The organism is Methylobacterium sp. Leaf89 (assembly GCF_001422215.1).
GTDB lineage: Bacteria > Pseudomonadota > Alphaproteobacteria > Rhizobiales > Beijerinckiaceae > Methylobacterium.
Genome location: NZ_LMML01000028.1, coordinates 256 through 55095 on the forward strand (window position 1 = coordinate 256; position 54840 = coordinate 55095).

53 protein-coding genes and 1 pseudogene (1 of these 54 only partly in view) are annotated in these 54840 nt (G+C 69.4%); 25 read left to right on the plus strand and 29 right to left on the minus strand.

All coding sequences use genetic code 11. From position 1 onward, the window contains the following. Positions 1-378 precede the first annotated feature (378 nt). Entirely contained in the window at positions 379-1824 is a 1446-nt protein-coding gene (locus tag ASF18_RS11245; RefSeq protein WP_056351638.1) for a phospholipase D-like domain-containing protein, read from the plus strand. Here ASF18_RS11245 and ASF18_RS23025 read toward each other — a convergent pair. The 3 genes from ASF18_RS23025 to ASF18_RS11260 all read right to left on the minus strand — a co-directional run bounded on the left by ASF18_RS23025 (position 1715) and on the right by ASF18_RS11260 (position 4189). After that, positions 1715-2542, minus strand: coding sequence for an endonuclease/exonuclease/phosphatase family protein (locus tag ASF18_RS23025; RefSeq protein ID WP_056275766.1), 828 nt, complete (start codon positions 2540-2542; stop codon positions 1715-1717). The genes ASF18_RS11245 and ASF18_RS23025 overlap by 110 nt on opposite strands. Before the next feature lie 70 nt (positions 2543-2612). Beyond that, positions 2613-3539, minus strand: coding sequence for a histone deacetylase family protein (locus ASF18_RS11255; RefSeq protein WP_056219570.1), 927 nt, complete (start codon positions 3537-3539; stop codon positions 2613-2615). Between the two features lie 101 nt (positions 3540-3640). Beyond that, complete coding sequence (locus ASF18_RS11260) at positions 3641-4189, minus strand: cupin domain-containing protein (protein WP_056351643.1); 549 nt, start codon at positions 4187-4189, stop codon at positions 3641-3643. Positions 4190-4369: 180 nt separating this feature from the next. Between ASF18_RS11260 and ASF18_RS11265 the strand changes: the two genes are divergently transcribed. From ASF18_RS11265 to ASF18_RS11290, 6 genes are all read left to right on the plus strand, one after another. After that, positions 4370-5707 (plus strand): aspartate aminotransferase family protein, encoded by a 1338-nt coding sequence (locus tag ASF18_RS11265; protein ID WP_056351646.1) that lies wholly within the window; start codon positions 4370-4372, stop codon positions 5705-5707. A 32-nt stretch (positions 5708-5739) separates the two neighbouring features. Next, complete coding sequence (locus tag ASF18_RS11270) at positions 5740-7239, plus strand: CoA-acylating methylmalonate-semialdehyde dehydrogenase (protein ID WP_056219561.1); 1500 nt, start codon at positions 5740-5742, stop codon at positions 7237-7239. A gap of 893 nt (positions 7240-8132) precedes the next feature. Continuing rightward, a complete protein-coding gene (locus tag ASF18_RS11275; protein WP_056351649.1) occupies positions 8133-9299 on the plus strand; it encodes a nucleotide sugar dehydrogenase in 1167 nt (388 codons plus the stop codon). A 15-nt stretch (positions 9300-9314) separates the two neighbouring features. Then, positions 9315-9758 (plus strand): UDP-N-acetylglucosamine transferase subunit ALG14, encoded by a 444-nt coding sequence (locus tag ASF18_RS11280; RefSeq protein WP_244472671.1) that lies wholly within the window; start codon positions 9315-9317, stop codon positions 9756-9758. Then, positions 9755-10225 (plus strand): glycosyltransferase, encoded by a 471-nt coding sequence (locus ASF18_RS11285; protein ID WP_056351656.1) that lies wholly within the window; start codon positions 9755-9757, stop codon positions 10223-10225. The genes ASF18_RS11280 and ASF18_RS11285 overlap by 4 nt, the downstream gene beginning before the upstream one ends. Positions 10226-10815: 590 nt before the next feature. Beyond that, complete coding sequence (locus ASF18_RS11290; protein ID WP_056351659.1) at positions 10816-11586, plus strand: hypothetical protein; 771 nt, start codon at positions 10816-10818, stop codon at positions 11584-11586. Between the two features lie 267 nt (positions 11587-11853). Here ASF18_RS11290 and ASF18_RS11295 read toward each other — a convergent pair whose 3' ends face one another. The 3 genes and pseudogenes from ASF18_RS11295 to ASF18_RS11305 all read right to left on the minus strand — a co-directional run bounded on the left by ASF18_RS11295 (position 11854) and on the right by ASF18_RS11305 (position 14900). After that, positions 11854-12189, minus strand: coding sequence for a hypothetical protein (locus tag ASF18_RS11295; protein WP_156649786.1), 336 nt, complete (start codon positions 12187-12189; stop codon positions 11854-11856). 328 nt (positions 12190-12517) lie between these two features. Further along, a pseudogene (locus tag ASF18_RS11300) lies at positions 12518-13452 on the minus strand (SDR family oxidoreductase). 101 nt (positions 13453-13553) lie between these two features. Then, positions 13554-14900 carry a sorbosone dehydrogenase family protein gene (locus ASF18_RS11305; protein WP_056351665.1) on the minus strand — a complete coding sequence of 449 codons (1347 nt, stop codon included), beginning with the start codon at positions 14898-14900 and terminating at the stop codon, positions 13554-13556. Between the two features lie 176 nt (positions 14901-15076). Here ASF18_RS11305 and ASF18_RS11310 point away from each other — a divergent pair, with 176 nt between their 5' ends. Both ASF18_RS11310 and ASF18_RS11315 read left to right on the plus strand, forming a co-directional pair. Further along, complete coding sequence (locus ASF18_RS11310) at positions 15077-16030, plus strand: TAXI family TRAP transporter solute-binding subunit (RefSeq protein WP_056351668.1); 954 nt, start codon at positions 15077-15079, stop codon at positions 16028-16030. Between the two features lie 61 nt (positions 16031-16091). Next, the gene (locus ASF18_RS11315; protein WP_056351671.1) at positions 16092-16604 is read left to right on the plus strand and encodes an SRPBCC family protein; all 513 of its coding nucleotides are present in this window, start codon (positions 16092-16094) and stop codon (positions 16602-16604) included. Between the two features lie 25 nt (positions 16605-16629). Here the strand turns inward: ASF18_RS11315 and ASF18_RS11320 are convergent, their stop codons facing one another. Beyond that, positions 16630-18105, minus strand: coding sequence for a sensor domain-containing diguanylate cyclase (locus ASF18_RS11320; RefSeq protein WP_056218173.1), 1476 nt, complete (start codon positions 18103-18105; stop codon positions 16630-16632). A 307-nt stretch (positions 18106-18412) separates the two neighbouring features. Here ASF18_RS11320 and ASF18_RS11325 point away from each other — a divergent pair, with 307 nt between their 5' ends. Next, a complete protein-coding gene (locus tag ASF18_RS11325) occupies positions 18413-18646 on the plus strand; it encodes a hypothetical protein (protein WP_056276577.1) in 234 nt (77 codons plus the stop codon). A gap of 25 nt (positions 18647-18671) precedes the next feature. Here the strand turns inward: ASF18_RS11325 and ASF18_RS11330 are convergent, their stop codons facing one another. After that, positions 18672-18959 (minus strand): MTH1187 family thiamine-binding protein, encoded by a 288-nt coding sequence (locus ASF18_RS11330; RefSeq protein ID WP_056218179.1) that lies wholly within the window; start codon positions 18957-18959, stop codon positions 18672-18674. A gap of 300 nt (positions 18960-19259) precedes the next feature. Between ASF18_RS11330 and ASF18_RS11335 the strand changes: the two genes are divergently transcribed. Continuing rightward, complete coding sequence (locus ASF18_RS11335) at positions 19260-19805, plus strand: hypothetical protein (RefSeq protein WP_200917610.1); 546 nt, start codon at positions 19260-19262, stop codon at positions 19803-19805. A gap of 83 nt (positions 19806-19888) precedes the next feature. Here ASF18_RS11335 and lpdA read toward each other — a convergent pair whose 3' ends face one another. The 9 genes from lpdA to gloB form a co-directional block, all read right to left on the minus strand. Next, the gene (gene lpdA / locus ASF18_RS11340) at positions 19889-21289 is read right to left on the minus strand and encodes a dihydrolipoyl dehydrogenase (RefSeq protein WP_056351673.1); all 1401 of its coding nucleotides are present in this window, start codon (positions 21287-21289) and stop codon (positions 19889-19891) included. 114 nt (positions 21290-21403) lie between these two features. Continuing rightward, the gene (gene odhB / locus ASF18_RS11345) at positions 21404-22696 is read right to left on the minus strand and encodes a 2-oxoglutarate dehydrogenase complex dihydrolipoyllysine-residue succinyltransferase (RefSeq protein ID WP_056351676.1); all 1293 of its coding nucleotides are present in this window, start codon (positions 22694-22696) and stop codon (positions 21404-21406) included. Between the two features lie 95 nt (positions 22697-22791). After that, positions 22792-25764, minus strand: a complete 2973-nt coding sequence (locus ASF18_RS11350; protein WP_056218187.1) for a 2-oxoglutarate dehydrogenase E1 component — start codon at positions 25762-25764, stop codon at positions 22792-22794. Positions 25765-25956: 192 nt separating this feature from the next. After that, positions 25957-26841 carry a succinate--CoA ligase subunit alpha gene (sucD, locus tag ASF18_RS11355; RefSeq protein WP_056218190.1) on the minus strand — a complete coding sequence of 295 codons (885 nt, stop codon included), beginning with the start codon at positions 26839-26841 and terminating at the stop codon, positions 25957-25959. A gap of 4 nt (positions 26842-26845) precedes the next feature. After that, positions 26846-27073 (minus strand): hypothetical protein, encoded by a 228-nt coding sequence (locus tag ASF18_RS23690; protein WP_156394218.1) that lies wholly within the window; start codon positions 27071-27073, stop codon positions 26846-26848. 331 nt (positions 27074-27404) lie between these two features. Continuing rightward, the gene (gene sucC / locus ASF18_RS11360; RefSeq protein ID WP_056218197.1) at positions 27405-28604 is read right to left on the minus strand and encodes an ADP-forming succinate--CoA ligase subunit beta; all 1200 of its coding nucleotides are present in this window, start codon (positions 28602-28604) and stop codon (positions 27405-27407) included. A 107-nt stretch (positions 28605-28711) separates the two neighbouring features. Then, on the minus strand, positions 28712-29674 hold the full coding sequence (mdh, locus tag ASF18_RS11365) for a malate dehydrogenase (protein ID WP_056218199.1): 963 nt from the start codon (positions 29672-29674) through the stop codon (positions 28712-28714). Positions 29675-29946: 272 nt separating this feature from the next. Continuing rightward, positions 29947-30576, minus strand: coding sequence for a TetR family transcriptional regulator (locus ASF18_RS11370; protein ID WP_338011819.1), 630 nt, complete (start codon positions 30574-30576; stop codon positions 29947-29949). 260 nt (positions 30577-30836) lie between these two features. Further along, positions 30837-31616 carry a hydroxyacylglutathione hydrolase gene (gloB, locus tag ASF18_RS11375; protein ID WP_056351679.1) on the minus strand — a complete coding sequence of 260 codons (780 nt, stop codon included), beginning with the start codon at positions 31614-31616 and terminating at the stop codon, positions 30837-30839. Positions 31617-31864: 248 nt separating this feature from the next. Between gloB and ASF18_RS11380 the strand changes: the two genes are divergently transcribed. The 6 genes from ASF18_RS11380 (at position 31865) to ASF18_RS11405 (ending at position 36837) form a co-directional block, all read left to right on the plus strand. After that, complete coding sequence (locus ASF18_RS11380; RefSeq protein ID WP_056351682.1) at positions 31865-32599, plus strand: class I SAM-dependent methyltransferase; 735 nt, start codon at positions 31865-31867, stop codon at positions 32597-32599. 4 nt (positions 32600-32603) lie between these two features. Continuing rightward, on the plus strand, positions 32604-33329 hold the full coding sequence (locus tag ASF18_RS11385; protein WP_056351685.1) for a MarC family protein: 726 nt from the start codon (positions 32604-32606) through the stop codon (positions 33327-33329). Positions 33330-33406: 77 nt separating this feature from the next. Beyond that, a complete protein-coding gene (gene dapB, locus ASF18_RS11390; RefSeq protein WP_056351688.1) occupies positions 33407-34204 on the plus strand; it encodes a 4-hydroxy-tetrahydrodipicolinate reductase in 798 nt (265 codons plus the stop codon). A 229-nt stretch (positions 34205-34433) separates the two neighbouring features. Then, on the plus strand, positions 34434-35072 hold the full coding sequence (locus tag ASF18_RS11395; RefSeq protein WP_056218219.1) for a 2,3-bisphosphoglycerate-dependent phosphoglycerate mutase: 639 nt from the start codon (positions 34434-34436) through the stop codon (positions 35070-35072). Positions 35073-35083: 11 nt separating this feature from the next. Next, the gene (locus ASF18_RS11400) at positions 35084-35761 is read left to right on the plus strand and encodes an alpha-ketoglutarate-dependent dioxygenase AlkB (RefSeq protein ID WP_056351691.1); all 678 of its coding nucleotides are present in this window, start codon (positions 35084-35086) and stop codon (positions 35759-35761) included. Positions 35762-35877: 116 nt separating this feature from the next. Next, a complete protein-coding gene (locus ASF18_RS11405; RefSeq protein WP_056351694.1) occupies positions 35878-36837 on the plus strand; it encodes a hypothetical protein in 960 nt (319 codons plus the stop codon). A gap of 168 nt (positions 36838-37005) precedes the next feature. On the opposite strand, the gene grpE is transcribed toward ASF18_RS11405, so the two are convergent. Both grpE and ASF18_RS11415 read right to left on the minus strand, forming a co-directional pair. Further along, on the minus strand, positions 37006-37623 hold the full coding sequence (gene grpE / locus ASF18_RS11410) for a nucleotide exchange factor GrpE (protein ID WP_056351697.1): 618 nt from the start codon (positions 37621-37623) through the stop codon (positions 37006-37008). A gap of 92 nt (positions 37624-37715) precedes the next feature. Further along, positions 37716-40505, minus strand: a complete 2790-nt coding sequence (locus ASF18_RS11415; protein ID WP_056219367.1) for a [protein-PII] uridylyltransferase — start codon at positions 40503-40505, stop codon at positions 37716-37718. 258 nt (positions 40506-40763) lie between these two features. Between ASF18_RS11415 and ASF18_RS11420 the strand changes: the two genes are divergently transcribed. From ASF18_RS11420 to ASF18_RS11430, 3 genes are all read left to right on the plus strand, one after another. Beyond that, on the plus strand, positions 40764-41243 hold the full coding sequence (locus ASF18_RS11420) for a hypothetical protein (protein ID WP_156394231.1): 480 nt from the start codon (positions 40764-40766) through the stop codon (positions 41241-41243). 204 nt (positions 41244-41447) lie between these two features. Next, positions 41448-42155: a ribose-5-phosphate isomerase RpiA gene (rpiA, locus tag ASF18_RS11425; protein ID WP_056351700.1), complete on the plus strand. Its 708-nt coding sequence runs from the start codon at positions 41448-41450 to the stop codon at positions 42153-42155. Between the two features lie 66 nt (positions 42156-42221). Then, positions 42222-42812 carry a DUF2059 domain-containing protein gene (locus ASF18_RS11430; RefSeq protein WP_056218234.1) on the plus strand — a complete coding sequence of 197 codons (591 nt, stop codon included), beginning with the start codon at positions 42222-42224 and terminating at the stop codon, positions 42810-42812. 36 nt (positions 42813-42848) lie between these two features. Here ASF18_RS11430 and ASF18_RS11435 read toward each other — a convergent pair whose 3' ends face one another. Together ASF18_RS11435 and ASF18_RS11440 are read right to left on the minus strand one after the other, a co-directional pair. Continuing rightward, the gene (locus tag ASF18_RS11435; RefSeq protein WP_056218237.1) at positions 42849-44222 is read right to left on the minus strand and encodes a PleD family two-component system response regulator; all 1374 of its coding nucleotides are present in this window, start codon (positions 44220-44222) and stop codon (positions 42849-42851) included. Positions 44223-44282: 60 nt separating this feature from the next. Beyond that, a complete protein-coding gene (locus ASF18_RS11440; RefSeq protein WP_055946254.1) occupies positions 44283-44663 on the minus strand; it encodes a response regulator in 381 nt (126 codons plus the stop codon). Between the two features lie 75 nt (positions 44664-44738). On the opposite strand from ASF18_RS11440, the gene ASF18_RS11445 reads away from it, so the two are divergent. Together ASF18_RS11445 and ASF18_RS11450 are read left to right on the plus strand one after the other, a co-directional pair. Continuing rightward, on the plus strand, positions 44739-45041 hold the full coding sequence (locus tag ASF18_RS11445; protein WP_056218239.1) for a DUF3572 domain-containing protein: 303 nt from the start codon (positions 44739-44741) through the stop codon (positions 45039-45041). Between the two features lie 135 nt (positions 45042-45176). After that, positions 45177-45584, plus strand: a complete 408-nt coding sequence (locus ASF18_RS11450) for a DoxX family protein (protein WP_056218242.1) — start codon at positions 45177-45179, stop codon at positions 45582-45584. A gap of 7 nt (positions 45585-45591) precedes the next feature. Here ASF18_RS11450 and ASF18_RS11455 read toward each other — a convergent pair whose 3' ends face one another. Continuing rightward, on the minus strand, positions 45592-46251 hold the full coding sequence (locus ASF18_RS11455) for a methyltransferase (protein ID WP_056351703.1): 660 nt from the start codon (positions 46249-46251) through the stop codon (positions 45592-45594). A 37-nt stretch (positions 46252-46288) separates the two neighbouring features. Further along, entirely contained in the window at positions 46289-46891 is a 603-nt protein-coding gene (locus ASF18_RS11460) for a hypothetical protein (protein ID WP_056351705.1), read from the minus strand. 120 nt (positions 46892-47011) lie between these two features. On the opposite strand from ASF18_RS11460, the gene ASF18_RS11465 reads away from it, so the two are divergent. From ASF18_RS11465 to ASF18_RS11475, 3 genes are all read left to right on the plus strand, one after another. Then, positions 47012-48190 carry a DNA topoisomerase IB gene (locus tag ASF18_RS11465; RefSeq protein WP_056218251.1) on the plus strand — a complete coding sequence of 393 codons (1179 nt, stop codon included), beginning with the start codon at positions 47012-47014 and terminating at the stop codon, positions 48188-48190. Positions 48191-48376: 186 nt separating this feature from the next. After that, the gene (locus ASF18_RS11470; RefSeq protein WP_056351708.1) at positions 48377-49384 is read left to right on the plus strand and encodes an SDR family oxidoreductase; all 1008 of its coding nucleotides are present in this window, start codon (positions 48377-48379) and stop codon (positions 49382-49384) included. 131 nt (positions 49385-49515) lie between these two features. Continuing rightward, positions 49516-50925 carry a cytochrome ubiquinol oxidase subunit I gene (locus tag ASF18_RS11475; protein WP_056218257.1) on the plus strand — a complete coding sequence of 470 codons (1410 nt, stop codon included), beginning with the start codon at positions 49516-49518 and terminating at the stop codon, positions 50923-50925. A 78-nt stretch (positions 50926-51003) separates the two neighbouring features. Here ASF18_RS11475 and ASF18_RS11480 read toward each other — a convergent pair whose 3' ends face one another. The 6 genes from ASF18_RS11480 to ASF18_RS11500 form a co-directional block, all read right to left on the minus strand. After that, entirely contained in the window at positions 51004-51693 is a 690-nt protein-coding gene (locus ASF18_RS11480) for a response regulator transcription factor (protein WP_056351711.1), read from the minus strand. A 261-nt stretch (positions 51694-51954) separates the two neighbouring features. Next, positions 51955-52851 carry a diguanylate cyclase gene (locus tag ASF18_RS11485; RefSeq protein WP_056276536.1) on the minus strand — a complete coding sequence of 299 codons (897 nt, stop codon included), beginning with the start codon at positions 52849-52851 and terminating at the stop codon, positions 51955-51957. Between the two features lie 100 nt (positions 52852-52951). After that, entirely contained in the window at positions 52952-53482 is a 531-nt protein-coding gene (locus ASF18_RS11490; protein WP_056351714.1) for a hypothetical protein, read from the minus strand. A 212-nt stretch (positions 53483-53694) separates the two neighbouring features. After that, positions 53695-53979 (minus strand): hypothetical protein, encoded by a 285-nt coding sequence (locus ASF18_RS11495; protein WP_244472726.1) that lies wholly within the window; start codon positions 53977-53979, stop codon positions 53695-53697. A 177-nt stretch (positions 53980-54156) separates the two neighbouring features. Continuing rightward, the gene (locus tag ASF18_RS24260; RefSeq protein ID WP_200917574.1) at positions 54157-54315 is read right to left on the minus strand and encodes a hypothetical protein; all 159 of its coding nucleotides are present in this window, start codon (positions 54313-54315) and stop codon (positions 54157-54159) included. A gap of 216 nt (positions 54316-54531) precedes the next feature. Then, on the minus strand, positions 54532-54840 hold the 3' portion of the coding sequence (locus ASF18_RS11500) for a hypothetical protein (protein ID WP_056352740.1). 18 nt of this gene lie beyond the right edge of the window; 309 of the gene's 327 nt are visible here — the last part of the coding sequence; its start codon lies off the right edge, out of view; the stop codon is at positions 54532-54534.

The following is a 54840-nucleotide window of genomic DNA, read 5'->3' on the forward strand; positions in this document are numbered from 1 at the left end:
AGCCCATGGCGGGCTGAGCGAGACCTTCCAGCTCGCCGGCGTGACCGCCCTCGACCTTCTTACCGGCCCGGGCCACAACGACGTCGTGCTGTTCGCCTGAGGACGGCATGACCCGTCGTGGAGGCCTTTCCGGACGAGGGCGAACGAGCCTGCCGGACCGCGCATGCCGGCAGGGAATCCTCGCCCTCGGCCGAACGCGCGTGAGGACGGGGTGGACCGCGCCGACCGCGAACGCCGCTGATCCCCCGCGGACCTCTCCGCCCGTGCGGTGATCGCTCGGCGTGCTGTTCCCCAGCGACGCGTCCGAGCGGGACACAAGCGTGGTGCTCCGACCGACCTTGGCGTATGCCGCCAGGGTATCGCGAAGCGGGAGCGGCGTTGGAACAGGCATTGCTCTCATGGATCGGCGCCCTGACGTCGATCCGGACCGAGGTCTTCTGGGTCCTCGGTGCCACCCTCTCGGGCCTCGTCAGCATCCATGTCCTCCTGCGCAAGCGGGAGGTCGGGGCGGCCATCGGCTGGATCGGCCTGGTCTGGCTGGCCCCCCTCTTCGGCAGCGCGCTCTATGCCCTGCTCGGGGTCAATCGGGTCACCCGACGGGCGCAGAAGCTCGGCATCAAGCCCTCTCAAGCGAGCCCGCGGCGCGCGGGTGGCCCGGCGCCGCCTCCCGTTCTGCCGGAGCGGTTCCAGCCCCTCGACCAAGCAGTCCGGCGCATCACCAGCCTTCCGCTGGAAGCGGGCAACCGGATCATGCCGCTGCGCAACGGCGATGCGGTCTATCCGGCGATGCTGGCCGCCATTCGCGAGGCCCGGCACTCCGTCGCCCTGTCGAGCTACATCTTCCGCAAGGATGAGATCGGCCGAGCTTTCCTCGATGCGCTGGAGGATGCCCATCACCGGGGCGTCGCCGTCCGGGTTCTGGTGGACGGCATCGGCAGCGGCTACTTCTTCGCCGCGGTCTATGGCGGCCTGCGGCGGCGGGGCGTGCCGGTCGGCCGGTTCATGCACTCGGTCCTGCCCTGGCGGATGCCGTTCCTGAACCTGCGCACCCACAAGAAGCTGCTCATCCTCGACGGAACCCTCGCTTTCACGGGCGGCATCAACATCGCCGACGAGAACCGGGTGGCGACCCATCCGCCGGAACCGGTGCGCGACGTCCATTTCCGGATCGAGGGGCCGGTCGTGACCCAGCTCACGGCGGCCTTCGCCAGCGACTGGGCCTTCGTGATGGACCAGGAGCTGGACGGCCCCGCTTGGTTTCCGCCCCTCGCCGCGCGGGGCGAGACGCAGGCCCGGGTCGTCAGTTCGGGGCCGGACGCGGACCTGCGCAAGATCGAACTCGTGGTGCTCGAGGCGATCACCTGCGCCCGGACCAGCATCCGCCTGATGACGCCCTACTTCCTGCCGAGCGAGGTGCTGGTGAGCGCCCTGTCGCTGGCGGCCCTGCGCGGCCTGACGGTGGACGTCATCATTCCCATGGCCAGCGACCACGCGGTGGTCGACTGGGCGACCCGGGCCCATGTGGACCCGCTCCTGCGCAGCGACGTCCGGATCTGGCTCGACGACCCGCCCTTCGACCATGCCAAGCTCCTCGTGATCGACGATGCCTGGTGCTTCATCGGCAGCGCCAACTGGGACACCCGCAGCTTCCGCCTGAATTTCGAGCTGAACGTCGAGGTCTATGATTCCGGGCTCGCCCGACACCTCGACGCGTTCATGCAGGAGAAGATGAGCGTCCGGCTGACGCGCGAGCACCTGTCCCGGCGCGGTCTCCCCGTCCGGCTGCGCGACGCAGGCGTCCGATTACTCCTGCCATACCTTTGATGCGCTCCGGCTCCGCGGTGTCCTTCAGGATGATCTCGTGGGTGGGAGCCAGGTGCACGATGATCGGCCGGTGATCCGAGGCGCCGCGCGGCAGCACGCTGCGCCCGTGGCAGGTCAATCCGCGCACGAGGCAGCGGTCGAGCCGCAGGGGCACCACCCGCGCCATGGCGTGAGTCGGCAGGCGCGGGCCGACGTCGCGGAACCCCGGCAGGAGCGTCGGCCCCACCAGGTTGTAGTCGCCGATGACGGCGGCCCGGTCCGGCAGGCTCTGCTCGATGCAGCGCAACTGCCGCCGGTTGAGCATCTGCCCGTGCGAGAGGTGGACGTTGGCGACGCCGAATTCACCGAGATCGATCACCTGGCTCACCCGGTCGAACATCGCGCCGGCGGGAAGCTCGATGGCCTTCGGGGGGGTGGCGAAGGGCGTCGGGCTCCAGACCGCGAGGCCGTGGATGCGCCCGGGCATCTGGGCCCAGGCGTAGTGGCCGCCGACCTTGGCCTGCAGGGCCTCGATATCCTTGGTCGCCTCCTGCATCAGCACGAGGTCGGGCTGCTCTCGCTCGATCAGCGTCGCGATTCCGGCGACATTCGCGCCGACCCGCCGCAGGAGGTTCCAGCTGACGATCTTGCGGAGCCCGGGGCGGTCTTGGCCCGGGCGCCCGTGGGAGGTCTGGAGGGCACGGGCGGTCAGGCGCGCGAGGCGGCGATCGTTCAGCATCGGCACATAGGTGGGTCAGGCACGCCCGGCGGAAAGCCCGGGCCGGGACGCGGTCATGGGCTTTTGCGCCTCACGACTCCATGAGCGCGGCCACGTGCGCCGCCGTGGATTCGGCGAGGCCCTTCAGATCGTAGCCGCCCTCCAGCAGGGAAACGATGCGCCCGTCGCATGTCTGCCCCGCGATCTCCATCACCTGGCGCGTGGCCCAGGCGAAGTCCTCCGCCTCCAGCATCAGGTTGGCCAGGGGATCGCGCCAATGGGCATCGAAGCCCGCCGAGATGATGATCAGGTCGGGCCGGAAATCCACGAGGCGCGGCAGGATGCGCGCGGTGAACGCCTCGCGAAAGCGCTCGCCGTCGGCGCCGGGCTTCAGTGGGGCGTTGACGATGGTGTCGTGGTCGCCGGCCTCCGAGACCGCGCCGGTGCCGGGATAGAGCGGCATCTGGTGGGTGGAGCAGAACAGCACCGCGGGGTCGGCCCAGAAGATGTCCTGGGTTCCGTTGCCGTGGTGCACGTCCCAGTCGACGATGGCCACCCGCTCCGCCCCGTAGGCGGCCTTGGCATGGCGGGCCGCGACCGCCGCATTGTTGAACAGGCAGAACCCCATGGCGCGGGTGCGCTCGGCGTGGTGGCCCGGTGGGCGCATGGCCGAGAACGCCGTGCGAGCCTGGCCCGTCATCACCGCGTCGACCCCCTGGACCGCCGCCCCGACCCCGCGCAGGACGCATTCGATGGTGCCGGGCGACAGCACGGTATCGGAATCGACGTGGACCAGTCCCTCGGCGGGGGCGGCCGCCACCATGGCCCGGACCCATTCCTCGGGATGGGCCAGCGCCACGGTCTCCAGGCTCGCGGGTTCCGGCGCCCGGCGGTCGAGGGCCGCGAAGGCCTCCGTCGCGAGGGCATCCTTGACCGCCTGCATGCGCTCCGGCCGCTCCGGATGCCCATGCGGGGTCTGGTGCCCGAGGGCGGCCTCGTGGCTGAAGAGGATGGTCATGCGGCGCTCCCGAGCGTCTGTCTATCTGTGGTATACCAGATCGTCGGGCCGCGGCCAGTGGGGAGATTTCCCCCCAGGCCGCTCGCCGGACGACGTCCCCATCAGAAGGTCGGCGGCGTGCAGGCGCTCACCACCTCGCAGGCGACGGGGCCGACGCATCGGAAGCGATGAGGCCGGCGGCTGTCGAAGGAATAGGCATCGCCCGGTCCGAGGATGCGACGCTCCGAATCGACCGTCACCTCCAGGCGGCCGGACAGGACGATGCCGCCCTCCTCGCCGTCATGGACCAGGGGCACCCGGCCGGTATCGGCGCCGGGCTCGTAGCGCTCCCTCAACAACTGCAGGCTGCGCCCGAACAGGTTGTCGCCGACCTGCCGGTAGGAGATCGGCGCCCTGCCGATCTCGGTGAGTTCGTCGGCCCGGTAGAACGCCTTGCGCGAGCGCTCCGGCTCCACGGCGAAGAACTCCGACAGGCCGATGGGAATGCCGTCCAGGATGCGCTTGAGGGCGCCGACGGAGGGGTTCACACCGTTCGATTCGATCAACGAGATCGTCGAGTTCGGGACACCGGTGCGCTTGGCGAGCGCCCGCTGCGACAGGCCATGGGCGGTGCGGACGAAGCGCAGGCGCGCGCCGAGATCGATGCTCATCAAAACCCGTGAGTCGGCCCCTGGGGCGGAACGCCCGTTAGGGATGTTCAGGATTCACCGACATTGCCCGCACGGCCCTTGCCTTTTCAAGCACTTCGTTGCGTGCAGAAAAGGACTTGTCCGGGCGTCGCAATCGGCGCTTCTTCCGAGCACAGCGACATCTCTGGGTTGAAGATTGCCATGGACCACCACCCCGCAGCCAATGCCCCCGGGCTCGATGCCTACTGGATGCCGTTCACCGCCAACCGGCAGTTCAAGGCGGCGCCCCGCCTGCTCGCCTCGGCCAAGGGCATGCACTACACGGCCACGGACGGGCGCAGCGTCCTCGACGGCACGGCCGGCCTCTGGTGCGTGAATGCCGGGCACGGACGCCAGGGCATCGCCTCGGCGGTCGAGCGCCAGCTCACCACCCTCGACTTCGCGCCCTCATTCCAGATGGGCCATCCGGCGGCGTTCGACTTCGCCGAGCGCCTCGCCGCCATCGCGCCGGGCGGCCCGGAGGCCGGGCTTGACCGGGTGTTCTTTACCGGCTCCGGTTCCGAATCGGTCGACACCGCCCTCAAGATCGCGCTGGCCTACCAGCGCGCCATCGGCCAGGGCACGCGCACCAAACTGATCGGGCGCGAGCGCGGTTACCACGGCGTCGGCTTCGGCGGCATCTCCGTGGGCGGCCTCGTCAACAACCGCCGCGTCTTTCCGCTGCTGCCGGGCATCGACCACCTGCGCCACACCCATGATCCCGAGCGCAACGCCTTCTCGAAGGGCCTGCCCGCGCACGGGGCGGAGCTCGCCGACGACCTCGAGCGCCTCGTCGCCCTGCACGGGGCCGAGACCATCGCGGCCTGCATCGTCGAGCCGGTGGCCGGCTCCACCGGCGTCCTCCTGCCGCCGACGGGCTATCTGGAGCGCCTGCGCACGATCTGCGACCGGCACGGCATCCTGCTGATCTTCGACGAGGTCATCACCGGCTTCGGCCGCCTCGGGACGCCCTTCGCGACGGATTACTTCGGCGTGATCCCCGACCTCGTCACCACTGCCAAGGGCCTCACCAACGGCGCCCTGCCGATGGGCGCGGTCTTCTGCGCGCGGCGCGTCCACGATGCGCTGATGCACGGCCCGGAGGCGGTGATCGAGCTGTTCCACGGCTACACCTATTCGGGCCACCCGGTCGCCTGCGCGGCGGGCCTCGCCACCCTCGACATCTACGCCCAGGAGGGCCTGCTCACCCGCGGAGCGGAGCTCGCCGAGGATTGGGCCAGCGCCATGCACGACCTGCGGGGTGCCAGCCACGTCATCGACATCCGCACCATCGGCCTCGTCGCCGGCATCGAACTGGCGTCCCGGCCCGGAGCCCCCGGGGCGCGAGCCTACGACGTCTTCGTCGACTGCTTCGAGCGCGGTCTTCTCGTCCGGGTCACCGGCGACATCGTCGCCCTGTCGCCGCCGCTGATCGTCGAGCGCGACCAGATCGACACCATGGCGTCGATCCTCGGCGACGCCATCGCCCGCGCCGCCTGAATCGTTCCACTCCCCCTCCGTCAGGATTTTCGATGCCCACCGCGATCTCCCACTTCATCGGCGGCCGGACCGTCGCCGGCACCAGCACCCGGACCGCGCCGGTCTACAATCCCGCCACCGGCGAGGAGACCGGCCGGGTCGCTTTGGCCAACACGGCGGACGTCAACGCGGCGGTGGCGGCCGCCAAGGCGGTCGCCCACGCCTGGGCCCACACCACGCCGCTTCGCCGCGCCCGCATCCTCAACGCCTTCCTGCGCATCGCCGAAGAGCGCACCGACGAACTCGCCGCCCTGATCACCGCCGAGCACGGCAAGGTGCTCTCCGACGCCAAGGGCGAGATCCAGCGCGGGCTCGAGGTGGTGGAGTTCGCCACCGGCATTCCCCAGCTTCTCAAGGGCGAGGTCACCGAGAACGTCGGCACCCGCGTCGACAGCCATGCCCTGCGCCAGCCGCTGGGCGTGGTCGCCGGCATCACGCCGTTCAATTTCCCCGTCATGGTGCCGATGTGGATGTTTCCGGTGGCGCTGGCCTGCGGCAACTGCTTCGTCCTGAAGCCCTCCGAGCGCGATCCCTCGCCCGCGCTGCTGGTCGCCGCCTGGCTCAAGGAGGCCGGCCTGCCGGACGGCGTGTTCAGCGTGGTCCACGGCGACAAGGAGGCGGTCGACGCCCTCCTGCATCACCCCGACATCGCGGCGGTGAGCTTCGTCGGCTCGACCCCGATCGCCCGCTATATCTACGCCACCGCCACCGCCAACGGGAAGCGCGCCCAGGCGCTGGGCGGCGCCAAGAACCACATGATTGTCATGCCGGACGCCGATATGGACCAGGCGGTCGACGCGCTGATGGGCGCGGCCTACGGCTCGGCCGGCGAGCGCTGCATGGCGATCTCGGTGGCCGTGCCCGTGGGCGAGAAGACCGCCGACGCGCTGGTGGCCAAGCTCATCCCGAAGGTGCGGGCGCTGAAGGTCGGGCCGGGCACGGACCCGGACTCGGAGATGGGCCCCCTCGTGACGAAGGTGCACCGCGACAAGGTGAGCGGCTACATCGATGCGGGCGTGGCGGAAGGCGCCGAGCTCCTCGTCGACGGGCGCGGCCTGAGCCTGCAGGGCTACGAGGGCGGCTACTTCCTCGGCGGCACCCTGTTCGACCGGGTCACCCCGGAGATGTCGATCTACCGGGAAGAGATCTTCGGGCCCGTCCTGGCGATCACCCGGGCGCCGGACTACGCCACGGCGGCCAAGCTCATCAACGAGCACGAGTTCGGCAACGGCACGGCGATCTTCACCCGCGACGGCGACGCGGCCCGCGAGTTCGCCCACGGGATCGAGGTCGGCATGGTGGGCATCAACGTGCCGATCCCGGTGCCGATGGCGTTCCACTCCTTCGGCGGCTGGAAGGCCTCGCTGTTCGGCGACCACCACATGCACGGCCCCGAGGGCGTCCGCTTCTACACGCGCCTGAAGACCATCACGACCCGCTGGCCCACCGGCATCCGCGCCGGCGCCGACTTCGTCATGCCCACCATGGAGTAGGCGTCCGGGCGCCGTCGCCCCCGCCCCCGGACGCGCCGGGACGCCTCGACTCCGCTGGCGGCATTGCAGGTGAGTGGCGAGACGCCCGTTCGTCGGGATCCCTGCCAGGCGGAGCGGCTTTGCGAGCGCCCATGCGCTCCGTCAGAGGGCCCCTGACCGGCTGGCGCTGAGCCGGGCTGATCGCGAAGATCGGCCCGGACAAGGCACCGGATACGAAGACACGGGCGCGTCGCCGCCGTCACCGTCGCGGTCGATGCCGGATCGGTTCGACCGCGACGACACCCATGCGCGCGCTCAGGTCCCGCATCCGCGACACGTGCCGTCAGAGCGCCACTCACCCACCAGGGTATGTCCTGACAGTCCCAGGCTTTCGGTGCCGATGATGGCCCGACGCCGGTCCGCGGTTTGCCGGCGAAGATCCCCCTTCAGGGCAGCATCGGCCGCTGCGACGACGAGGGGGCGCGCACGGCACCCGACGAGGCGGAGCATTGGCTGCCGACGCGCTACGCGCAGGCGATCGAGCCGGCCTCGGGACCTGCAGATCGCCAACGACCGGGACACGGCGTGGCCTGCCTGGCGGTTGCGCGCGGACACGTCGGCGATCCGCACCGATTGGACCGAAAAGTCCGCGTTGCACTTCGGCACGGCGTCGGCCCGGACCATCACCGATGCCGTGTCGCCGAGACACGCCTGTCCGCCCGCGGAGATCGGACCGTGAAACAGATCGGGACGCCTCATTCTCCTACCCGCAGCGGCAGCGCCTCATGCCGAGACTGCCGAGAGAAGGCGCAGGGCGAGGGAACCGAGGCGCTCTTCCAGGGACCCGCGCTTGAATATTGCGGCGCAATAAACTATTGATCTCACTTGCTGGAACGAACTGGAAGGTGAGCCGCATGAAGGTGGCCGTCGCGGGTCTTGGATATGTCGGTATTTCAAATGCCATTCTCCTAGCTCAGCACAATGATGTTGTCGCCTTCGATGTCGTTCCATCTAAGGTTGAAATGCTGAACTATAAGACCTCTCCCATTGTGGATACCGAGGTCGAGAATTATCTTGCAACCCGCCGTTTGAACTTGAAAGCGACTGGCAATCGGACAGAAGCCTATGCTGATGCCGATTACGTGATCATTGCGACACCGACCAACTACAATCCCGAGACCAACTACTTCGACACCCAGCACGTCGATTCAGCGATCAGCGACGTCATGGCCGTCAATCAGAACGCCGCGATCGTGATCAAGTCCACGGTTCCGGTCGGCTTCACGGCGTCGGCCCGTGAACGCTTCAACAGCAGCAACATCATGTTTTCGCCGGAGTTTCTTCGGGAAGGCAGGGCGCTCTATGACAACCTCTATCCCTCGCGCGTCATTATTGGCGAGCATTCCAGGCGCGCGGAGAAATTCGCAGAATTGCTGGTTGAAGGCGCGATCAAGAAGGACGCTGACGTTCTTTTCACGAACTCCAGCGAAGCTGAGGCGATCAAACTTTTTTCGAACACTTATCTTGCCATGCGCGTGGCATTCTTCAATGAGCTCGATACTTACGCTGCCCAGCACGGCCTGAATTCACGCGAGATCATCGGTGGGGTCAGCCTGGATCCACGGATCGGCGGCCACTACAACAATCCCTCGTTCGGCTACGGCGGCTATTGCCTTCCGAAAGATACCAAGCAATTGCTAGCCAATTATACGAATGTTCCGCAAAATCTGATGCGCGCGATTGTCGACGCGAACTCGACTCGCAAAGATTTCATCGCAAGCGATATTCTTGCGCGGAAGCCAAAAACGGTTGGTATCCATCGCCTTACCATGAAACACGGATCGGACAATTTCCGAGATTCGTCCGTCCAAGGTGTCATGAAACGCATCAAGGCAAAAGGAATTCCGGTCATTGTCTATGAGCCGGCGATGGCAGAAGAGACTTTCTTCAACTCGCCCGTGGTCAATGACTTGGCCCAATTTAAAGCAATGTCAGATGTTATCGTCGCCAACCGGCTGTCGTCGGACCTCATCGATGTCGAAGCCAAGGTCTACACACGCGATCTGTTTGGCAATGATTGAGAGGAACTGGATATCGTGACGAAAGTTTTGGCGGTCGCCTCTATGGGAGGTCATTGGGAGCAGTTGCAGAACTTGGCAGAAGCTTTCGAAGACCAGGACGCCGTATTTGTGACCACGACACAGGATCTGCTCAAGCAAGCCAATCGCCAGGGATTCGTGGTGATGGACTGCAATCGGAATCGTCTCGGCGATACGCTCGCCTGCATTTGGCAGTGTATCAACATTATTGCGAAAGTCCGGCCAAACGTCATCATTTCGACTGGAGCTGCGCCTGGGCTCATCTGTCTTGTTCTCGGCCGCTTGACCGGCGCCAGGACGATCTGGGTCGACAGCTTCGCCAATGTCGAGACGCTTTCCCTGTCAGGAAAGATCGCAGGCTACATCGTGCATGAATGGCTGACGCAATGGAAACACCTTGCGACGCCGAAGGGTCCCTTCTACCGCGGTGAGCTGCTGTGATTATCGTAACAGTCGGCACCCAGCTGCCGTTCGATCGCCTGATCAAGATGATGGATGACATCGCTCCGGATCTCGGAAAGCCGGTGATGGCCCAGACAGGCGTCGGAACTTACAAGTGCCGAAATATTCAGGCGGCAGCCAACTACTCGCCCATTGAATTCGATGAGTATGTCAGAAAGTGCGACGTCCTCGTGGCGCACGCCGGTATGGGCACCGTGCTGAAGGCATATAAGTATCGCAAGCCCATCGTCATCGTTCCGCGGAAAGCCGCGCTCGGCGAACATCGGAACGATCACCAGCTCGCGACCGTCTCCCAACTCCGCTCGCGGATCGGCATCCACCCTGCCGAAACCGAGGAGGAGCTTCGATCGCTGCTGTCCCGGGACCTTGAGCCCCCCCTCGTCACGAATGACATGCTGGAGCGTCGGGCCCAACTCGTCGGCTTCGTCCGGAAGCTCATCGCCTAGCGGCGGACTCCTTTCGAGTTGATCCAGATGCGCGTCATGACGGCGAGGAAGGTGTCGGTTCGGGTTTCGTCGCGCTCTGAAAGGCCACGAATCGGTTTCATGCGGCGGAAGACGCGCTCGTTGACGCTCCAAGGGCGATCGTCGGGGTGAAGGGTTCGGCTTTCGAAGGTCCTTGCGGCGGTCGCGTCGGAGGACCGCCGACAGGTCGGTGCTGTCGGCAGTGGTGCTGCACTGGAGGGCGGTGGCCCTCGAAGCCACTCTTCGGCGTTGAGCCGAGGGGAGATGGGTGGGATAGATTGCCCTGCGCCGGGTTTTCGAGCGCCTCCACATCTCGCGAGGATGGAGCCATCACGTAGCGAGCCCCTCTGTCCACCCTCGGTCTGGCATCTGACGCCTGAGAGCCCAATGCTCGCCCAACGCGGACGACAAAGCGGAGACGCAGGAGACCGAGCCGCGGGGCGCCACGAAGGGCGCGGCGAGCGACGACCCGGTCGGCGGCCGCTCAGGCACCGATTGCCGCCTCAGCGGCCGAGGCGATGGCAAGTCCGGCGATGGTGTCCAGATCGCCCAGCAACGCATATCGAGGCGCCATGACCGATATCATCGAGCACACCGACGGCCAGCGCATCAACGAGGATGGGCATACTGTACGGTTCATGTTGCCGGCATGGCGACACGACCACCCGATCACAGGGGGGGTGTGCACCGACCGGGTGCTCAACGGCCGGAGGGTTCGAACCTTCAGCATCCAGAAGGGCGACCTGTCGGCGGGTGAGGCACGTCAGTATGCGGGACGCCTGAAGGACGCACCGGCCCGGGCGATGGCGGTGTTCGACGTGAGTAAGGCGGATGTCCGGCTTCCGGGCAAACCGATGCGGGCCAGCTTCACGATCAACGTCCACCCGGGCCTGCTGATGACGCACGATTGGTGTGGGATCTGCCAGTACAATTCACGACCCAACCCCGGCGAACGCTGGCGGAACCCGCCCTTCGCGATCGGCATGAAGCCTCGGGCTCGGAACTCCAGGGAGGAGGTGTTCTACGTCGATTTGACAACCTTCCCCACGGCCGGGTCTCAGGAGCAGGGCCGCCACGTCGATCTGGGGCCGAAGGCGATCCTCCCCTTGAAACGGGATCGCCCCTACGCCTTCGTCATCGATTTCGTGGATGGGGCCGGCGGCGAGGGCCTGCTGAAGGTGAGGGTCGATGACAGGCTGATCGTCGATTATGCCGGCCCGACCGGCTACGCCAACTTCGCCGGATGCTTCTTCGCCTACGGTCTCTACCGCTCTCCCTGGTGCCCTGGGTGTGAGGGCCTGACCGCGAGCTTCGCGGATGTCGTCGAGGGCGCTGCAAGCTGAGGACGCTGGGGCCAAGGTCGTTCAGACCGCGGTTGCCGCGCAGCATCCCATTTCGGCTGTCCGCGACGCCGTATCAATCGACGGCGACGGCTCCGGTGCACCGCACCATTTTGGGCTCCGCCTGCCACCGACGGCTGTGCCCGGGCAGTTCGCAGGACCCGCATAATCAAGCACCCCCCTGCCGGAGCACCGTCTCTGCGCACCATCGCGCCAAACTCTCCCCGCCCGGTCGAACGGCGAGCCTTCCTCCGCAACCTGCTGGCCGCTTCACGGTTTGGGATTTTTGGTCAAGATGTATGAGCGATTGGACCCTGACATCGTGACCGTCATCTGCTGACCATTGATCAGGCCGATATACTGACGAGCCCCGATCTGAAAGACGACCATCCCGCCCGTCACGTCCTTGATGACCAGCGGACTCCATTCGAAGGGCTTGTCTGGATTGTCGTTCGCTTGAACGGCATCTTGATCGACCCGGATCTGGAGATCCTCTCCCACCCAGTGTCCTTCGAGAAATTTGCGCATGTTGCCCTGGGCGCTGGCCGGGACAAGACCAAGCAAAATCCCTATCGCCACGTTCGGTAAGCATCGGGTGATGTTCACGGCGACCTCCGGCGCTCGCGTAGCATTCTTCGGATTGCGCCGTCCCCTCAGGCGCGGCGCAATCCGCCGTGCGTATCGCAACCATTCTCGACCGTGAACCTCAGCGCGGCAACGTCACGATGCCCGTTGCACACGCCCTGACCGCATCGCCGCCCGGGCCGCCATGAGCACCGTCATGGGCACAAGGCCGGTTGCCCGTAGCGGGTGAGCCATGCGTGGCCGAACGATCCACGCGGATCACAAGAGCGACGCTGTCGCGATCCGGCTCCGAGGCCGACCGGAGGGCGCAGCGGGACGGTCTGCCCGCCCAGACACCCGCTCCTTCTCGTCAGGGGCCGCCGCGCCCGCCGACGGCGCCGAACACCTGGCCGGTGGAGTAGCTCGCCTCGTTGGAGGCGAGCAGGACGTAGATGCCGGCGAGCTCGGCCGGCTGACCCGGCCGCCCGATCGGCGTGTCCTTGCCGAAATTCGGCAGCTTCTCCGGTGGCTGCCCACCGCAGACCTGGAGCGGGGTCCAGAACGGTCCCGGAGCCACCGCATTCACCCGGATGCCGCTTTCCGCCAGCTGCTTGGCCAGGCCCTTCGAGAAGTTCACGATCACCGCCTTGGTGGCCGCGTAGTCGAGCAGGGTCTCGGAAGGCTCGCAGGCGTCGACCGACGCGGTGTTGATGATCGCCGCGCCGGGCCCAAGATGGGCGAGGGCGGCCTTGGTGATCCAGAACATCGCGTAGACGTTGGTCCGGAAGGTCTGGTCGAGCTGCTCGGTGGTGATGTCGAGGATCGAGACCTGGGCCTTCTGGTAGACCGCGTTGTTGACGAGGATATCGAGGCCGCCGAGTTCGCGCGCCGCGTCCGCCACCAGACGCCGGCAGAAGGCCTCGTCGCGGATGTCGCCCGGCAGCATCACCGCCTTGCGGACGGCCTGCCGGATGAGTCCCACCCCTCGACCGCATCCGGCTCCTCGGCCGGCAGGTAGTTGATGGCCACGTCCGCGCCCTCGCGGGCATAGGCGATGGCCGCGGCACGGCCGATGCCCGAATCGCCGCCGGTGATCAGCGCCTTGTGGCCGGCGAGGCGCCCGGACCCCGTGTAACTCGTTTCGCCATCGTTCGGGCGCGGCACCATCCGACCCGCCAGCCCCGGCCAGGCCTGCTGCTGCGTCTCGAACGGGGTCTTCGGATGGCTGCGCGGCGGGTTCGGGGCGGTGTCGGTCTGCGCGACCTGTTCCTGTGCCCCCGCGGAATGTTCCAGGACTGCCACCATGCCGGCGGAGAGGCCGCCCAACGAGGGCGCGCCGCGAGGGATCGGTCTTGGTCTCTGTCATCAGGACTTCCGCTGCTCAGCGGGACGGCGGCTGGAGGCGCCTACTGGGTCCGGGTGGAGGCGCTCACCCGCCAGATCGTCTTGCCGACGTCGTCCGAGACCAGCAGGGCGCCGGTCTTGTCGAGGATCACGCCGACGGGGCGTCCCTGGGCCTTCTCGTCGGCGTTGAGGAAGCCGGTCAGCGCGTCGACCGGCTGCCCGCTGGGCTTGCCGTCCTTGAACGGCACGTAGATCACCTTGTAGCCGCTCTTCGGCCGGCGGTTCCACGAACCGTGCTGGGCGACGAACAGGCCGCTCGTCCAGGCCTCCGGCAGGCGGCTCCCCTGCGAGAACGCGATGCCGAGGGAGGCGGTGTGGGTGCCCACCGCATAGTCCGGCGCGATCGCCTTGGCGACGAGGTCGGGCCTCTGCGGCTCCACGCGCGCATCGACATGGTTGCCCCAGTAGCTGTAGGGCCAGCCGTAGAAGCCGCCCTCCTGCACGGAGGTGATGTAGTCGGGCACGAGGTCGCTGCCGATCTCGTCGCGCTCGTTCACCGCCGTCCAGAGCTTGCCCGTCACCGGCTCGAAGCCGAGGCCGTTGGGGTTGCGCAGGCCGGTGGCGTATGCGCGCATCTGCTTGGTGGGTATCGTGTATTCCCAGATCGCCGCGCGGCCGGTCTCCTTGTCGAGGCCGTTCTCGCCGACATTGCTGTTCGAGCCGACGGTCACGTAGAGCCTCTGCCCGTCGGGGCTGGCGATGACGTTCTTGGTCCAGTGATGGTTGATGCCGGACGGCAGGTCGACGACCTTCTCCGGCGTCGCGGTGATCTCGGTCTGGCCCGCCTGGTAGGGCACCTTCACCAGCGCATCGGCATTGGCGACGTAGAGGTCCGACCCGACCAGCGCCATGCCGAAGGGCGAGTGCAGGTCCTTCAGGAGCACATGGCGCTCCTCGGCGACGCCGTCGCCGTTCGCGTCCCGTAGGAGGACGATGCGCTCGGGGCTCTTCACGCCGGCGCCGGCCAGACTCTTCACCTTGTCGGCCACCCAATCCGCGACGCCGGTCGAGGGGTCGTCGGTCTGCGGCTTGTTGGCCTCGGCCACCAGCACATCCCCATTGGGCAGGAGGTACATCCAGCGCGGATGGTCGAACCCGTCCGCGTAGGCCGCCACCTGCAGACCATCCGCGGCCTGCGGCTTGGTGCCCTTCTCCCAGCGGGCGACGCGGGCGATGTTCACGGTGGGCATCAGGGTCGGGTTGGGCGCCGGCAGGGTCGGGTTCGCGCCCTGCCCGGCCGAGGCCTCGAGCGTGGCCTGCTCGGGATAGACGACGAAGCGCACGAAGGCCGCGCCGCCGAGGAGAACGACGGCCAGGGCCGCGAGGCCGAGTTTCGATCGGGTCCGCATGGGGATCTCGTCAGCTGGCATGGGGCGCGGGGCCCAGCGGGCCCCGTCTCATCGGAACAAGCGCCCGAGACCGGTTTTGGCTCCCTCGGCGCGGGTGGCGGCTCCTGTGCGGCGCCCCCTTGCGCAGGCTCCGTGGCCTCCGCTTGAATGCGGCCCGTGACCCGGCGGATGGACCCATGCTCAGGCGCTCATTCCTCATCGCGGCCACGGCGACGCTGGTCCCGTCCGAGCGGGTGCGATCGGCCGGCACGCCGGGCGGGCTCGTACTGGCGACGGCGACGCCCGGCGGCTCGTTCCCCGCCTTCGGCCAGGCCCTGGTGGAGGCGCTCCGCACGGTCGATCCCGCCCTGTCCATCGCCCTGCGGCCCTCCAAGGGCTCGGCCGAGAATGTCGGTCTCCTGAAGGGCGGCTCCGTCGATCTCGCCCTGGTCCAGGGCGACTACGCCTATGACGCCCTCAGGGCCGAGCCCGAGGCGGGGCCTCGGATCACCGTGGTCGCGCCGGTGAACGCCTCGCCGGGCCTCTTCGTCGTTCCGGCGGCCAGCCCGATCCACGGTGTGCCGGACCTGCGGGGGCGGCGCGTCGTCCTCGGCACCCACGCCTCCGGCCTCACCGTCATGGGCCGGACCGTCCTGACAGGTTCGGGCATCGACCCCGACCACGACATCGAGCCGATCCTCCTCGACCGGGCCGGCGACGGGGCGGTCATGGTGCAGGATGGGCGCGCCGCGGCACTCTGGGGGGCGGGGCTCGGGTGGCCGGGCTTCCGGACGCTGGCGGAGGCCCCCGGCGGCGCCCGCTTCTTCGGGCCGGCCCCGGACGCGATCGACCGCATCCTGGCACGCGGGACATCCCTGCGCCGCCGCACCGTTCCGGCCGACGTCTTCGCCGGGCAGCAAGCGCCCATCGAGACGGTGGGCTCCTGGAGCTTCGTCCTCGCCCGGCCGGACATCGACGGCGCGCGGGTGGCGCGCTTCGTGGCGGCCCTGGCGCGGAGCCAGGCGAGCCTCGCGCGAAGGGACCCACAGGGCGGCGACAGCGACCCGCGCAACCTGGTCGAGGCCGTGCCCCGGGGCTGGCTGCACCCGGCGAGCGCCGCCTACCTGCGCGACATCGGTGCCCTCCCCTGAGGCGAGGCGCAACCTTCCCGCCCGCCGGCCGGTTGCGCTGAGCGGGCAGGGGGGGACGATCATGCGGCAGGCCATCCTGGGAATCGCCCTTACGCTCCTCGCCGGCCCGGCCGGCGCGATCGAGGTCTCCCGCAGCCGCGACATCCCGGCCCCGGCCGCCGCCGTGTGGGCGCTCATCGGCGGCTTCTGCTCCATCGCCCTGTGGCACCCGCAGGTGGTCGCCTGCGACTCCTCCGGGACCCGGGACGACGCCGACCGCGAGGACAACGAGCCCGTCCGCCGCCTCGTCGTCGCCGGAGGCCTCGGCACCCTCGTCGAGGCCGAGACCCGGCGCGACGAAGCGGGGATGAGCTACAGCTACGCCTTCATCGAGGGCCCCCTGCCCGTAGGGGCCTACAACGCCACCCTGCAGGTCCGGCCGAACGGCACCGGCGCGACGGTGGTGTGGAGCGCCACCTTCGACCCGGCCGGCATGGGCGAGGCCGAGGCCCGGGCCGACATCGAGGGCGTCTACGACCAAGGGCTCGACGGCATCGCCCGGGAACTCGGCGCCCCGGAGACCAGGCCGCGATAGGTCTCCGCGACCGCCGGGCCCGGGTTCAGCCCGCGGCGAGGCGCAGGCCGGCCTTGTCCCGGCGCCGCACCTGCACCTGGTTGCGCCCGTTCGCCTTGGCCGCGTAGAGCGCCTGGTCCGCCGCCTCGACGAAGGCGGCAGGATCGGCCGCCCGGACCTCGGGGATCTGCGCCAAGCCGAGGCTGACCGTGAGCACCCCGAGGGGGCTGCTCGCATGCGGGATCTTCCAGCCCGCCACGGCCTCGCGGATGCGGTGGGCGACGATCTCCGCCCCGGCCGCGTCGGTCTCGGGCAGGATCACGGCGAATTCCTCACCCCCGATGCGGCAGGCCGTGTCGGAGGCATTGACGATGCTGGCCTCGATGGAGCGCGCGATCAGCCGGAGGGCCTCGTCGCCCCGCTGGTGCCCGTAGCGGTCGTTGTAGCCCTTGAAGTAGTCGGCATCGAGGACGAGGAGCGAGAGGGGCAGCTGGTTGCGGACCGCGCGGCGCCATTCGCGTTCCAGCGCATCGTCGAACCGTCGCCGGTTGGCGAGGCCCGTCAGCGCATCGGTGGTGGCCAGCTTCTCCAGCTGGACGTTGAGGTCGAGGGCCGCCTGCTCCGCCACCCTGCGCTGGTGCAGCTCGCGCCCGAACAGCCAGGTCAGGACGATGGTGGTCGCGCACAGGCTCAGCACCACCGCCCCGAGGACCAGGGCGCGGTGCCACCAATCGGCATAGATCTCCGCCGGCGCCACGGCGATGCTAAGGTGAAGCGGCAGGTCGCCGACCTTGGTGAACACGAAGTCGCGGCTGCCCTCGCCGACCATCGCAGGGCCGGTGAAGCGACCCTCCGGCGCATCGAAGAACCTCCGGTAGCTGTCCGTGGCCGAGACGCTCCGCCCGATGGTGGCCTCGTCGTAGGGCTCGCGCATGATGATCGTGCCACCCGGACCGTAGAGGGTGACGGTGCCGGCATGATCGGCGCCGACGGCGGCGAACAGCTGACGGAAGTAGTCGAGGTAGATCGAACCGAGGACGACCCCCGCGAAGCTGCCATCCGGGTCCGACAGGCGCCGGCTGATGATGAGGACGCGCTTGCCCGTGAGACGCGAAACCAGGGGCTGGCTGATGTGCAGCTCGTTGCCCGGATGGGCGACGTGGTACTGGAAATATTCGCGGTCGGCGTAGTTCAGAGGCTCGGGGGCGAGGGATTTCGAGCTGATGATGAGCTTCCCGGTTCTGTCGAACACGAGGGTGTGGCCGAAATTCTCGGCCGTGGCGGCGCGATCGAATAGGATCATCTGCCGGAGTTCGGGATCGGCCTGGGCAAGCTCGGGAAGCTTCAGGCCGTCGACGACGGCCCGCAGGGAAAGATCGTAGAGCTCGATGTTCCGGGCGATATCCCGCCCGAGGACCTGCACGAGGCTTCGCGATGTCACCTCCGAGCGCCGGGCCGCATCGAGGCGCATCTGCCAAAGCATGAAGGCCGAGACGGCGCAGAGCCCGATGACAGCAAGCAAGTTGATGGCACTCAGCCATCTGGCCGAATGCGTCCATCGAAATCGCTGCAGCAAGACGGGTCGCTCAGGCATCGTCAGGACCCTGACATCTATCGGTGGTCTGCGGTGAGGCGGTCGGAGCAAGGAGGACGACCGCCGCCAGAGTCCAGTCATCACCGAGGGGCAGTTAATTCTTTCTCCGTTTCTTGCCTCTCCGTACGACAACACACCATCGCCGTCCGGGCGGCCGGCGGATCAAGGGCCTCCCGGCCGCGTTGCCCAGGCATGCGGACCGAACAGGACGGCGCACAGGACGGAAGGACCCCCCATGGCAACCCGGCATCGTCACATCCTGCTCCTGGCCCTCGGGCTGGCGACCCCGGCCTCGGCTCAGACGCCGCCCCCCTCCCCGGCCGCCACCGGGCAGGCGCGCGACGAGGCGGTCTGCGCGGCGCAGGCCGACGAGAACAGGCTCGCCAGCGCCCACCGGGAGACCTTCCTGCGGGAATGCGAGGCGGGCGAGAGGCTCGATCGACCGAAACCGGATCCAGCGAAGCCGTGACGATCCCCGCCGTGGCGGGTCATGGTCAGAGAACAGCCTTCAGCTTGTCCGCCATGGACTGGTCCTTGTCGCGTCGCGACGAGAACGCCATGGTGAAGAAGACCCGCTGCACGCCGATCTCGCTCAATCTGGCCTCGCAGGCCTCGATGAGGGCGCAGATATCGCCGAGTTCGCCCTCGATATTGGTCCCGTTGGCATGCATCTCGGCATGGAGGGGACTGGCGTCGATGATCGCCTTGATCTCCTTCACGTAGGGCGAGACCGAGGGGCCGACGCCCATCGGAACGATGCACAGATCCGCCACGACCTTCATGATTCTTCTCCCGGTGCCTGCTGACCCCGTCAGAGGTCGCACGCGCCCCGGCCTGTCAATCACCTCTGGGAGCCGATCGCCTGCACCGCGGAGCCAACGGGCGGATCATCGCGGGTGGAACGGAATCACCACCTTCGCCGTATCTGCCGACCGACGGGGACCCCTCCGTGGCCCACGGGGACGATCCATCCGAGACCGGATCATCCCCGCCCCGGGCCGTCGCTGGAGGAGTCTGGGGGGACAGGAGACGATCGAGCCTTGACCGACAGGTTTCGCACCCTCGCCGCAGCGATCGCCGCCTTGCTGCTGTTGACGTCCCGGGAAGCACCGGCCCAGACCACGACGGAGGCACCGGCCGTCGAGGCGGAAGAGGTGCGCCCAGGACCGCCACCGCCCTTGCCGGACCTGGCCGATTCCAACGGACGGGCCGGCGAGCCCCTGAACCAGCCCGGCCCGAACTCCGGCATTCCCAGGGCGCTTCGCGGCTCGGCCGACCGAGCCGGTGGCCCGGCCAACAACCTGACCCCGGTCGACCGACCCGATGAGCCGCCCCTGCCCAAGGCCGATCTCGCGCAGGTTCTGGCGGGCAAGGCCCTGTTCCACGGCAATTATTGTGGGGCCGGTCAACGGGGCGAGGGCCTGCCGCCCACCGACGACCTCGATGCCGCCTGCCTGCGCCATGATGCCTGCTTCGACGCGGCCGGGCATCGGTCCTGCGCCTGCAACGTCCGCCTTCAGCGGGACGCCGCCGCCGTCTCCGAGCGGCCGGGCCTCCCGCGGCAGGTTCGCGAGCGCGCCCTCAGCGTGGCCCAGGCCGCCGAGGTGATGGCCTGCCAAGCCCCCTGATCGGCCCCGTGAGGGCGGAGCGACCCAGGGCGTGACGCCCTCGACGAAGCGGCGGCCGTCTTCGTCGAGGGACAGCGTAGGGCTCAGATGTGGATCGCGCGCTTTCCGACCGCGAGGGCGGCTTCCTTGACCGCCTCGGTGAGGGTCGGATGGGCGTGGCAGGTGCGGGCGACGTCCTCGGCGGAGGCGCCGAACTCCATCGCCACCGCGACTTCCGCGATCAGGTTGCCGGCATCGGCCCCGACGATGTGGACGCCCAGGACGCGGTCGGTGGTCGCGTCGGCCAGGATCTTCACGAAGCCGTCCGTGGTGTGGTTCACCTTGGCGCGGCCGTTGGCGGTGAAGGGGAACTTGCCGCTGTTGTAGGCGATGCCGTCCTTCTTGAGCTCCTCCTCCGTCTTTCCGACGGACGCGACCTCCGGGTAGGTATAGACCACGTTCGGGATGACGCCGTAGTTCACGTGGCCCGACTGGCCGGCCAACAGCTCGGCCACGGCCACCCCCTCGTCCTCGGCCTTGTGGGCCAGCATCGGGCCGGCGATGACGTCGCCGATGGCGTAGATGCCCGTGACGTTGGTGGCGTAGTGGCTGTCCGTCTGGATGCGGCCCTTGTTGTCGAGGCCGACTCCGACCGTCTCCAGGCCGAGGCTTTCGGTGTAGGGCACCCGGCCGATGGCCACGAGCACCACGTCGGCCTGCAGCGTCTCGGCCTCGCCGCCGGCGGCGGGCTCCACCATGACGGTGGCGGCCCCGTCCTTGACCGTGACGCCCGTCACCTTGGACGAGAGCTTGAACTGCATGCCCTGCTTGCCGAGGATGCGCTGGAACTGCTTGCCGACCTCGCCGTCCATGCCCGGCAGGATCCGGTCGAGATACTCGACCACGGTGACCTCGGAGCCGAGGCGGCGCCAGACCGAGCCGAGCTCGAGGCCGATGACGCCGGCCCCGATGATGAGGAGCTTGCCCGGGACCTTCTCCAGGGTGAGCGCGCCGGTGGAGGACACGACGATGGTCTCGTCGATGGTGACACCGGGAAGCTTCGTGACGTCCGAGCCCGTGGCGATGACGACGTTCTTCGTCTCCAGGAGCTGGTTGCCGCCATCCTCGGACAGCACCTCGACGCGGCCCGCACCGGCCAACCGGGCGGTGCCCCGATAGGCGTCGATGCCGTTCTTCTTGAGCAGGAACTCGACGCCCTTGGTGTTGCCGTCGACGCCGTCCTGCTTGAACGTCATCATCTTCGCGAGGTCGAGCTCGGGCGCGCCGACCATGACGCCCATGTCGGCGAAGTGCTTGCCCGCCTCCTCGAACGCTTCCGAGGCGTGGAGCAGGGCCTTCGAGGGGATGCAGCCGACGTTGAGGCAGGTGCCGCCATGGGCGGCCCGCTTTTCCACCACGGCCGTCTTGAGGCCGAGCTGGGCGGCGCGGATGGCGCAGACGTAACCGCCGGGGCCGGTGCCGATGACGACGAGATCGTAGGACATGGGAATCTGACTCGCTGGATTGGGCGGCGGGTCATGCCCCACCATCGATGGACGAAGCGCGCGGAAGCGTCCGGCCGCGCGGGAACGCGGCCGGCGGACGGCAGCTGCCGGGCCTTAGAGGTCGAGCACGAGGCGTGCCGGATCTTCCAGAGCCTCCTTGACGCGCACGAGGAAGGTCACGGCCTCCTTCCCGTCGACGATGCGGTGATCGTAGGACAGGGCGAGGTACATCATCGGCCGCGCCTCGATCTTGCCGGCGCGCACCACGGGGCGCTCCTCGATGCGGTGCATGCCGAGGATGCCGGATTGCGGCGCGTTCAGGATCGGGGTCGACATCAGCGAGCCGTAGATGCCGCCGTTGGTGATCGTGAAGGTGCCGCCCTGCATCTCCTCGATGGAGAGCTTGCCCTCGCGGGCCTTCTTGCCGAAGCCGGCGATCTTCTTCTCGATGCCGGCGATCGACAGGTCGTCGGCGTCGCGCACCACCGGCACCACGAGGCCCTTATCGGTGCCGACCGCGATGCCGATGTGGTAGTAGTTCTTGTAGACGAGGTCCTGCCCGTCGATCTCGGCATTCACCGCCGGCACGTCCTTGAGGGCGCCGATCACCGCCTTGGTGAAGAAGCCCATGAAGCCGAGCTTCGTACCGTGCTTCTTCTCGAAGATGTCCTTGTACTGGCTCCGCATCGCCATCACGGCCGACATGTCGACGTCGTTGAACGTCGTCAGCATCGCGGCGGTGTCCTGCGCGTCCTTGAGACGGCGGGCGATGGTCTGGCGCAGCTTGGTCATGCGCACGCGCTCCTCGCGCGCCGCATCGTCGGGCTTCGAAGGCGCCCGCGGGGCGGCGGGCTTGGCCTCCCGCGCGGGGGCCGGGGCCGGAGCGGAGGGAGCCTTCGACGTGGCCTCGAGCATGTCGCCCTTGGTCACGCGGCCGTCCTTGCCGCTGCCGTTCAGGGTCGCAGGGTCGATGCCGGACTCGCGGGCCATCTTGGCGACCGCGGGGCCGTGGTCGCCGGACTCGCGGGTGGCCTGGGGCACGGCGTCACCGTGGTTGCCGTAGCCGGCCGACGACTCCTGAGCGGGCGCTTCCGCCGGCTTGGTCTCGGCCTTGCTCTCGGATTTGGCTTCGGCCTTCTTCGGCGCCGCGGCCTTGCCGCCGCCGGCCCCGGCCTCGACGATCGAACCGAGGAGCGCGCCGGGCTCCACCGTCTCGCCGTCCTTGGCCAGGATCTCGCCGAGCTGGCCCGCGGCCGGCGCGTTCACCTCGAGGGTGACCTTGTCGGTCTCGAGTTCCACCAGGGGCTCGTCGGCCGCCACGGCGTCGCCCGGCTTCTTGAACCAGCGGCCGATGGTGGCCTCGCTCACGGATTCGCCCAGGGTCGGGACGACGATATCGGTTGCCATGGTTCAGTGTCCGTCCGGAGGGTTTGGGACGCCGCTCGGCGGCGCCCTCGGATCGCGAAACGTGGGGGCGAGTAGCGTGGAGGAGTGGCCGGCGGTCAGACCGCCAGCGCCTCGTTGAGGAAGGCCTGGAGCTGGGCTTGGTGCTTCGAGAGCATGCCCACCGCCGTGGAGGCGGAGGCCGGGCGACCGACGTAGCGCGCGCGCTTCACCGGCGACTGGGCCTGGCCCAGCACCCATTCGAGGTAGGGTTCGACGAAGGCCCAGGAGCCCATGTTCTTCGGCTCCTCCTGGCACCACACCACCTCGGCGTTCCGGAAGCGCCCCATCTCGCCCGCGAGCGCCTTCAGGGGGAACGGGTAGAGCTGCTCGACGCGCATCAGGTACACGTCGTTGACGCCGCGCTTCTCGCGCTCGTCGTAGAGGTCGTAATAGACCTTGCCCGAGCACAGCACGACGCGCCGGACCTTGTCGTCCTTCACGAGCCTGATGCCGTCCTCGTCGCGCTCGGCATCGTCCCAGAGCACGCGGTGGAAGCTCGAGCCGTCCGCCATCGCCTCGATCGGCGAGACCGCCTTCTTGTGCCGCAGGAGCGACTTCGGCGTCATCAGGATCAGCGGCTTGCGGAACTCGCGGTGCAGCTGGCGGCGCAGGATGTGGAAGTAGTTCGAGGGCGTGGTGCAGTTGGCGACCTGCATGTTGTCCTCGGCGCACATCTGCAGGAAGCGCTCCAGGCGGGCGGAGGAGTGCTCCGGGCCCTGGCCCTCGTAGCCGTGCGGCAGCAGCAGGGTCAGGCCCGACATGCGCAGCCACTTGCGCTCGCCCGACGAGATGAACTGGTCGATGACCACCTGGGCGCCGTTGGCGAAGTCGCCGAACTGCGCCTCCCACAGCACCAGGGCGTTGGGCTCGGCCGCGGAGTAGCCGTACTCGAAGCCGAGCACCGCCTCCTCGGACAGCATCGAGTTGATGACCTCCAGGCTGGCCTGGCCCTCACGGATCGAATTCAGCGAGGTGTAGCGCTGCTCGTTCTCCTGGTCGATCACCACCGCGTGGCGCTGCGAGAAGGTGCCGCGCTCCACGTCCTGGCCCGAGAGGCGGACGCGGTGGCCCTCGATGAGGAGCGAGCCGAAGGCCAGGGCCTCGGCGGTCGCCCAATCGATGCCCTGGCCCGATTCCACCGCCTTGGCGCGGTTGTCGAAGAAGCGCTGGATCGTGCGGTGCAGGTGGAAGCCGGGCGGCGGCGTGGTGATGCGCTGGGCGATCTCGCGCAGGGTCTCCACCGGCACGCCGGTCTTGCCGCGGCGCGGATCGTCCACGTCCTCGCGCACGGCCTTGAAGCCGGCCCAGCGACCGTCGAGCCAGTCGGCCTTGTTGGCCTTGTAGTTCGTCGCGACCTCCAGCTCTGCGTCGAGCACGGCGCGGAACTCGGCCTTGCGCGCGTCGAGCTGCTCCTGGCTCACCACGCCCTCGGCGACGAGCTTCTTGCCGTAGGTCTCCAGCGCGGTCGGGTGCTTGCGGATGCGCTGGTACATCTTCGGCTGGGTGAAGGCCGGCTCGTCGCCCTCGTTGTGGCCGAAGCGGCGGTAGCAGAGCATGTCGATGACGACCGGCTTGCCGAACTTCTGGCGATACTCGATCGCGATCTTGGCCGCGAAGGTGACGGCCTCCGGGTCGTCGCCGTTGCAGTGGAAGATGGGCGCCTCGACCATCTTCGCCACGTCGGACGGATAGGGCGAGGAGCGCGAGAAGCGCGGATCGGTGGTGAAGCCGATCTGGTTGTTGATGATGAAGTGGATCGAGCCGCCGGTGCGGTGGCCCTTCAGGCCGGACAGGCCGAGGCACTCGGCCACCACGCCCTGACCCGCGAAGGCCGCGTCGCCGTGGATGAGCAGCGGCACCACGCGGGTGCGCTCCACCGTGGGCTTGGCCCGCTGGTCCTGCTTGGCGCGCACCTTGCCGAGCACGACGGGATCGACGATCTCGAGGTGCGACGGGTTGGCGGTGAGCGAAAGGTGGACGTTGTTGCCGTCGAAGGCGCGGTCCGACGAGGCACCGAGATGGTACTTCACGTCGCCGGAGCCCTCGACCTCGGCCGGGTTGGCCGAGCCGCCCTTGAACTCGTTGAACACCGCCCGGAAGGGCTTGGCCATCACGTTGGTGAGCACGTTGAGGCGACCGCGATGGGCCATGCCCACGACGATCTCCTCGGCGCCGAGGGCGCCGCCCCGCTTGATGATCTGCTCGAGGGCCGGGATCATCGCCTCCGAGCCGTCGAGGCCGAAGCGCTTGGTGCCGGTGTACTTGAGATCGAGGAACTTCTCGAAGCCCTCCGCCTCGATCAGCTTGTTCAGGATCGCGCGACGGCCCTCGGGGGTGAAGGTGATCTCCTTGCCCTTGCCCTCGATGCGCTCCTGGATCCAGGCCTTCTCCTCCGGGTTGGAGATGTGCATGAACTCGACGCCGAGGGTCTGGCAGTAGGTGCGCTCCAGGATCTCGACGATCTCGCGAATGGTCGAGAATTCGAGGCCGAGCACGTTGTCGAGGAAGATCGGACGGTCCCAGTCCTTCTCCTCGAAGCCGTAATGCTGCGGATGCAGCTCCTCGTGGTCGCCGCGGGGGGCGAGGCCGAGAGGATCGAGCTTGGCGTGCAGGTGGCCGCGCATGCGGTAGGCGCGGATCAGCATGATCGCGCGGACCGAATCCTTCGTCGCCTGCTCCACCGAGATCCCGGGGGCGGAGGCGATGACGGCGCCCTTGGTCGGGGCCGACGCGGTGTCGGACTTGGCGCGGATCTTGTCACCCATCGCCTTCTCGACGGTGGCCCAGTTGCCGTCCAGCGCCGAGACGATCTCGCCATTGGCGTGGATCGGCCAGTTCGGCCGCTCCCACGAGGCGCCGGCCGCGTTCTTCTCCGCAAGCCCCTTGTCCTCGTTCAGGGACCGGAAGAACGTCTGCCACTCCGGATCGACCGCGTTCGGATCACGGGCGTAGGCCGCCTGCAGCTCCTCGATGTAGGCGGCGTTGCCGCCGTAGAGGAACGAGGTTTCGAGCGCGTCCTGGCGTGCCATCGTTCGGGTCATCCTGCCGCTGTGCGGGGTCCTCCGCCGGGAAGGCCCCTGCCCGACCCCATCCGCGCGGATCGCGGCCGGGATCGGATGTACCGGGAAAGACGCGGGCCTCCTCGGGCTCGCGTCGCTCGTTCGTCAGATGGGGTCGCGGACCTGAACGTCGACCAACGCGAGGCCCGCGTCCCGCGCGTGTCAGCCGCGCAGAACCTCGACGAGGGTGCTGCCGAGGCGCGCCGGCGAAGGCGAGACCCGGATTCCGGCCGCTTCCATCGCGGCGATCTTGTCCTCGGCGCCGCCCTTGCCGCCCGAGATGATGGCGCCCGCGTGCCCCATGCGACGGCCCGGAGGCGCCGTGCGGCCGGCGATGAAGCCGACCATGGGCTTCTTGCGGCCGCGCTTGGCCTCGTCGGCCAGGAACTGCGCCGCCTCTTCCTCGGCCGAGCCGCCGATCTCTCCAATCATGACGATCGACTCGGTCTTGTCGTCGGCGAGGAACAGCTCGAGCATGGAGATGAACTCCGTGCCCTTCACCGGGTCGCCGCCGATGCCCACCGCGGTGGTCTGGCCGAGGCCGGCATTCGTGGTCTGGAACACGGCCTCGTAGGTCAGCGTGCCGGAGCGGGAGACGATGCCCACCGAGCCCGGCTTGAAGATGTTGGCCGGCATGATGCCGATCTTGCACTGGCCTGCGGTGACGATGCCGGGGCAGTTCGGGCCGACGAGGCGGGACTTCGAGCCTTCGAGCGCGCGCTTGACCCGCACCATGTCGAGCACCGGAATGCCCTCCGTGATGCAGACGATGAGCGGGATCTCCGCCTGGATCGCCTCGCAGATCGCGTCCGCCGCCCCCGGCGGCGGCACGTAGACCACGGATGCGTCGGCGCCCGTGGCTTCGCGGGCTTCCGCCACCGTGTCGAAGACCGGCAGGTTGAGGTGCTTGGAGCCGCCCTTCCCCGGGCTGGTGCCACCGACCATCCTGGTGCCGTAGGCGATGGCCTGCTCGGAGTGGAAGGTTCCGTTCTTGCCGGTGAAACCCTGGCAGAGGACCTTGGTGTTCGCGTCGATCAGGATGGACATGGATCTAGCGCTTCTCCTGCGCCGGGGTCTGAGCCCGGACAATCATTGTAACGGGGCCAGAACGCCTTGATGACTGGGTGAGCGAGACAGCGTCCAGTGGGTTTTCGGTCAATACCCATTGTGTCGTGAAACCACCGGCATCCCGCATGCCACGGGTTGGGGCGGACATCTGCAACTGCTTCTGGACGCGGGCGGCAATTTCATCCAACCGATCACCTTTGTCGGTGACCATGCACATCCAAGCAGGTCCGCCGGGGGTCTCAGGTCTATTGACGACTGCCATTTCGCTGACTTGCACCACTGGTGGCGTCACCTCCGTCCCCTGCGATGAAACGGTCCAAGTGCTGCCGGTAATCGCTTGAGACGGAAGCGGGCTCTGCTCTTTAGGACTCTGTACCTTCGACCAACCGCGCAATCGCCCAAGGGTCTCGACGGTCTGGTCATGCGGTCCGCCCCCCATGCAGGCGTCGAAGAAGAGCGCTGCGATCTCATCCGTGCTCATTGCCCGAGCGGGCGATGAGACAGCCAGCAAGCCAGCGATGAGCAACAGCGCCCTCATGGTCTCAATGACCACTCTTCACGGCGGCGACGATCTTCTGCGCGGCGTCGTCGAGGTCGTCGGCGGGGATCACGTTCAGGCCGGAATTCCGGATGATCTCCTTGCCCTTCTCGACGTTGGTCCCCTCCAGGCGTACCACCAGGGGCACCTGCAGGCCGACCGCCTTCACCGCCGCGATCACGCCGTTGGCGATCACGTCGCACTTCATGATGCCGCCGAAGATGTTGACGAGGATGCCCTTCACCTGGGGATCGGCGGTGATGATCTTGAACGCCGCCGTGACCTTCTCCTCCGAGGCGCCGCCGCCGACATCGAGGAAGTTCGCCGGCTCCTCGCCGTAGAGCTTGATGATGTCGAGGGTCGCCATGGCGAGGCCGGCGCCGTTGACCATGCAGCCGATGGTGCCGTCGAGGGCGATGTAGGCGAGGTCGTACTTCGAGGCCTCGATCTCCTTGGCGTCCTCCTCGGTCTCGTCGCGGAGCGCGACGATGTCGGGGTGGCGGTAGAGGGCGTTCGAGTCGAAGGAGATCTTGGCGTCGAGGCACTTGAGATGGCCGTCGCCGGTGAGCACCAGCGGGTTGATCTCCAGCATGCTCATGTCCTTGGCGGTGAACGCCTGGTAGAGCCGGGTGGTGAGGTCGCCGGCTTCCTTGGCCTGGGCGCCCGTGAGGCCGAGCGTCTTGGCGACGAGGCGGCCGTGATGGGGCATCACGCCCGTGGCGGGATCGACGGAGAAGGTGACGATCTTTTCCGGCGTGTCGTGCGCCACCGTCTCGATGTCCATGCCGCCTTCCGTCGAGACGACGTAGGCGACCCGGCCGGTCTCGCGGTCGACCAGCATCGAGAGGTAGAACTCCGCCTCGATCTGGGCGCCCTCCTCGATGTAGAGCCGGTTGACCTGCTTGCCGGCCTCGCCGGTCTGGATCGTGACCAGGGTCTGACCCAGCATTTCGCCGGCGAACTGCTTCACCTCGTCGAGGGACTTGGTGACGCGCACGCCGCCCTTGGCGCCGGCTGGCGCCCCCTTGAAGGTGCCCTTGCCGCGACCGCCCGCGTGGATCTGCGACTTCACCACCCAGACCGGGCCGCCGAGTTCCTTGGCGGCCGCCTCGGCCTCCTCGGGCTTGAAGATCGGCACGCCGCGCGAGACGGGCAGACCGAATTCCTTCAGCACCGCCTTGGCCTGGTACTCGTGAATGTTCATGGATGAGACCCTCAACGTCATCCCGGGGCCGCAGAGCGGAACCCGGGATCCAGAAACACAGGTTGCGATCCAGCCCGCCGCGTCGGCGGCCCGGAATGACGGTCGAACTAGGCCAGCGCGGGGTTCACGCCCTTGCAGGCCTCGATCAGGGTCTTCACGGCACCGACCGACTTGTCGAACATCGCCTTCTCGTCGCCGTTGAAGTCGACCTCGAGGACGCGCTCGACGCCGTTGGCGCCGATCACGATCGGGACGCCGACATACATGTCGGAGACGCCGTACTCGCCGTTGAGGTAGGCGGCGCAGGGGAGCACGCGGCGCTTGTCGCGCAGGTAGCTCTCGGCCATGGCGATGGCGGAGGCGGCGGGGGCGTAGAAGGCCGAGCCGGTCTTGAGCAGGTTGACGATCTCGCCGCCGCCCTTGCGGGTGCGCTCGACCATGGCGTCGAGCTTCTCCTGGGTGGTCCAGCCGAGCTTGACCAGGTCGGGAAGCGGCACGCCGGCCACCGTGGAGTAGCGCACCAGCGGGACCATGTCGTCGCCGTGGCCGCCGAGCACGAAGGCGGTGACGTCCTCCACCGAGACCTTGAACTCGTCGGCCAGGAAGTGGCGGAAGCGGGCGGAATCGAGCACGCCGGCCATGCCGACCACCTTGTGGGTGGGAAGGCCGGAGAACTTCTGCAGGGCCCAGACCATCGCGTCGAGGGGATTGGTGATGCAGATGACGAAGGCGTCCGGCGCGTGCTGCTTGATGCCGGTGCCGACGGCCTCCATGACCTTCAGGTTGATCCCGATCAGGTCGTCGCGACTCATGCCCGGCTTGCGCGGCACGCCGGCGGTGACGATCACCACATCGGCGCCGGCGATCGCCGCATAGTCGCTGGCCCCCGTGTAGGTCGCATCGAAGCCGTCGACGGGCGCGGATTCCGCGATGTCGAGACCTTTGCCCTGCGGGACGCCGTCGGCGATGTCGAACAGCACGACGTCGCCGAGTTCCTTCAGGCCGGCGAGGTGCGCGAGGGTTCCACCGATCTGTCCAGCGCCGATGAGCGCGATCTTGCTGCGTGCCATGGGGGAAACGAACCTCCGGTCCTTGCGTGGCGGTCGCGGCGCTGGGAGGCTTGAAAACCACCGGCGCGTTGCTGCGGCGGTGTGTGGCCGAAAAGGCCCAGGGCTTCAACCGAGGCACGAACGTCAAAGCAGGGTTCGGGCCAAGGCGGGGGCGCCTTCGCATCGGCGAGGGCGAGAAAAAGCGTAAGCGCGATAAGGAATTAGACGAACGGAGAGCGATTCTGCCCGGCAGCGCGCCTCAAGTGACAGACGAAAAATTCTGTCACTTAGCCTCAGAGGGTACCGGTCCGCAGCACCTTCTGGATCGCGAGAATCACGGCGCCGAGGCGGGCTTCCACGAGGTCGCGCGGCAGGTCGGCATCGTGCTGAATCGCCAGCGGATGCGTGAAGCGGTAGCTGGCGTCGAAGATGTGGGCGATGGCCCGCTCGCGGTCGCGGGCGATGAAGGCACCGGCCCCGATCCCTTCCTCGACAACCCGCTCGACCAGGCTGCGCAGCCGGACCCGGTGACGCCGGGCGATGGGCCGGGCGCCCACGGTGGCATCGAGATGGACGGCGAAGAGATTCGGCTCGTGAACCAGGGTCTCGCGCTGGACGCTGGCCAGGGCGGTGAGCAGGCGTTCGATCTTGTCGTCGGCCGGGTCCGGCGCATCGGCGATGCGGGCGAGTTCCGCCTCGACGTCGCGCAGCCAGCGCCCTGCCACGGCATCGAGGAGCGCGTCCTTCGACGGGAAGTAGCGGTAGACGTTGGCATGCGTCATGCCCGCTTCGGCGGCGACGGCCACCACGGTGACCCGCTTGGGACCGAGGCGCCGCAGGTGCTCCGTGGCGACGGCGAGCAGCCGCGCATCGACGGCCAGGGGAGCCGCAGCCCGCGGTGCCGGACGCGCGACGCGCGGCACCGTGATGCGGACGGCGCCCTCCGGGGCTTTCCGGTCGTCCGAAGGTTCGCTTCCCCGGCTCTCGCCGAGGTCGATCTCGTGCCCGAAGGCGAAGGGCGGGCCGGGCGGCTGCATCAAATCGGACACCGGGGCTCGTGGATGGACAGGACGGACCCTCCTGGGCGGAGCCGCTTCGCGAGAAGCGGCTTTTCCCCCCGGATCGTCCAACGAGGCCAAGATCAATGACAGCACCAGCCCCGCTGTAACGCCCCTTTAACGACTCAGAACCGGTTCTTCCAGGCCCTCAGTGCGGCAAAGACAACCGACGGGTGGGTGCCGGGGGCCAGATCCACGCTTTGAGCGAGACTCGGCTCGCCGGCGCGCAGGAACGGATTGGTCGCGCGCTCGGCCCCCAGGGTGGTGGGAATCAGGAAGCGGCCCTCCGCCCTGGCACGCTCGGCCTCCGCGGCCCGGACGGCGAGGGCGGCGTTGCCGGGCTCGGCCGCCAGCGCGAAGCGGGCATTGGAGAGCACGTAGTCGTGGCCGCTGTAGACCTGCGTCTCGTCGGGCAGCGGCAGGAAGCGCTCCAGGGAGCGCCACAGGGTGGCGGGCTCCGCCTCCATCACCCGGCCGCAGCCGAGGGTGAACAGGGTGTCGCCGGCAAAGACCGCGCCCGCTTCCTCGAACCAGTAGGTGACATGGTCGGCGCAGTGCCCCGGCGTCTCCCAGACCCGCGCCGTGAGGTCGCCGACCCGGACCGCGTCGCCCTCCGCGACCGTGGCGTCGACCTCCGGCACGGCGTCACCGGCCTTCAGGGGCGCCGTCACCCGCGCGCCGGTGCGGCGCTTCACCTCCGGGATACCCTCCACGTGGTCGGCGTGCCGATGCGTGACGAGGATGTCGGTGAGGGTCCAGCCGGTCTCGTCGAGGGCCGCCAGCACGGGGCCGGCCTCGGGCACGTCGATGGCGGCGCAGGCGCCGGTGGCGGGATCGCGGATCAGGACCCCGATATTGTCGCTGCGGCACAGGAAGGTGCGGATCTCGGGCTTCGGGGCGGTCATGGGGCTTCCTTCCGGACGGGGAATGGCCGCGCCGGCGCGGCGCGCGGCGGACCATCGCTGCGGCACACGAAGATGGGTGCGGGCGGAGACAGGTCCAGGGGCCGTTTCCCCCGGCCTTCCCGGGCCTTCCGCCGATCCGGGCTTGTCGGGCCGGGCGTCGGCCCCCATTGATGCGGGTGAGCCTTTCTCGTCGCGCGTCTCCGAGCCGACCCCGACCCGAGCCGCGCGATCGTACCGAAACCCGAGCCATGCGCCTCGACGTCACCGATCTGCGCGCCTTCTATGCGAGCCCCCTCGGGGGGGTGACGCACCGCATCGTGGCGCGCGCGATCCACGGCTTCCTCGGCTCGGTCTCCGGCCTGCGGGTCCTCGGGCTCGGCTACGCCACGCCCTATCTCGGCCCCGTCCACGTCATCGCCGAACGGACGCTGGCCTTCATGCCGGCGACGCAGGGGGTGGTGAACTGGCCCGGCAGCGGCCGCTCCTGCTCGGCGCTGGCCGACCCGACCATGATGCCCCTGCCGGAGGCGGCCGTGGACCGGGTGATCCTCGTCCATGCGCTGGAATCCGTCGAGAGCCCGACCGAACTCCTGCAGGACGTCTGGCGGGTGCTGACGCCGGGCGGGCGCATGATCCTGGTGGTGCCGAACCGCCGGGGCGTCTGGGCCCGGCGCGACGCGACCCCCTTCGGGCATGGCCAGCCCTACAGCCGCTCGCAACTCGCCCGGCTGATGCGCAGCACCCAGTTCTCCCCCGAGGGCTGGGCCGAGACCCTCTACATGCCCCCGGTGGAGAACCGCCTGCTGCTGCGCACCGCCGGGGCCTGGGAGCGGATGGGCACCAGCCTGTCGCTGCCCTTCGCCGGGCTGCACGTGGTCGACGCCACCAAGCAGCTCTACCGCCCCGTCGCCGTGCGCCGGGTTCGCAAGGTGGCCCGCCTCGCACCGGCCCGCGTGCTGGTGCCCGCCCCCTCACCAGGCTGAGCGGATGCTGAGTCTGATTGCGCCCGAGGCGGCGCTGCAGAGCTTCGTGCTCGCCTTCTCCTCGCTGTTCTCCATCGTGAACCCGGTCGGCTCGTCGCTGATCTTCGCGCAGGTGACCGCCCTGAACTCCCATGCCGAGCGCCTGGAGCTCGCCAGGCGCATCGGCTTCTACGCCGCCCTGATCATGCTCTCGACGCTCTGGGCCGGTGCGCCGATCCTGAACTTCTTCGGCGTCTCCCTGGCCGCTCTGCGCATCGCCGGGGGCCTCGTGGTGGCGGCCTCGGCCTGGACCCTGCTGACGGCGCCCGAGGCGCGGGAGGCACGCAAGCAGGCGGAGGCGACCCGGGAACCGGCCGGGAACTTGGCCGGGAACTCGGCCGGGAACTCGGCCGGGAACTTGGCCGAGATCGCGTTCTTTCCCCTGACCCTGCCCTTCACCACCGGACCCGGCACCATCGCGGTGGCGATCGCGCTGGGCTCCAACCGCCCGGCACCGGGCCCCGACCGGATCGGCTTCTACGTGGGCATGTCCCTGGCAGCGCTCGCCATCGCCGTGCTCGTGCGCTTCACCTATGGCTCGGCCGACCGGGTGGTGACCTGGATCGGCCCCGTCGGCGCGCGGGTGCTCGGGCGCCTCTTCGCCTTCCTGCTCCTCTGCGTCGGCACCCAGATCACCGTGAATGGCGTCACGGACGTGCTCGGCCCCCTGCTGGCGCAGGCGGGGCGCTGATCCTTGTCGGGTCCGGCCGGAGGCTGTACCGCAACGCGGACGCGCCCGTTGGCGACACGCTCTGGAGGCTGAGGACGATGCGGCTCGTGGTGGTCGGCGCCGACGGGCGCATGGGGCGGATGCTGATCCGCGCGGTGGCGGAGACCGAGGGCTGCACGCTCTCGGGCGCCATCGAGCGCGCGGGCTCCCCCGCGCTGGGGCAGGATGCCGGCACGCTCGCGGGCTTGGCGCCCCTCGGCGTCGCGGTGACGGACGATCCGCTGCCGATCTTCGCGGCGGCCGAGGGCGTCCTCGACTTCACGGCGCCCGCCGCCACCACCTTCTTCGCCGAGCTCGCCGCGCAGGCCCGCATCGTCCACGTGGTCGGCACCACGGGCCTGCAGGAGGCCGATCTCGCCAAGCTCGCGGCGGCCGCCCACCATGCCCGCATCGTGCGCTCGGGCAACATGTCCCTCGGGGTCAACCTCGTCGCCGGCCTCGTGCGCCGGATGGCGGCGGCCCTCGGGGAGGATTTCGACATCGAGATCGTCGAGATGCACCACCGCATGAAGGTCGACGCCCCCTCCGGCACCGCCCTCCTCCTCGGGGAGGCCGCGGCGGAGGGGCGTGGGGTCGTGCTCGCCGACACCCGGGTCTCCACCCGCGACGGACACACCGGCCCGCGCCGGCCCGGCGACATCGGCTTCGCCACCCTGCGCGGCGGCACGGTGGTGGGCGACCACAGCGTGGTCTTCGCCGGCCCGGGCGAGCGGATCACCGTCGGCCACCACGCCGAGGACCGGGCGATCTTCGCCCGCGGCGCCGTGCGGGCCGCGCTCTGGGCCTTCGCCAAGCCGCCCGGCCTCTACGGGATGGACGACGTCCTCGGGCTTTAGGAGACCTTCGGGCTTCAGAGACACGCGGACTTCAGGACGGTCTCCCGGTGTCAGACGTCTCCGGGCTTTCCGACGGAGCCCACACCCGGCGGAGACGTTTCGTCATCTGCCGTTCAGACTCACGCGCGCATGAGCCGCCCGATGCGCGCTCGCTGCGCTGCAACATCGCCCTTCGCCCGTGCCTCCGCCGAGGCCGTGCCCTCTCAAAGACCAAGAGGATCATCGCCCGATGGATCGCCTTCTCGTCCTCGCTCGCCATGGCCAGAGCGAATGGAACCTCAAGAAGCTGTTCACGGGCTGGCGTGATCCCGAGCTGACGGATCTCGGCGTCGAGGAAGCCCGCAATGCCGGGCGCTGGCTCAAGGAGCAGGGCTACGGCTTCGACGTGGCCTTCACCTCCAACCTGAAGCGCGCCCAGCGCACCTGCGCGCTGATCCTGGAGGAGATGGACCTCGAGGGGGTCGAGACGATCCGCAACGAGGCGCTGAACGAGCGCGATTACGGGGACCTCTCCGGCCTCAACAAGGACGACGCCCGCGAGCGCTGGGGCGACGCCCAGGTGCACCAGTGGCGCCGGTCCTACGACGTGCCGCCGCCCGGCGGCGAGAGCCTGAAGGACACCGCCGCGCGCGTCCTGCCCTACTACATCCAGTTCATCCTGCCCCGCGTCATGGCGGGCGAGCGCGTGCTGGTGGCGGCCCACGGCAACTCCCTGCGCGCCCTGGTGATGGTGCTCGACGGCATGACCACGAAGACCATCGCCAGCCTCGAGATCGCCACCGGCATCCCGCTCGTCTACCAGCTCAAGGCCGACACCACGGTGGAGAGCAAGACGGTGCTGGAGCACGACATCGACCACAAGGTCTGACCGCGGCACCGATGGCGTCCCGTGATCCGGCCGGGATCGTCCTCGTTCCCGGCCTGCTCCATTGGCCGGGCTACCTCGACGCGGCGGCGCAGGCGCGCCTCGCCGCCGAACTCGCGACGGCGCTGCGGGTCGCCCCGCCCTACACGCCGCGGATGCCCCGCACCGACCGGCCCTTCTCGGTGCGGATGTCGAATTGCGGCCCCCTCGGCTGGGTGTCCGACCGGGCGGGCTACCGCTACCAGCCGCGCCATCCCGTGACGGAGACCCCCTGGCCGGACATCCCGCCCACGGCGCGGGCCGCCTGGGACGCCCTGTCGGGGTATGGCGCTCCGCCCGAGGCCTGCCTCGTCAACCTGTACGAGGCCGATGCCCGCATGGGCCTGCACCAGGACCGGGACGAGGACGCCCTCGACGCGCCCGTCCTCTCGCTCTCGCTGGGTGCCACCGCCCTCTTCCGCTACGGCGGCCTCCGGCGGTCGGACCCGACCCGCTCGGTGCGCCTCCGGGCCGGTGACGCGCTCGTGATCGGCGGGCCCGCACGGCTGATCCATCACGGAATCGACCGCCTCGTCGCGGAGGCCCCGGACCTGCTCCAGGGCACCGCCCCCGGACCGCTGCCGGATTTCCTCATGCCGGGCGGACGCTGCAACCTGACCCTGCGACGCGTGACGCGGCCCTCGGGCGCTTGACAGCGGCGGGGTGTTGAGTCGACCCATCGGGTCAGCCTCAGCGCCGGCTGCCCCGCAAGGGGCGACCCGGCGGACCTGCCCGGTGCGAGACCGGGGCCTTGCGGAGAATCGATTCGATGCGTCTGCGTAACCTCGTTCGTCCGGTTTCCCTCCTGGTCCTCGCCCTGGGGCTGGCCGCGCCGGCGCTGGCGGCGGATCCGGTCTTCCCGCCGAGTTCGCGCTTCGGCTTCGATCCGCCCTCCGACATGGTCTCCTCCAAGCGCTTCTCGGGCCTGGAGCGGCTGGAGGGCGGCGCGACGGTCTCGGTGGTGGAGTTGCCGGCCAACGCCTTCGCCGACCTCGAAACCAACTTCACCGACGCCAACCTGAAGGCCCAGGGCTTCATCGTCAGCAGCCGGCAGGCCATCAAGGTGGCAGGCGACGTCGACGCGGTGCTGTTCACGGGTGAGCAGCCGGCGGTGGAATCGGCCGGGACCCCGGCGATCAAGAAGTGGATGCTCCTCGTCGGCGATCCGACCGTGACCGGCATCATCATCGCGCAGGCGACGCCCGATGCCGAGACCGAGGAGACCATGAAGCGGCTGCTGACCGGCATCCACATCCGGCCGGCGCTGACCCTGGAGCAGCAGGTCGCCGCCCTGCCCTTCCGCATCGGCAACGACGCCGGCTTCCGTCCGGTGCGCGTGCTCGCCGGCAATTCGGTGCTGCTGACGCAGGGCACGAAGGACGAGATGCTCGGCCTGGAGCAGCCGATCCTGGTTCTGGCCCAGGCGGTGCAGCCGCCGCCGGCCACCGAACAGCGCGACGCCTTCGCGCGCGCCGCGCTCTACTCGAACCAGACGATGAAGGACTTCGTGATCGAGCGGGCCCAGAGCTACCGCCAGAACGGCGTCGACTGGCACGAGATCGTGGCGCGTGCGGTGGACACGGCGTCCGGCACGCCGGTGGTCATCTCGCAGACGATCCGCTTCGCGCCGGACGGTTACCTGCGCGCCGTCGGCGTCGTGAAGGCCGAGAAGCGCGAGGGTGTGCTGGCGAAGTTCCGCGAGGTCGTGGACAGCGTGCAGCTGCGGTAGGGGCGACCGTTCGACCCGGTCGCAGGCTCCTTCTCCCCTCCGCGGGAGAAGGTGGCCCGCGAGGCGGGTCGGATGAGGGGAGCGACGGTGCCGGCGAGGGTTTCCCCTCTCCCGCCTGCTGCGCAGGCCCCCTCCCCCGCAGAGGGGGGAGGGTCGCAGGCGCCACGCTCAGGCGGCGTCGCCCGGATTGGCGGCGGTCGGCTTCGGGCCGCCCTTGGCCACACCCACGAGCGCCGGGCGCAGGACGCGGTCGCCGATGATGTAGCCGGCCTGCATGACCTGCACGACCGTGCCGGCGGGAACCTCCGGGTCGGGCACCTCGAACATGGCCTGGTGGCGGTTGGGGTCGAAGCGCTGGCCCTTCGGCTCGATCAGCTTGACGCCGTGCCGCTCCAGGGTCTTGGCGAGATCGCGCTCGGTGAGCTCGATCCCGTCGATCAGGGCCTTGAAGGCGCCGTCGGCGCTCGCTCGGTCCGCTTCGGGAATGCTCTCGAGGGCCCGCCGGATGTTGTCGGCGGAATTCAGGAGATCGCGGGCGAAGTTGGTCACCGCGTAGGCGCGGGCATCGGCAACCTCGCGCTCGGTGCGCCGACGCAGGTTCTCCATCTCGGCCAGGGTGCGCAGCACCCGGTCCTTCAGCTCGTCGCGCTCGGCCACGAGGGAGGCCAGCGCATCGGCCTGCATCGCCTCGCCGGATCCGGCGGACTCGGCCTGCGCGGCCCCTGGGGTCTCCTCGACCGCCTGGGCCGGGTCGCGCCGCTCATCGTGCATGTCGTTCGCCATCATGTGGTTTCGTCAGAGACTATCGGTGTCGGGGTTGGCGCTGATATCAGGCGGTGACGCGCTGAAATCAAGCGCGCGGCGCCGTCCGGCCCCACTCAAGCCTCGCGCGGAGGCGGCGAGTCGATCAGCGCATCGAGTCCCTCGGCCCGGAGGGCGGCCACGTCGCTGGCGAAGACTTCCATCACGGCCGTTCGAATCGCCACCTGGCGGTCGGGCTGGGTCACCCGGGTGCCGGTGAGGTCGGTGACGTAGAACACGTCCACCGCCCGCTCGCCGAAGGTCGCCACGTGGGCCGAGGTGATGTTGAGGCTGAGCCGGCTGAGCGCCGTGGTCAGCTCGTAGAGCAGGCCCGGGCGATCGAGGCCGGTGATCTCGATCACGGTCTCGCGGCTCGACAGGGCATTGTCGATCGCCATGTCGGGCGGCACCAGGAAGGTCCGCGCCCGCTCGCTCGGCGGGTGCTTGTCGGCCACGAGGTCGGCGATGCGGATCTCGCCGCGCAACGCCTTCTCGATCGCGGCGGTGATGCGGCCGGCCCGGCGCAGCTCGTCCTCGTCCCGCTCGAAGGCGCGCGAGATGAAGATCGAATCGAGGGCGAAGCCGTCCGTGGTGGTGAAGATCTGCGCGTCGACGATGTTGCCCCCCGAGGCCGCGCAGGCCCCGGTGACGATGGCGAGCAGGCGCGGATGATCCGGCGAGTAGATCGTCAGCTCGGTGACACCGCGGACCGGGTCGGTCTCCGTGGCGGTGGCCACCGTCCGCCCCTCGGCCGTCAGCGCCTTGACGAAGCCCGCGTGCTTGTACTGGCGGGTGGTGTCGACCTTCAGCCAGTAGGCCTGGTTGTGCCGCGCCGCGTAGGCGTCGAACAGCTCGGCCTGCCAGTCGCTGAGCTGCTCGCGCAGGGCCATCTGGATCAGGCGCACCCGGTCGGTGCGCGCGATCTCGGAATGGCCGCCGGACAGCACCACCTCGGTCTCGTCGTAGAGGGTGCGGATCAGGGTGCCCTTCCAGGCGGTCCAGACGCCGGGCCCCACGGCCTTGATGTCGGCCACCGTCAGGATGGTGAGGAGCTTCAGGCGCTCCAGGGTCTGCACCACGCCGGCGAACTTCTCGATGGTCTTCGGGTCCGAGAGGTCGCGGCTCTGGGCGGTCATCGACATCAGCAGGTGATGCTCCACCAGCCAGGCCATCAGTTCGGTCTCGGCCGGCGTCAGGCCGAAGCGCGGCCCGAGCTTCTCCGCGATGGCGGCGCCCGCGATGGAATGGTCCTCCGGCCGGCCCTTGGCGATGTCGTGCAGCAGTACCGTGACGTAGAGGGCGCGCCGGTTGCTGATCGTGTTGATCAGGCGGGTGGCGAGGGGATGCTCCTCCTCGGTGCGCCCGGACTCGATGGCCGAGAGCACCCCGATGGCGCGCAGCAGGTGCTCGTCCACCGTGAAGTGATGGTACATGTTGAACTGCATCATCGCGACGATGCGGCCGAAATCCGGGATGAAGCGGCCGAGCACGCCGGCCTCGTTCATCAGCCGCAGGATGGTCTCGGGCGAGTTCTTCGAGGTCAGGATGTCGAGGAAGAGCCGGTTGGCCTCCTCGTCCGCCCGCAGGGAATGGCCGATCAGGCGCAGGGAGCGGTTGGCCGCCCGGGTGGCGTCGGGGTGGATCGGCAGGTTGTGCCGGTCGGCGAGCCAGAACAGCCGGATCAGGTTCACGGGGTCTCGGCTGAAGGCGTCCGGGTCGCGCAGGTTGATGCGGCCGTGATCGTCGACGAAGTCCTCCGCCTCGATGGCGGTGGCGCGGAAGCGGTCGCGGAACCGGCCGATCCAGCGGTCGAGCACCGGGGTGCGCTTGGCGTGGCGCGCCTCCAGCGCCGCGCAGACGATGGCGGTGAGGTCCCCGACCTCCTTGGCGATCAGGAAATACGCTTTCATGAAGCGCTCGACGCCGGAGAGCCCGCCGCGCGGCTCGTAGCCGAAGCGCTCGGCGATCTTCGGCTGCAGGCCGAAGGACAGGCGTTCCTCGGCCCGGCCGGTGACGAAGTGCATGTGGCAGCGCACCCGCCACAGGAGCTCGTCGCAGCGCTCGAACACCCGGTACTCCTCCGGCGTGAAGAGGCCGGCGGCCACGAGCTCGCTCTGGTCGCGGACCCGGTAGGTGTACTTGGCGATCCAGAACAGGGTGTTGAGGTCGCGCAGGCCCCCCTTGCCGTCCTTCACGTTGGGCTCGACGAGGTAGCGCGAGGCCCCCGCCTTCGAGACCCGCGCGTCGCGTTCGCGCAGCTTCGCCTCGACGAATTCCGGTGCGGTCCACATCACCAGCTCGGTGTCGAAGCGGGTGACGAGCTCCTCGAACAGGGCGCGGGTGCCGAACAGGTAGCGCGCCTCGAGGAGCGAGGTCCGGATGGTCATGTCGGCCCGGCCCTCGCGCAGGCACTCCTCCACCGAGCGGGTGGCGTGGCCGACCTTCAGCTTGAGGTCCCACAGCACGTAGAGCATCGCCTCGACGACGCTCTCGGACCAGGCCGTCTGCTTGTAGGGCAGCAGGAACAGGAGATCGATGTCCGAGCCCGGGGCCATGGTGCCCCGGCCGTAGCCGCCGGTGGCCACCACGGCGAGCTGCTCCCCGGTGGAGGGATTGTCGTTCGGATAGAGCCGCCACACCACCGCATCGTGGATGGTGCGGATCACCGCGTCGGTGAGCCGGCTCAGGCGCTGGGCGCAGGCGATGCCGTCGCGCTCCTCCAGGAGCCGCGCCTCGGCATCGGCGCGCCCGAGCTCGATCACCCGGCGCAGCTCCGGCACGAGGACCGCCCGCAGGCGCGTCGCCTCGCGGGCGTCGCGGTCCAGGTTCTCGAGGATGTCGTGGAGGGCGGCGACGGCGTCGAACATGGCCAACCCCGTTAGCATGTTGGCGGAATGACGCCAGCGGCATCACCGCGCGGGCACCGCACAGCTGCGGGATCGCGGCGCAGTTTCGATCTGCTTCCCGCGCCGTCGCGGCGTCCTGCGTTCCCGCGCGCGGCGATCCGTCGGGCCACGGTTGCGCCGTAAGCCGGCGCTAGCGTCGCGTCGTTTCCCGCCCGACCCCCACCGCTCCGCGCACCTCAGCATTCACGAAGGCTCCCGATGCGTTCGATCCTGCGTCCGATGTCCGCCCGCCCCGCCCGGGCCCTCGTCGTCACGGCCGGCCTGCTCCCGGCCCTCGCCGCGCCGGCCTGGGCGGCCTCCTTCGAGTTCGTGCCGGCCCCCCAGATCGACCTCAACCGGGTCTATCGCGTCGACAAGGTCACGGGCGAGGTGACCTCCTGCCAGTACGGCCTGCGCGAGGGCGCGGTGGGCAGCGTCGGCGTCACCGTCTGCTACGGCGCCGGCGAGGGCGCGAGCGCCCAGGCCCCGTCGGAATACGGACTGGTCGCCTCCCGCCACACCCGCGAGGCGGGGGTGTTCCGGGTCAATTACCGCACCGGCGAGATGAGCATCTGCTACGTGCAGCTGCAGAAGGAAGCGGTGGTCTGCACCGCGCAGGCGAACCCGGCGAGCCCGGGGGCCGACGAGGCCCCCGCCACCGGCGCCGCCCCGGGCCGGGTGGGCCCGAGCGCCACGCCGCCCCAGAGCGCCCGCCCCTGACCGCGCCCTGACCCGATCGCCGCCCCCGACACGCCGCGTTGGACCCTCCGGCCCGGCGTGCTAGGGGCACCGGGCGCGTCCGCCGGCCGGTGGCTCGCCCCGTTCGATTCGCCCCTCGCCCGCTTCGCCCCTCGCCCGATTCGCCCTTCGCCCGAGCCGTTCCATGCCGCACGCCCGCCCCTTCCCAGCCGCCGGAGCCGTCGCGTGAGCGGGCCGGATCTGCGCCGCGCGGCGGCCGAGGTCGCGGTCGGGTTGGTCACGCCCGGGATGCGGCTGGGGATCGGGACCGGGTCCACCGCCAACGTCTTCGTCGAGCTTCTGGGCGCCCGCGTCCGGGCCGGCCTCGACGTCGTCGGCGTGCCCACCTCCGAGGCGACACGGGTCGCGGCCGAGGCCGCCGGCATCCGCCTCGCCACCCTGGAAGCGCTGCCCGAACTCGACCTGACCATCGACGGCGCCGACGAGATCGACGGAGCGATGCGCCTCGTGAAGGGCGGCGGCGGCGCGCTGCTCCGCGAGAAGATCGTCGCCTTCGCCAGCCACCGGATGGTGGTGATCGCGGATGCCGCCAAGCGCGTCGAGACCCTCGGGGCGTTTCCCCTGCCGATCGAGGTCAACGCCTTCGGCCTCGGCGCCACCCGCCGGGCCGTGGCCGCCGCCCTGCAGGCGAGCGGCTGCACCGGCGAGCTCGTCCTGCGGGCCCGGGACGGCGCGCCCTTCGTCACCGATGGCGGCCACCACATCCTCGACGCCCATCTCGGACGCATCCCGGACCCCGAGGCCTTGTCGGGTGCCCTTTGGGCCGTGCCGGGCGTCGTCGAGCACGGCCTGTTCCTCGGCCTCGCCACCGGAGCCATCCTGGCCGAGGCACGGGACGGGCAGGCGGTGGTGAGCCGGCTCGGAATCGTCTGAGGCGATCGCCCCCATCCCTCCCCTTTCCGTCTTCCCCTTCGCCGAACCCCTCCCGGAGCGTCCGCCATGTCCCGCCGCCTCGCCGCCCTGGCCGCCCTCGTCCTCGCCAGCGCCCCCCTGGGCGCCCTGGCCCCAGTGCACGCCCAAGCCCCGGCTCAGAAGCCGCCGGCGGCCAAGCCCGGCGCCAAGCCGCCCGCCGCGCCGGCGCCGAGCACCCCCGCCGCGCAGACGCCGGCCTACTCGGCCAACCACCTGGCCCTCGCCCGCGAGGTCATGCTGAATTCCGGCATCGCCCGCTCGTTCGACTCGATCATCCCGGCCTTCAGCGACCGCATCCGCCAGGGCGCCGTGACCCGGCCCGAGATCACCAAGGACCTCGATACGGTGCTGGCCTCCCTCGAGCCCGAGATGGAGTTGCAGAAGCAGGCGATGATCGAGACCGCCGCCCGGATCTACGCCTCGCGCCTGTCCGAGGCCGAGCTGAACGAGATCGCGACCTTCTTCCGCTCGCCCGCCGGCAAGCGCTACGTCGAGACCCAGCCGCAGGTGCTCGACGAGATGGTCCAGGCGATGCAGACCTGGACCCAGGACGTCTCGGAATACATCATGGTCCGGGTGCGCGCCGAGATGGCCAAGAAGGGCCACCAGCTGCAGTAGCGGGCTTCAGGGCCTCGGGCGGCGCGCGGCCCGGCTTCAGGCCGCCGCCGCTTCGACGCGGTTCCGGCCGGTGCTCTTGGCCCGGTACAGGGCGAGGTCGGCTCGCTTGAGCATGTCGGCCGGCCCGGCATCCTCGGCCCGGCGCCAGGCCACGCCGATGGAGACGGTCACCGGAACGGTGCGGGTGTCGCGCTGGATGGAGAACGGCACCGCCTCGATCCGCTCGCGGATGCGCTCGGCGATGGCGTAGGCCCCCTCGGCCTCGGCATCCGGCAGGATGATGACGATCTCCTCGCCGCCGTAGCGGGCCACGATGTCGATGCCGCGCGTATGGGTGCGGATGCGCTCGGCGAAGGCCTTGAGCACCTCGTCGCCGGCCTCGTGGCCGTAGGTGTCGTTGATCGACTTGAAGCGGTCGATGTCGAGCATCAGCGCCGCCACCGGACGGTTGCGCAGGGCCGCCTCGCCGAACAGCGCGCCGAGATGGCTGTCGAGGTAGCGCCGGTTGTGCAGGCCCGTGAGGCCGTCGGTGACCGCGAGTTCCATCGAGGCCTGGACGGCGCCCCGCAGGGCCTCCGAGAAGCGGCGGCGGCGCACTTGCGTGCGCACCCGGGCCACGAGCTCGTTCCGGTCCACGGGCCGCATCAGGTAGTCGTGCACGCCGAATTCCAGGCCCCGGATCACCCGGGCGCGGTCGTGCTCCTCGGCGATCATCATCACGGGCATCAGGCGGGTGCGGTCGAGGGAGCGCAGCTGGCTGCACAGGCGCAGGCCGTCGAAGCCCTGGATGTCGAGGCTGACCAGGGTCAGGTCGAACGTGCCCTCCGCCGCCAGCACCAGGGCCTTGTGCGGGTCGGGCTCGACCGTGAGCGTGTGGTGCTGGCCCAGGGCCGCCGCGAGGCGGTCTGCCGAGCCGGGGCGGTCCTCCACGAGGAGGATCGAGGCGTTGAGGCCGGTCTCGGCGGCGGCGAGGGCCAGGGGGTCGCCGATCCCGAAATCCCGCGAGGCCATGGCGCGGGAGCGCAGCTCGTCCGTCACCGCCTTGAGGCGCACGAGGCTGCGCACGCGGGCGAACAGGGCCGTGTCGTCGATGGGCTTCGTCAGGAAGTCGTCGGCGCCCGCATCGAGCCCGCGCAGGCGGTCGGAGGGCTGGTCGAGGGCGGTGACCATCACGACAGGCAGGTGGGCCGTGTTGGGGTTGCTCTTGAGCCGGCGGCAGACCTCGAACCCGTCCATGCCGGGCATCATCACGTCGAGGAGGACGAGGTCGCAGAGACCCTTCTCGCAGATCGTCAGGGCGTCGGGGCCGTTCATCGCCGCCAGAACGTCGAAGTATTCCATGGAGAGCTTCGTCTCCAGGAGCTTCACGTTCGGAAAGAGATCATCGACGATCAGGATTCGGGCCGACATCGGTCCTCGCGCAGGGTCGTACTACGGGCCATCGGGAAGGCTATGAGCGAGGTGGGCGGGTCAGGCGGTCCTGGCGTCGCCGAGATATTGGCGGACGGTGGCGAGGAACTTCGCCACCGAGATCGGTTTCGACAGGTAGGCTTCGCAGCCGCCCTCGCGGATGCGCTCTTCGTCGCCCTTCATGGCGAAGGCCGTGATCGCGATCACCGGGATGGCCTTGAGGTCGTCGTCCTCCTTGAGCCACTTCGTGACTTCGAGGCCGGAGACCTCGGGAAGCTGGATGTCCATGAGGATCAGGTCGGGGCGATGCGCCCGCGCGAGCTCGATCGCCTCGATGCCGTTGGCCGTCTTGAGCGTCGCGTAGCCATGGCCCTCCAACAGGTCGTTGAAGAGCTTCATATTGAGTTCGTTGTCCTCAACGATGAGCACGGTCTTCTTCATGGCCCGTTGTTCCCGGTGCGTGGACGGCCCATTGTCGTTCGACGCATGCCCCGCCTCAGGAGATTTAGCGGATACATGTTGACGAAACGCAAACCCAATGGCGGAGACGACTCCGCCGAGGGCGTGGCCCTGGCGGCCCTCGCCTGGATGGCCACCGACGACGAGCGCCTGTTCGCCTTCCTCAATGCCACCGGGGCGACGCCCGAGACCCTGCGGGCCAGTGCACAGGATCCCGGCTTCCTGGCGGGCATCCTCGATCATATCATGGGTGACGAGGCGACGCTCCTCGCCTGCGCCGAGGCCCTCGACACCAAGCCCGAGCGCATCGCCGCCGCCTGGCGCCGCCTCGGGCCGCCGGACTTCGACGACGGCCTGTAGGCAGGGCCACGCGGCCGGATATCCCCGCGGGATTGCCCTCCGAGGCTCGCCCCGTCCCCTGCCCCGCGCTATGGCTCGACGGCTTCGCGCGGGCGCCGTCCGCGCGGCGGGCCCATCGCCGGAGACCCCTCGCCCATGTCCCTCGCCAGCCTCTCGACGACCTGGGCCCCGCGCCTCCTCAGCATCCTGCGCATCGTGGCAGGCCTGCTCTTCCTGGAGCACGGCACGCAGAAGCTGTTCGGCTTTCCCGTGCGGATGGGGGGCGGAGCGGCCCCCGCGATGATGTCGCTGCTGTGGTTCGCCGCCATCCTCGAAACCCTGGGCGGCGCGCTCATCATCCTGGGCCTGTTTACGCGGCCGGTGGCGTTCCTGCTCTCGGGCCAGATGGCCTTCGCGTACTTCATCGCCCACCACCCCAAGAGCCCGTTCCCGGCGCTCAACGGGGGCGATGCCGCGATCCTGTTCTGCTTCGTCTTCCTCTACCTCGCCGCCGCCGGCGCCGGCCCCTGGAGCCTCGACGCGCAGCGCCGCGGCCGGTTCTGAAGGCGGTTCAGGCGCTGAAGCGCCAGACGCTGCTGCGCTTGATCTCGGCGTCCTCCAGGGAGCGGCTCACCGGCACCGTGTAGGTGGCGAGTTCGGTAAGCCGGTCGCGCGGCAGGTAGGAGCGGCCGGGATCGCCCACCAGCACGGTGGCGCCGCCCGCGTGCAGGCCGGACAGCCAGTCCGTGACCCGGGCCGCGAGATCCCGCTCGTAGAAGATGTCGGCGGCGAGCACGACGGCGGAGCCCGGATCGGTGCCGATGAGGTCCCGCGACACCGCCTCGATTTGCCCCGCCACGCCGTTGGCCGCCGCGTTGAGGCCGATGGCCGGGATCGCGAAGGGGTCGAGATCGCTGGCCGTGACATGATCCGCGCCGGACCGCGCCGCCGCGATGGCGACGAGGCCCGAGCCCGAGGCGAAATCGAGCACCCGGCGGCCCGCCACGAGGCCGGGATTGTCGAGGATGTAGCGGGCGAGCGCCTGCCCGCCGGCCCAGGCGAAGGCCCAGAACGGCGGCGGCAGGCCGATCGCCTCGAGCTCGTCCTCGGTCTTCTGCCACAGCTCGGTGGCCTCGTCGGCCACGTGCAGGACGATCTCGGGTGCGTGCGGCACCGGGCGCAGCCGGGTGTTGGCCCGGATGAAGGCGAGGGGATCGGCCGACGGCGTCATGCTGGCGTGCTCATGCTGGCGCGCTCCTCCTGGCATTTCATGCCCGGGCGAACTCGCCGTAGAGGGTGCCGGCGGCGGCCGCGAGCCCGTCCGCGCCCGCCAGTGCCAGCGCCGTATCGGCCGGATCGAGCCCCAGGGCGGCGGCCTCGGCCGCGGTCGCGCAGAGGTATCGGGTGGTCCGGGTGGCGAGGGGGCCCCGCAGCGCCTGGCGCAGGGCGAAGCGCGTCAGGCGCCCGGCGGCATCCGTGCGGGCGTTCAGGGCCGCGAGGTCGTCGGGCTGGTAGATCCGCGCCGCGATCCCCGACATGGCCGCGGCCGTGCCGCCGACCACGATCGCCCGGAGGCCGATGGCGTGGAGGAGGTCGGCTTCCAGGGCCTTCAGGATCCCGGCGAGCTGGCCCGCCTCGTAGCCCGCCGCCATCGGGTTGATGCGCGAGGTCCCCAGCGCGAAGGGCACCATTCGGGCGCCCGCCGCCTCGATCGCCCCGCGATGGGCGTCCACCCGCGTCACCACCGTCGCGGACAGCCCGGCGGCCCGGGCCGCCGCGACCAGGGGGAGGTCGCGGGCGGCGAACCCGGCATCGTCGGGGGCAAGGAGGACGAGGCGCCGGGGCCTGGTGCCGGAAGCGGGATGATCCATCGGACGCGCTGTAGCACGCCCCCGCCGGAACAGCCCATGGCGGAACAGGGGATGGCGGAACAGGGGATGGCGCGGCCCCGTTGACGGCCAACGAGACACCGTGAGGGACGGAACCGGAGCATGGCCACGGCGCGCGACGAAGAGGGCACGGTCGCCGACCCGCGCGACGCCGCCGAGGAGGCGGGCCTGCGCTACGTCGAGGACACGATGCCGGGGCTGACGCGCCGGAAGAGCGGGACGGGCTTCGCCTATCGCGACGCCCGGGGCCAGCCGGTGCGGGACGCGAAGACCTTGGCGCGCATCCGCGCCCTGGCGATCCCGCCGGCCTATACCGACGTCTGGATCTGCCCGCGGGCCAACGGCCATATCCAGGCGACCGGCCGCGACGCCAAGGGGCGCAAGCAGTACCGCTACCACCCGGATTTCCGCGCCGCCCGCGACCTCACCAAGTTCGAGCACGTCATGGCCTTCGCCGACGCGCTCCCGGCCATCCGCGCCCGGGTGGATGCCGACATGGGCCGGCGCGACCTCCCCCGTGAAAAGGTGCTGGCCACCGTGGTCCACCTCTTGGAGACCACGCTGATCCGTGTCGGCAACGACGATTACGCCCGCACCAACAAGAGCTTCGGCCTCACGACGCTGCGCGACCGGCACGCCCGGATCGAGGGTTCGGCGCTGACCTTCCGGTTCAAGGGCAAGAGCGGCAAGACCTGGGACCTCGGCCTCAAGGACCGGCGGGTCGCCCGCATCGTCAAGGCCTGCCAGGACCTGCCCGGCCAGGAGCTGTTCCAATATCGCGACGCCGACGGCACCGTGCGCGACGTGACCTCGGCGGACGTGAACGCCTACCTGCGCGAGATCACGGGCCAGGACATCACCGCCAAGGATTTCCGGACCTGGGCCGGGACCGTCCTGGCCGCCCTGGCGCTGCAGGAATTCGAGGCCTTCGACAGCGAGGCCAAGGCCAAGAAGAACCTGCGCGCCGCCATCGAGGGCGTCGCCGCCCGGCTCGGCAACACGCCGACCATCTGCCGCAAGTGCTACATCCACCCTCAGGTGCTCGACTGCTACCTCGAGGGCGCGCTCCTGCTGCAGATCAAGGACGCGGTGGAGGACGAGCTGCGCGAGGACCTCGCCGGGCTGAAGCCCGAGGAGGCGGCCGTGCTCGGCCTGCTCCAGGCGCGCCTCGCCGAGGTGAAGGACGGCAAGGGCCGGGATCTCTCGGGCGCGCGGGCCGGGAAGACGGCCGGGAAGCGGCGGGCGACGGCATCGGAATCCCCACAGGGTCAAGCCGCCTGAGTCGACGCTCGAAGACAGCTTGGCCTCGACGCATCCCCCTCCCCCCCTCTGCGGGAGAGGGAGAGTCGCGGAGGGCATCAGCCATGACGACCCCGCTTCCCCCGTGTCGTTTGGGCACGCATCCCCGCCGGCACCAGGTCGCCCCCGAACCCGTTGGCGCCACGCGCTCACCAAGGATGAAACATCATGAAGGTCGCGGTCGTCACCGGGGGAACCGCCGGAATCGGGCTCGCCACCGCCCATCTCTTCGCCCGGCGGGGCTGGGCCGTGGCTGTCATCGCCCGCGATGCCGACCGCCTGCGCGACACGGAGGCCGACCTGTCCGCCTACGGCCGCCCCGTCCTGGGGATCTCGGCCGACGTCGCGGACGCGGAGGCGATCGATGCCGCCGCCGAGCGGATCGAGCGGGAGTTCGGCCCGATCCGGGCCTGGGTCAACAACGCGATGGCGACCATCGTGAACCCGGCCGACCGGATCACGCCCGCGGAGTACCGGCGCGTCACCGAGACGACCTACCTGAGCCAGGTCTACGGGACGCTGGCGGCCCTGCGCCACATGAAGCCGCGCGACCGCGGCGCCATCATCCAGGTCTCGTCGGGCCTCGGCATCCGCGCCGCGCCGCTCCAGGCGCCCTACTGCGCGGCGAAGTTCGCGGTCTCGGGCTTCACCGACGCCCTCCGCTCCGAATTGATCCACGATCGCGTGAAGGTCTCCCTCAGCGTGGTCTACCTGCCCGCCGTCAACACCCCGCAGTTCAACTGGGCCCGCAACCGCACCGGCCACGGCCAGTACGCCCCCGATCCGGTCTACGATCCGCGCCTCTGCGCCGAGGCCATCGTCGCCACGGCCGACAACCCGAGCCGGGAGGTCTGGGTCGGCCACAGCACGGTGATGATGGCCGCCGCCCAGGCGCTGATGCCGGGCTACGCGGATGCGAAGGCCGCCACGATGTGGTCGGCCCAGCTCACCGACGAACCGGCCCCCGACAAGGCCGGCAACCTGTTCGCCCCGGTGCCCGGCCCTGCGGGCATCGACGGGCGCTTCTCGGACCGGACCAAGACGACGCGCAGCGCCTATTGGACGAGCCGCGACCGCGATCTCCTCGTCGCCGGCCTGACGGGCGTGGTGGCTCTCGGGCTGTTCGGGGTCGCGACCCTGGCCCGCGCGCCGCGCCGCCTGCTGCCGCGGCGCTGAGCCGCCCCGAGGCCGCACAACCCTGCGACCCGGTCGCCCGCCGCGAACCGGATGCAGCTTCGGCGTCTTCACGCTATAGCTGTTCCAGGGTCCCCTCCCATCGGGGGCCCCACATCGCATGAGGGTTTGCCATGGACGTCGACGCGCTCCTGCTTTCGCGCATCCAGTTCGGCTTCACCATGGCCTTCCACATCATCTTCCCGGCCTTCACCATCGGGCTGGCGAGCTTCCTCGCCCGCCTGGAGGCGCAGTGGCTCTGGACCGGCAACCCGATGTACCGGAACCTCTACCGGTTCTGGGTGAAGGTCTTCGCGGTCTCGTTCGGCCTCGGCGTCGTCTCCGGCATCGTGATGAGCTACCAGCTCGGCACCAACTGGTCGCGCTACTCCGACTTCACCGGCAACGTGCTCGGGCCGCTGATCCAGTACGAGGTGATCACCGCCTTCTTCCTGGAGGCCGGCTTTCTCGGGATCATGCTGTTCGGCTGGGACCGGGTCGGCGACCGGCTGCACTTCGTCTCCACCTGCATGGTGGCGATCGGCACCCTGATCTCGGCCTTCTGGATCCTGTCCGCCAATTCCTGGATGCAGACCCCCGACGGCTTCGTCGTCGAGAACGGCCGGGCCATCGCCACCGACTGGTGGAAGGTGATCTTCAACCCCTCCTTCCCGATCCGCTACGCCCACATGGTCCTGGGCTGCTTCCTCACCACGGCCTTCGCGGTGGCGGGCATGTCGGCCTGGATGATCCTGCGGGCGCGCAAGGAGCCGGCCGAGAAGGTGGCGGGCGCCCGGCTCTCACTCTCCATGGCGCTCTGGTTCGCGGTGATCTTCACGCCGATCCAGATCTTCGTCGGCGACACCCATGGGCTGGCCGTGCTCAAGCTGCAGCCGACCAAGCTCGCGGCGATCGAGGCGAACTGGGACCGGCAGGACAACATGCCCCTGCTGCTCTTCGCGATCCCCAACATGGAGGCGGAGAAGAACGACTTCGAGATCGGCATCCCGCGGCTGGGCAGCTTCATCCTCACCCACGACTTCTCGGGCGTGGTGCCGGGCCTGAAGGACGTGCCGCGCGACCAGCGTCCGCCGGTCTGGCCGGTCTTCTATTCGTTCCGCATCATGGTCGCGATCGGCATGGCGATGCTGGGCCTGAGCCTGTGGAGCCTCTACCTGCGCTGGAAGGGCACGCTCTTCTCGAACCGCTGGTTCCTCAACGCGGCGATGCTGATGACCCCGTCCGGCTTCGGTGCGGTCCTGTTCGGCTGGTTCACCGCCGAGATCGGGCGCCAGCCCTACATCGTCTACGGGCAGCTGCGCACGGCGGACGCCCACTCGCCCTTGACGGTCAACGCCGTGACGACCTCCCTGGTCGCCTTCCTGATCGCCTACGCCTTCATCTTCGGGTTCGGCAGCTACTATCTGGCCAAGCTCCTGCGCAAGGGTCCGGAGCCGCTGGAGGAGGCCATGCGCGGCGGCGACGTGGCCCAGAAGCCCAAGCGCCCCCTCTCCGCGGTCAACGAAAGTCTGACTCCTGCCTGAGAAACGTCTTGCTCGGCTGAAAAAGGTCTTGCCCGCCTGAGAAACGTCTTGCCCGCCTGAGGGGCGTCGCGGCCCGGCTCAGAGCCGGGCCACGGACTCGCTCGCGTGCAGGCCCCGGGGGCGGTCGCCGCCCGTCGAACGGACCGGCGCGGCATCGACCACCGGCGTGAGGCCGAGGTGGCGGGCCAGGGCGACGAGGTCCTTGAGGCGCCCGGTCTGGGTCTTGCGGCGCAGGTTGAGGCGGTGGGTCTCCACCGTGCGCACGCTCAGGTTCAGGCGGCGAGCCACCTCCTTGTTGCTGAAGCCGGCACTGAGGAAGCGCAGGATCTCGGCTTCGCGCGGCGTCAGGCCATCGGCGGGGGCCGGGGCCACCGGTGCCGCCTCGTCCCGGGACGATTCGGTCGGGCTGGCGGCAAGGGTGAGGAGGGCCCGGCAGATGTCGCGCGGCGTCGCCGAGCGGGCGATGAAGGCATCGGCGCCCGCCTCCACCAGCCGGGTCAGGAGGCCCGCCCGCAATACCTCGAAGCCGACGAGGACGGCGAGGCCCGGCGCCCGGCCCTTGAGCGCCGCGATCCGGCCGGCAAGGCCCGGCTCGGGCTCCGCCCCGACGAACAGCAGAGCGACCTTGCGTGACGGTCCGTCCGACCCGGGCGAGAGTTCCCCTTCGCTCAAGGTCTGCAGGCGCGGCTCATGCTCGATGACGGCGCGAAACGCGGGCTCGAGCCCGAGGGGCTCGCCGACGATCAAAACTCCCACGGCGTCATTCATGCCGCTACCCTCCCCATTGTCCCACCGCGACACACCGCGGCGTTCCCTGGGAGGTTCAGATCAAGTTTCGTTCCAAGGTTTTACTGGCCAAGGCTCAATCTGGATTCTGGTGCAATCCCCCGAACATTGACCAAAACCCACGGGAAATCCGGCGGTACTTTGGTAAACAGCCGCATCGCGCGACCGGGTCGGGAATGCGGGCGTTTCGCAACGGCACAAGGGAGCTGCCGGGTTCCCCCTCGATTCGAGACAGGTTCCGGCTCAGCCGGCGCGGGCCAGCACGAGGTCGGAGGCGGCGCTCACGACGCGGTTGCGTCCCGTCGTCTTGGCCTCGTAGAGGGCGATGTCGGCCCGCTTGAGCAGACCCTCGATGGTGTCGCCCTCCGACCACTCGCTGACGCCGAAGCTGCAGGTGAGGCGGATCGGGACCCGGCCGCCGCGGATGCGCAGGGCCTCCATCGAGCGGCGCAGGCGGGTCGCCACACCCTCGGCCTCCGTGCCGGAGCGGTGGGGCAGGATGATGCCGAACTCCTCGCCGCCGAGTCGGCCGACGATGCCATCGAGGGCGAGTTCCCGGCACACGGCCTGGATCGCCGCATCGCCGACGTCATGGCCGTACTCATCGTTGATGCCCTTGAAGTGGTCGATGTCGAGGAGAATGGCCGACATCCTGCCGTGATCCCCCACGCGCTCCGCGGCATCCCGCGATTTCTGCAGGAAGGCGCGCCGGTTGAGCAGGCCCGTCAGCGAGTCCGTGTCGGCGAGGCGGATCAGTTCGCTCTGCATCGTGGTGAGGCGCTCGGCGGCCCGCAGGCGGGCATGCAGCTCCTCCGGTCCCGGCGGCTTCTCGATGAAGTCGTCGGCGCCGCTATCGAGGGCCTCGGCCAGGTTCCGGGCGTTCCGGGCCGAGGACATGGTGATGACGTAGAGGGGGCGATTGGCCTCGGCAAGCAGGCGGGCGGACCAGCACAGTTCGAGGCCGCCCAGCGGCCGGACCTCGAGGCTGGTAATCAGCACCCGGACCGAGCCGGTATTCTCCACGAAGTTGAGGGCCTCGGCGGAATCGGTGAAGGCCGAAACGGTGTGACCGTTGGGCTCGAGCAGCGCCGCGATCATCTTGAGGACGACCCGACTGGTGTCGACGAGGACGATATGCATGGCGCGGCCTGACCACCTTCACGGTTCTTGACCAGAAGGTGGCACGAACAGATTAACCGCTTGCGAAAGTCGGCGCGGAGTCTTCTTCCGGCGCTGCGCCCTAACGCTGCGTGATCTGGGCCGGCGAAACCCGGACGGGAATGACGCGGGCCCCTCCGCTCGTCTCGGCAACCGGGGCGGCAGCCTGGAACGGGCCGCCGCGGCCCCGGGCTCGCGTGGGCCCGGCAGCGTCCGACCAGCGCCCCTGTCGGCCGCGCGTCAGAACCCGGGAGCGGCCGGGGGCTGCGGCGCGGGAAGCGGAGGGCTGCCCCTCGATGACGTAGACCGTCGGCGTGCCGACCGAGGCACTGCGGATCCCCGCCACCGTGGGGATGCCGTAGGTCCCGTAGCCCCAGGCGCTGGGCACGAGTTCGCTCGGGCGGGGGAAACGGGTGAGCGGCGCACCGACATAGTCGCCATGGATCAGCGGCCCGCCATAGCCGTTCTCGTAGCCGGCATAGGGATAGCTGCCGTAGGCGAGGTCCTGGCCCTGCGCCGTGCCGGCCAGGCCGGAGAGCACCAGAGCACCGGCGAGGCCGGCCATGCCGAGGGAGATTCCCCTGCGCGGCAGGATCTTCGAACGAGTGGTCATGCGACGCCGGACTCCCACGCTGGCCGATTCGAACGAGAACCGGCGGACGCCTCCGTCGTTCCCGAAATCCCGGCGGCCTTCAGCGTCGAAGAGTGCTTAGGCGGGCCCCCGAGCGGGACGGAGCAGCCTCGGCAGGCGGCGACAAGGCTCACGATACGAAAAACCCTGCCTCGCGGCAGGGTCGGGTTCGCCCCGGCGCTCCCGGTCTCGCGCTAGCGGCAGGTGGTGACGCGACGAACGATCCAGCCCTCGCCCTCGACCCAGAGGCGCTTGCGCGAGCGGCTGCAATTGACCGACTCGTCTTCCGATTCGGTCACGGCCGCCACGGGGGTGACGGTGGGTGCAACCACGGAGGCCTTGCCCGGACCCTGGTCGGCGACCGGAGCCGCAAGGGCGCCGGAGACGAAAGCGCCCGAGAAACCGGCACCCGTCAGGAATGTCCCGGCCAAGACAAGAGTACCCGCGATGGCGGATACGCGCAGTCGATTCGCTACCATCGAAAAGTCTCGCTCGCACATCCCTCGGGGGATGTGCCCTCAACGTGTCAGGATCGTGCAACGGCGTGCGTTGCCTCTTGAACTGTTAAGTCGCGAGGGGCCGGAAGGGTTGCAGTCGCGAGGACCGGCCGATCATGAATCCTTGAGCGGGATTCGGTGTACGGCCCGGATGAATGCTCAGGGCAGCGCCGAGACCGAGATCATCGGCAGGCTGACCGCGAGCTGGGCCACGGTCGGGCGCGGCAGGGCACGGTGCGAGAGGACCAGGGCACCGAGCCCGAGGACGAGACTGAAGGCCAGGAGGCTCGTCTCGATGCCGCGATAGAACCCGTCCATCCCACACTCCCGGTGCGCCGACGCGAGGCCGAGATCGGGCTCGCACCACCATGGTCGGCCGGGAGTATGAGGGAATCGTAACCATCCCGGCTCATACCAGATCCTGGACCTGAGGGCTGGCCGGTTGATCCCTTCCGGATGGCGGATTTGGACTTCGCTCAAACGCCGCGAGGGCTTGCCGGATACGGGCTCCAAGTTGATCGAGCGGAGCCCGTATCAGGCGCACCCGAGGGGGATCATGCGGGCGAGATCGGGCTCGGGCGGCTGCATCAGGGCCGCCGCGAGGTTGGCCTCCAGCACGATGAGGTCGCAATCGGGATCCGGTTCCCAGCCGCAGCGGCAGCCCTGCGGCCCCTCATGGGCCTGGGCCACCTGTCGATAGAGGGCACCGACGACGCGGGCCGCCACCTCCAGCGCCGACAGGGCCGGCAGGGGCGCCCGGTTCAGGCTCTGCCAGAAGGCGCGGCGCAGGGCCTCGTCGAGATGGGCCTCGGGCGACGCGGGCTCGGCGCAGGCCGGCGCGGG

Excerpts from the sequence above, each read along its gene's own strand:
- ASF18_RS23025 (WP_056275766.1), bottom strand. The coding sequence starts at position 2,542 with ATGCTGAACGATCGCCGCCTCGCGCGCCTGACCGCCCGTGCCCTCCAG.
- ASF18_RS11255 (WP_056219570.1), bottom strand. The coding sequence starts at position 3,539 with ATGACCATCCTCTTCAGCCACGAGGCCGCCCTCGGGCACCAGACCCCG.
- ASF18_RS11260 (WP_056351643.1), bottom strand. The coding sequence starts at position 4,189 with ATGAGCATCGATCTCGGCGCGCGCCTGCGCTTCGTCCGCACCGCCCAT.
- ASF18_RS11265 (WP_056351646.1), top strand. The coding sequence starts at position 4,370 with ATGGACCACCACCCCGCAGCCAATGCCCCCGGGCTCGATGCCTACTGG.
- ASF18_RS11270 (WP_056219561.1), top strand. The coding sequence starts at position 5,740 with ATGCCCACCGCGATCTCCCACTTCATCGGCGGCCGGACCGTCGCCGGC.
- ASF18_RS11275 (WP_056351649.1), top strand. The coding sequence starts at position 8,133 with ATGAAGGTGGCCGTCGCGGGTCTTGGATATGTCGGTATTTCAAATGCC.
- ASF18_RS11290 (WP_056351659.1), top strand. The coding sequence starts at position 10,816 with ATGACCGATATCATCGAGCACACCGACGGCCAGCGCATCAACGAGGAT.
- ASF18_RS11305 (WP_056351665.1), bottom strand. The coding sequence starts at position 14,900 with ATGCGGACCCGATCGAAACTCGGCCTCGCGGCCCTGGCCGTCGTTCTC.
- ASF18_RS11310 (WP_056351668.1), top strand. The coding sequence starts at position 15,077 with ATGCTCAGGCGCTCATTCCTCATCGCGGCCACGGCGACGCTGGTCCCG.
- ASF18_RS11315 (WP_056351671.1), top strand. The coding sequence starts at position 16,092 with ATGCGGCAGGCCATCCTGGGAATCGCCCTTACGCTCCTCGCCGGCCCG.
- ASF18_RS11325 (WP_056276577.1), top strand. The coding sequence starts at position 18,413 with ATGGCAACCCGGCATCGTCACATCCTGCTCCTGGCCCTCGGGCTGGCG.
- ASF18_RS11330 (WP_056218179.1), bottom strand. The coding sequence starts at position 18,959 with ATGAAGGTCGTGGCGGATCTGTGCATCGTTCCGATGGGCGTCGGCCCC.
- lpdA (WP_056351673.1), bottom strand. The coding sequence starts at position 21,289 with ATGTCCTACGATCTCGTCGTCATCGGCACCGGCCCCGGCGGTTACGTC.
- odhB (WP_056351676.1), bottom strand. The coding sequence starts at position 22,696 with ATGGCAACCGATATCGTCGTCCCGACCCTGGGCGAATCCGTGAGCGAG.
- ASF18_RS11350 (WP_056218187.1), bottom strand. The coding sequence starts at position 25,764 with ATGGCACGCCAGGACGCGCTCGAAACCTCGTTCCTCTACGGCGGCAAC.
- sucD (WP_056218190.1), bottom strand. The coding sequence starts at position 26,841 with ATGTCCATCCTGATCGACGCGAACACCAAGGTCCTCTGCCAGGGTTTC.
- ASF18_RS23690 (WP_156394218.1), bottom strand. The coding sequence starts at position 27,073 with ATGGTCACCGACAAAGGTGATCGGTTGGATGAAATTGCCGCCCGCGTC.
- sucC (WP_056218197.1), bottom strand. The coding sequence starts at position 28,604 with ATGAACATTCACGAGTACCAGGCCAAGGCGGTGCTGAAGGAATTCGGT.
- mdh (WP_056218199.1), bottom strand. The coding sequence starts at position 29,674 with ATGGCACGCAGCAAGATCGCGCTCATCGGCGCTGGACAGATCGGTGGA.
- gloB (WP_056351679.1), bottom strand. The coding sequence starts at position 31,616 with ATGACCGCCCCGAAGCCCGAGATCCGCACCTTCCTGTGCCGCAGCGAC.
- ASF18_RS11380 (WP_056351682.1), top strand. The coding sequence starts at position 31,865 with ATGCGCCTCGACGTCACCGATCTGCGCGCCTTCTATGCGAGCCCCCTC.
- ASF18_RS11385 (WP_056351685.1), top strand. The coding sequence starts at position 32,604 with ATGCTGAGTCTGATTGCGCCCGAGGCGGCGCTGCAGAGCTTCGTGCTC.
- dapB (WP_056351688.1), top strand. The coding sequence starts at position 33,407 with ATGCGGCTCGTGGTGGTCGGCGCCGACGGGCGCATGGGGCGGATGCTG.
- ASF18_RS11395 (WP_056218219.1), top strand. The coding sequence starts at position 34,434 with ATGGATCGCCTTCTCGTCCTCGCTCGCCATGGCCAGAGCGAATGGAAC.
- ASF18_RS11400 (WP_056351691.1), top strand. The coding sequence starts at position 35,084 with ATGGCGTCCCGTGATCCGGCCGGGATCGTCCTCGTTCCCGGCCTGCTC.
- ASF18_RS11405 (WP_056351694.1), top strand. The coding sequence starts at position 35,878 with ATGCGTCTGCGTAACCTCGTTCGTCCGGTTTCCCTCCTGGTCCTCGCC.
- grpE (WP_056351697.1), bottom strand. The coding sequence starts at position 37,623 with ATGATGGCGAACGACATGCACGATGAGCGGCGCGACCCGGCCCAGGCG.
- ASF18_RS11415 (WP_056219367.1), bottom strand. The coding sequence starts at position 40,505 with ATGTTCGACGCCGTCGCCGCCCTCCACGACATCCTCGAGAACCTGGAC.
- ASF18_RS11420 (WP_156394231.1), top strand. The coding sequence starts at position 40,764 with ATGTCCGCCCGCCCCGCCCGGGCCCTCGTCGTCACGGCCGGCCTGCTC.
- ASF18_RS11430 (WP_056218234.1), top strand. The coding sequence starts at position 42,222 with ATGTCCCGCCGCCTCGCCGCCCTGGCCGCCCTCGTCCTCGCCAGCGCC.
- ASF18_RS11435 (WP_056218237.1), bottom strand. The coding sequence starts at position 44,222 with ATGTCGGCCCGAATCCTGATCGTCGATGATCTCTTTCCGAACGTGAAG.
- ASF18_RS11440 (WP_055946254.1), bottom strand. The coding sequence starts at position 44,663 with ATGAAGAAGACCGTGCTCATCGTTGAGGACAACGAACTCAATATGAAG.
- ASF18_RS11445 (WP_056218239.1), top strand. The coding sequence starts at position 44,739 with ATGTTGACGAAACGCAAACCCAATGGCGGAGACGACTCCGCCGAGGGC.
- ASF18_RS11450 (WP_056218242.1), top strand. The coding sequence starts at position 45,177 with ATGTCCCTCGCCAGCCTCTCGACGACCTGGGCCCCGCGCCTCCTCAGC.
- ASF18_RS11455 (WP_056351703.1), bottom strand. The coding sequence starts at position 46,251 with ATGACGCCGTCGGCCGATCCCCTCGCCTTCATCCGGGCCAACACCCGG.
- ASF18_RS11460 (WP_056351705.1), bottom strand. The coding sequence starts at position 46,891 with ATGGATCATCCCGCTTCCGGCACCAGGCCCCGGCGCCTCGTCCTCCTT.
- ASF18_RS11465 (WP_056218251.1), top strand. The coding sequence starts at position 47,012 with ATGGCCACGGCGCGCGACGAAGAGGGCACGGTCGCCGACCCGCGCGAC.
- ASF18_RS11470 (WP_056351708.1), top strand. The coding sequence starts at position 48,377 with ATGAAGGTCGCGGTCGTCACCGGGGGAACCGCCGGAATCGGGCTCGCC.
- ASF18_RS11475 (WP_056218257.1), top strand. The coding sequence starts at position 49,516 with ATGGACGTCGACGCGCTCCTGCTTTCGCGCATCCAGTTCGGCTTCACC.
- ASF18_RS11480 (WP_056351711.1), bottom strand. The coding sequence starts at position 51,693 with ATGAATGACGCCGTGGGAGTTTTGATCGTCGGCGAGCCCCTCGGGCTC.
- ASF18_RS11485 (WP_056276536.1), bottom strand. The coding sequence starts at position 52,851 with ATGCATATCGTCCTCGTCGACACCAGTCGGGTCGTCCTCAAGATGATC.
- ASF18_RS11490 (WP_056351714.1), bottom strand. The coding sequence starts at position 53,482 with ATGACCACTCGTTCGAAGATCCTGCCGCGCAGGGGAATCTCCCTCGGC.
- ASF18_RS11495 (WP_244472726.1), bottom strand. The coding sequence starts at position 53,979 with ATGGTAGCGAATCGACTGCGCGTATCCGCCATCGCGGGTACTCTTGTC.
- ASF18_RS24260 (WP_200917574.1), bottom strand. The coding sequence starts at position 54,315 with ATGGACGGGTTCTATCGCGGCATCGAGACGAGCCTCCTGGCCTTCAGT.